Below are 57671 nucleotides of genomic sequence, written 5' to 3' on the forward strand. Positions count from 1 at the left end.
CTCGGTCCGCCCCTCTGCGCTGATCAGCGATATCCCCGAAGTCACCGCCGCTGCCGAGCCGGCTGAGCCGGGTGTGGAGCGTGATACGGCGGCGGGGCTGCGGGAGCGTCTTGGCGAACTCACCGCTGAGGAACAAACCGAGGCCCTGCTCAACCTCGTACGCACCCACGCCGCAACCACCCTCGGACACTCCAACACCGAAGGCGTGATGGTTGACCGCGGGTTCCTTGAGTCAGGCTTTGATTCGCTGACGGCTGTCGAGTTGCGTAACCGGCTGCGTACGGCCACTGGACTCGCGCTGCCCACGACCCTGGTGTTCGACTACCCCAACCCCGCCACCCTCGCCCACCACCTGCGCGAAGAACTCCAGCCTCAGGTCGGCACCTCGGCGACCAGTCCGCGTACGGGAAGTACGGGGAGTGCAGGTAGTACGGGAAGTGCCATGGTCGCCGCCAAGGAGCGTGGCGGCGGGCGCGAGGAGTTGGAGATCCGTGAGGTCGTGGCTTCCATCCCTGTGGCGAGACTGCGGCAGGCAGGGTTGCTGGACGCGCTGCTGACGTTGGCTGACCCGGAGAGGCAGGGGGGCGTTCCGCGCTGGGACAACAAGGCCGAGGTGATTGACGAGATGGACGTCGACAGCCTCATCCAGTTCGCGATGGGAAAATCGGATCTGACGTGATCTGATCTGACCTGACCCGTGCTGCCCTGTCCTGACCTGTGAGGGGGCGACGACGTGGCGGTCCGGTCCGGGAACACGCGCCCGGGCCGGACCGCCGCTCCGCGTTCAGCGTGTCGGCGTCAGCAGCTCAGACGGGAGCCTGGGACAGTGCCGAGGACCTGGGCGAAGTTGCGGTACTTGTCGATCCGGCTCTGCACCTGGCCCGGGTTCCCACCGTTGCACTCCAGGCTTCCGTTGATGCTCCGGATGGTCTCGCCGAAGCCGGCACCGTTGACCATGGCGTTGTGCGGGGTCATGGTCCCGGGTCCGGTCTGCGTGTTCCAGTACCACAGGGCCGTCTTCCAGGCCACGGCCGAGTTGGTCTGGACGAGGCTGGGGTTGTTCAGCAGGTCGATCCCCAAGGCGTCACCCGCCGCCTTGTAGTTGAAGTTCCAGCTGAGCTGGATCGGTCCCCGCCCGTAGTAGGCGGCCTGTCCGGCCGGGCATCCGTAGGGTTGGGTCCGGTCGCAGTAGTGCGGGTAGTTGGCCGTGTTCTGCTCGACGATGTGGACCAGCCCGCCCGTCTCATGGCTGACGTTGGCGAGGAAGGCGGCAGCCTCCTGGCGCTTGACCGTGTCGCTTCCGGTGCTGGCGAAGGCCGGGTAGGCGCTCAGGGCGGCGGTCAGGCCGCTGTACGTGTAGAACGGGTTCCGGTTCGGGAACATCTGGTTGAACTGCTTCTCGCTGACGACGAATCCGCTGGGGGACGGCGGCTCGGTCGTCCCGCCGCAGGCGCCCTGGTCGGCCCAGACGTCGGAGGAGCCCGGCTTCTCGTTCTGGGTCCACCACTTCGCCGACCAGTTGTGCCCGTTATACGAGGCGTTCGTCCCGCCGGTGTAGACAGCGGAGGCGTTCCACCCCGCGACGCAGCTCGCGGCGGTAGCCGAGGATGCGGGCAGCAAGACCGCGAGCGCGAAGGCCGAGGCCAACGCGGTGAACAGGGCGAGCAATCGCTGTCTCATGGGGGCTCACTCCTTCGTCTGGTCACCGGCGAGTCGGCGACCAACAGGGGGTGGGGGAACCCAATCGGATCGTCCTGAACCTGTCAAGGTCTAGACCAGGCCGCCGCTGTCATCGCCATCGCCATCGCCATCGCCGCTGCCGCTGCCGTCGCCGTCCTCGTCGGCGCGAGGAGTGGACGGCGCGACCCCCGCCCCCGCCCCCGCCCCCCGGGCGGTGACCGCGGGCCCGGCCGATCACCGGCCAGGGGTAGGGCCCGCGCTGGAGTCGTCTTTCGGCTGGGCCCGGGACAGCGCGGCGAGAGCGGAGCGCGGATCGTCGGCGTACAAGCGCAGGGTCCGGGCCCGCGCCGGCTTCCTGAGCGGGCGCAGAAAGGAGACGGGCTCGGTGAGCTCGACGGTCAGCGTGAGCTGGCCCCGACGATCAGGTCCAGGGTGCCGTCCTCGCCGAGCCGAAGGAGCCCGCCTTGCGGGTAGCGGCGGTCCAGGCGCGCCGAGGCGATGAGAGCAGCAGGAACGCGGATGTCCACGAGCGCGCCGTACCGTACGCGCAAGGACCCGTCAGCACTGACGACGTGCGGGCGGACCACGCAGGCGGCTTGCAGCCCCAGGGCGAAGAAGATCCCCCAAAGGTCGAGGACCAGCACAATGCCGTGCACGAGCGGCCAGGGGATGAGGTACGCCAGCGCCACCGTCTTGACGACGGAGGCGAACAGCAGCCCGTACACGGTGGCCGACTGGCCGCCGGCGTAGCCGACCGCGGTGTCGCCTGGTCCCCTTCCATGGGGCGCGCGGCGGGTGATCCAGCGCAGGAGGCTTGTCGCCAGGGTGAGTTCGTGGAGGATCAGGCGGCGGGGGAGAACGGGCACCGTGGCGCGTATGGCGGTGGCCGCGGTCGTGGATGCGGGCAGTCTCGCCTGTCGCGCGCGCCGGTAGGCGCCAACCAGCCGCGCCGCTCCCGCTGCCGCCGCGCAAGCCGCGCACAGCGCCGCGGCGAGCAGGATCGGGGCCGGGACCCGTGCCCCGGCCGCATGGCACAGGAGCACGGCCGACGCGGCGGAGACCAGCGCGCCGAGTGTCCAGCGCTTCCCACGGCTCATCGGGCCCGCTCCTGGAGCAGTTCTATGGCCTGCCGGATGGCCTCGGCTTGGGCCGGGGCGTGATCGGCGAAGAACGCGTCCGCGAAGCCGCCGCCACCGTCGTCCGCGACCGGGTTGTCCCGCGCCGCCCGGGCCATCCCCTGGACCACGTTGTCCGGCACGCTGTCCGCGATGGCTTGAGCGACCATGCTGATCCCCGGATCGTCTACCGGGGCTTCAGCCAGCGCGTCCAGCTGGGCGTAGACCTCGTACGCGCGCCGCACCCCGGCGGCGTCGGAGTCCACAGACCGGAGCATCGCAGTGAGCCAGCCGCGGGCCTCCTCGGAGGCCGCTCCGTCCAGCAGGGCGAGCAACTCCCTTTCCTTCGCGGCCATGGCTGGTTCAGGTCCCGGGAGCCGCGCCGAAGCACGGGCCATCTCACGAAAGAACGCGGCCAGTTCAGGTGAGACCGGCCCCTCGGGAGGCAGTCCCTCGCTGTCTTCCGCCTGGATCAGCAGGTCCGCCAGCCGCGCCCGGCGCCGGCGGATGGCCTCCTCCTGGCGGGCCAGGTCCGCGTCCAGCTCGGCGAGGACCTCGTGAAGGTCCTTTCCCTCGTCGTCGGCGAGTACGTCCCTGACCTCGTCCAGGCTGAGACCGAGTTCCGTCAGCCGTCGGATGCGGGTGAGCCGCACGGCGGCGCGCAGATCGTAGGCGCGGTAACCGTTGCTCCGGCGGCCGGGCTCGGGCAGCAGACCGATGCGGTGGTAATGCCGCACGGTGCGGGTGGTGGTCCCGGCGAGGGCGGCGAGTTCTCCGATGCGCATGACGCCAGTAGAAACGTTGACGTCGCGACAAGGTCAAGCGGCACGGCGCAGGCTGGACGCCCACCGAGTGACACGCGCGAGCGGAGCCCGGGAGGAGACGAGAGGGGAGGGGGAGGGGGCGAGGGGGTCGGCTAGGGGCTTCTACGGGCGGGTGGGTGGCCCGCTTGTCACCGGTGTCGGTGACGGCCGCTGCCGGGCTCGGCAGCGGCGGGGGACACCCCGGATGGCGCCGATCAGGTGACTCTGGACAGCAGGCGAGTGCCAGAAGGGGCGGGGGGATAGACGTGGGGGCATGAGATCTGAGTTCAGTCGCAGGAAACCGGGTGGCGGGCGGCGCGCCCGTTCCCTCCGAGTGGCCGGTGCCGTGTGCGCCGTGGCCGCATCCGCCGCGCTCCTCGGCGGATGCGGGGACGACGGCGATGACAACGGAGACAAGACCTCCCAGACGAAGAAGCCTGTGAAGACCTCGGCGACGATGTCGCCGAGCCCGGGCAAGACGGGCGCGTCGGGCACCGCCTCGCCCACCGGGCCGCTCACCGAAGACCAGGCCGAACGCAAGGCGCTGATCCCTGCCGCCAAGGTCGGCTACGACAAGGCGGCCAGTACGGCCGTGGGCAAGGTCCCGGGCGGCAAGCTGACCGAGATCGAGCTGAAGGGCTCGGGCAGCGGCGACGGCGGGAGCGCCAGCACGAAGGCCGACCGTCCGCACTGGGTCGCGAAGGTCGCGGCGAAGGACGGCACCGCGCATAACATCCGCATCGACGCCGCCTCGGGGAAGGTGCTCGAATCCGTCGCGGACGCCGACCAGGACGCCGATGACAAGCGCGAACTCGCCGCCTGGCTCGGCAAGGCCAAGCAGACCCCGCAGCAGGCGGCCAAGATCGCCACTGACAAGAAGAAGGGCACGGTCAGCGCCGTCGAACTGGATGACAACGACAGCGGTGCCCTCATCTGGTCCGTGGACGTCGTGACCACCAACGACTGGAACAAGACCACGTTCGACGTCGATGCGGCCAAGGGCACCATCACGCGCGAGCACGTCGACCGCGACTGACGCACGTCGACCGCGACTGACGCACGTCGACCGCGACTGACGCACGTCGACCGTCACTAACGTACGTCGACCGTGACTGACGCGCGCCGACCGTGACTGACGCACGTCGACCGCGACTGACGTACATCGACCGTGACTGACGCGCGCCGACTATGACTGACGTACGTCGACCGCGAGTGACGTGCGCCGACCGTGACTGACGCGCGCCGCAGTCTGAGGCCGCTGCCCCGGAACGTGTGGTCCGCCCCACACCGCGCCGGTTCACGACCGCGCTCCAGCCACCGGTTACGGTCGCCTTGTGCGACTGCTGCTCACGTCAGACACCCACCTGCCCAAACGCGCGAAGGCACTGCCCCCGGCGCTGCTCGACGAGGTGGCCCGCGCCGACGTCGTCGTGCACGCCGGGGACTGGGTCGACGCCGCCACCCTGGACCTGCTGGAGGACCGCGCCCGGCGGCTGATCGGTGTCTACGGCAACAATGACGGCCCGGAACTGCGCGCCCGGCTGCCGGAAGTGGCGTACGCGGAACTGGGCGGGCTGCGGTTCGGTGTCGTCCACGAGACGGGTGCGGCGCAGGGGCGGGAACGCCGCTGCGCCGAACGGTTCCCCGACCTCGATGTGCTCGTCTTCGGGCACAGCCACATCCCCTGGGACTCCCTGGCCGGTGACCGGCTGCGGCTGCTGAATCCCGGTTCGCCGACCGACCGCAGGCGGCAGCCCCACTGCACCTACATGACGGCGGAGGCGGCAGCCGGACGGCTCACGAACGTGGATCTGCACCGGCTGCCCCTCCGTCACTGAGCCGCGCGTCCGCCGCGACGACACGCCCCGGCGCCAGGACGCGAATCGCCGGAATGGCCGCGCACGGGTTTTCCGGAAAGCCTCCTGGCGGTGCTCATCGGCGGTGCTCCGCGCGCTTTCCCGTCGCCCCCACGGCGAGCCGTCGTTCGCTGACCACTCGCGGGAGTGCCGGGCTATTCCCGGGGTCGCTCCGCGGCGCTCATCGGCGGGTGCCGTCTCGCGTATCCCTTCATCGGCGCGTACTTCTCGCCGGTTCCCTATCCGGCATGTGACACGTTTCGCGCTGGTCGGAGGCAACCCGCCCGTTTCTCTCGTCATCCCCTCACTCGGCAGGGCAGCCGAATCTGGTTGCCGCACGACGAGGCGGAGACGCGCAGTTGCACAGCTCACAGCACCCAGGAATGTCGCGACGCTCAGCGCTCGCCGGTCTCGCGGCGGTCGCCGCGGTTACCGCTGCGGGTTGCGGCGCGAGTTCTCGTGCGGCACATCACGCGCCCGCCCCCGTACGCGCCGTCGATCCGCGTTCGACGGCCTCCTTCGCGGCAGTGAAGAAGCCATTGCTGCTGCAAATCATGGCGCATCCGGACGATGATCTGTATTTCATGAATCCCGACGCGGAACACGTCGTGCGGTCGGGGGTACCGATCGTCTCCGTCTACGTCACGGCCGGTGAGGCGATCGGCAAGAACTGGGTCCCCGGCATGCCGCAGCCCACGTTCGACAAGGCCGCCTACTCCTCATCGCGCCACCAGGGGCTGCGGCAGGCGTACGCGACCATGCTCGGCCTGGACGCGTTCGCCCCGTGGCAGCGGTCGGTCATGGAGCTGCGAGGTGGGGTGAAGGCGGAGACCAATGTGCTCAGGCACGGCGGACGCGAGGCGCGGCTGATCTTCCTCAACATCGCCATGCTCTCCCCGGGCCAGGTGCGCATCCCCGCCCTGTGGGACAAGCCGGGCGTGGAGATGCGTACCTTGGTGGCCACAGGATCGCCGTGCGAGACCGTCTGCTCCTACCGCCACGAGACCCTGGTCGACGTCCTGGCCGGGATCATGGACACGTACCGGCCCAGCGTCATCCACACCCTCGATCCGGACCCCGAGTTCCAGACGCACGACGCCTCGCACAGCAAGGGCAGCGACTACGGGTCGTGCTCCGATCACCGGGACCACACGCCCACCGCGCTCTTCGCATGGAAGGCGGTCTCGCAATGGGTGGCCGACGCCACCCGGCGCGACCGTGAGGTGCCGCGCTTCACCACGCTCGCCTTCCGCGGCTACTACAACCAGCGCTGGCCGCACAATCTGCCGTCGAGCGTGGTCGAGCAGAAGCTGCGCCTCGTCGACGCCTACGGCGGAGACCCCCGGTGGGACTGCGGGAACAGCGCGGGCTGCGGCGACTACGGCCAGGGCGGTGGGCGGGCGCTGTGGAACAGCAAAGCGTGGATTCGCTCCACCCACTACCGCTACCCGGGAGCGCTGACGGCCGTCGGCACCGACCGTACGGGGCGGCTGGAGGCGTACGGCGTACTCGGCACGCAGGCCGCCCGCTGGCGCGAGACGGCGCCGGGCAGCGGTCGCTGGTCACAGCCGCACAACCTCGGTGGCGGCCCGCTCGCCCCGGCCCTGTCGGCGGTCCAGGACTCCCGCGGCAGACGGCTGCTGTTCGCGCTGCGCTTCTCCGCGCTCAAGGGCCAGGGCCGCGCCAACACACGCGAGATCGTCCTGCTGGAGCAGACCGCACCCGGCGGTGCCTTCGCCGCGTGGAAGAGCCTGGGCAACCCGGAGCGGCAGCCGGGGCGGGGCCGCCGCGTCGGCTGCCCCGTCGCGCTCGCCACACCCGACGGCAGGGTCCATCTGTTCGTCCGTACGGCGAACAAGGGGCTCGCCACCCGGGTCCGCGAGGCGGGTGGCCGTTGGGGCTCCTGGCGGGACCTGGGCGGCAGTGAGATCCAGGACGGTCTCACCGTCGTGCTGGACAAGCAGAAGCGGGCGCATGTCTTCGCCGCCGGCCGTAACACCGTCCATCACTGGACCCAGGACAGCCCGGGCTCGCCGGTCTACTTCCAGCCGCTGGCCGGGCTGCCGCAGCCGGGCCAGCAACCGGGCGCGGCGCTGGCGCCCGACGGCTCGCTGCTCGTCGTCTATCGCCCGCCGGCCGCTGAACAGCCCGTCGTGCACCGCTTCACGCCGCCCCCGGCGGGACCGGGCGCACGGCGGGCGGCGGTGGACCCGGGGTCGGTGAAGAGCACGACGCTGAAGCACTTCGAGGGCTACGGCCCGGTCGCGGCCGGCGTCTTCGCCTCTCGCGGCCGCGAGGACACCGTCCTGGTCCTCGGCCGTGCCGACAACGGTGAGGCGAGGCTCCAGGACGGCACAGCGCCCCGCGCCGTGCCGCTGCACTCTCCCGGCAAGCGGGTGCCGGTGGGGAGCGCCACCCTCGCCGCCGACGCGGACGGACGGCTGTGCGTGGTGGGCATGAGCCCGGCGGCGGAGCCTTGGATCTGGCGTTCCCGCCCCGTCTCGTAACGCCGCCGGCGACAGGGGCGGCAGCCACCCGGCGACACACCGCGAGACGCGGCGATTCATCGAAGGAGGACCGTTCCGAATGACCTCGGCGAAGGAGATCCGGCCCGCGAGAAACATAGTGTTCGGGCATCGCGTCGCCATCGGCCACGGCATCGGCCACGGCGTTTCGCCCGGACGAAGGAACGCGTCACTTGGTTCCTTATGCTTCGCAAATTCTCACCCCAATATGGGCGAACTACGCGGGAGGTTGACCCACGCACCCGCGAGGCATGACAGTGCACCGAACGCGGCGAGTCAGCCGCCGGAGGGGCGTGGTGCTGCGACACCATGCAATGGGCGTGCGCCGCATGAGCATTGCGGGAGACGTGTGTCATGGCTGCCCGGCCGCTTCGTATGCCAGCATGCCAGGGAATAACCCGGCGTCGGCCGATCCGGCCTTGAGAAGGAGAGGATGATATGCGACTCGCCGGCCGAGGCGATCTCGATGGTGGGGCGGCCCTCCGGCGGTCGGCGCCCAGACTCTATGTTCTGGACGGACTACGGCTTTTCGCCGCTCTGCTGGTGGTGATGTATCACTACGTCGCCTTGTACGGTGGCTGGGACCACAACCCGCGGACGATTTTCCCCACCCTCCATCAGTTCCTGCAATATGGCTGGCTGGGCGTGGAACTCTTCTTCCTCATCAGCGGGTTCGTCATTTGTATGAGCGCCTGGGGGAGATCTCTGGGAGAATTCGTGGTGTCGCGGGTCTCCCGTATCTATCCCGCCTACTGGGTCGCCGTGCTGCTGACGGCGACGGTCGTCCTCCTGTGGCCGCAGGTCCGCAGTGTGACAGGCCCGGACGAGGTCATCACCAACCTCACCATGTTCCAGCAGGGTCTCGGCGTCTCCGACGTCGACGGCGTCTACTGGACGCTGTTCATCGAGCTGAAGTTCTACGCGCTCTTCGCCGTCGTCGTGGCCACCGGAGTCACCTACCGCAAGTGCGTGATGTTCTGCGGGATCTGGACGGCGGCCGCGGTGATCGCGCCCACGGCGGACAACAAGCTGCTCGACATGTGGGCGATGCCGCTGTTCTCACCGTATTTCGTCGCCGGGATCACGTTCTACCTCATGCACCGGTTCCGGCCCACAGCCCTGCTGTGGGCCATGGTGGTCGTCTCCCTGCTGCTGGCCGAACACCACGTCGGCGAACGGCTCGCCGACAATCTCACCAGCAGTGAGGAACCCATTCCGCACTGGCCTGCCCGGCTGGCGGTCGTCGTGATTTTCGCGGTCATGGCGCTCATCGCCCTGGGCGCGTTCGACAGGGTGCAGTGGCGCTGGCTCGCCACGGGTGGCGCGCTCACCTACCCGCTGTATCTGGTGCACCAGTACATCGGGCTCACGCTCATTCACTGGCTGCACGGCCGCCTACCGGCACCGGTACTCGTCGCTGCGGTCGTCGCGACGATGGTGCTGATCGCGTGGACCCTGCACCGCTGTGTCGAGCGCCCCGTGGGCCGCTGGCTGCGCCAGGCCCTGCGGCGCGGCCTCGAAGACATGCGGCGCAACTCCGTCCCGTCCGTCCCCCGGCAGCCGGGGCCGCCGGAGCACGAGGTCACCCTGAAGCCACCACTGGACCCCGGGCCTGACCCGTCACCGGCTCACGAGCAGCCACGCGCCCGCCACGAGTCCGTGTCCCACCGGTGACCACGCGGGCCGGGCCGGACAGCGGACCACGGTGGCCCGGCGCCTGGCCGGCCCGCCCGCGGCCGGTCGGCGGGCGGCACCGGAGGGCGGCGCGCTGGTCGCCCTCCGGTGCCGCCCGCCCGTGAGCCGGGCCAGTGGTCAGAACGGCCGGTCACCGGCGATGGCGACACGCTCGGCGACCCGGCGGTGCGGAGCGTAGTCATTGACGGCGTAGTGCTGCGTGGCGCGGTTGTCCCAGAACGCGATGTCGCCCGCCTGCCACCGGAACCGCACCTGGAACTCCGGCACATGCGCCTGCTGGAACAGCAGCCGCAGCAGGCGGTCGCTGTCCGCCCGTTCCATCCCCACGATCCGCGTGGTGAACGAGGAGTTCACGAACAGCATCCGTCGGCCCGTCTCCGGGTGGCACCGCACCACCGGGTGCTCCACGGGCGGGAACTGCTCCTGAAACGGCGCTAGTTGTTCTGCCGGGCAGAAGCGGACGAAGCCCGGAAGGAAGTCGTGTACGGCACGGGCGTTGTCGATACGGTCCTTCACGTCCTGCGGCAGATTGTCGTAAGCCGCCGCCATGTCGGCCCACAGGGTGTCACCGCCCACCGGCGGCACCTCGCGCAGTTGCAGTACCGCGCCCAGCGCGGGCCGCTCGCGGAACGTCACGTCGGTGTGCCAGACGTTCTCGAACGTGGGGACAGCGGAGCGGTCGAAGCGTACGACATCCCGCGCGTCGCCGGTGGCCAGCAGGGGATTGGTCTCCAGTTCGCCCCACTCGCGGGCGAACGCGCGCTGCGCGTCGGAGGTCAGGTGCTGCCCGCGGAAGAAGAGAACCTTCCACTCCAGCAGGGCGCGGTTGATCTCCTCGCGCACCGCGGGCGCCAGCGGACCGGCCAGCCGCAGGCCGCGGATCTCGGCTCCGATGGTGCGTCCCTGCGGGACCACCTCGAAGAGCTCGTACGGGCGGTCCGCGCAGCCCTCGGGGAGGCGGCGCAGCTCACGGTGGCCTTCGTGGAGGCCGTCGGCGGGTATCCGGTGGTCGCGCAGGGCGGCGGGGGTGGGGACGGCAGCGAGAGTCAAGGTTCTTCCTCCGGAAAGCGGGCCGGACGGAACAGGGCGGTCCGGCGGGCGGGTGGGGCGGCGGGCGCGACACGTGGCCGCCCGAAGGGGTGCGCGAAGCGAAGCTCGCGGAGAGCGGCGCACCGGGGAGGCGGGAGGTACCGAGGACGGCGCCGGGAAGGCGTCGGAGCGATGAGCCGCTGGGTCGGCGTGGCCGACGATGTGCCCGGAGTTCCGGGGCGGTGCCCGCGCTCAGCGACAGGAGAGAGCCGGGGGAGACCCCACCCGGCCGCGGCGGCGCAAGAAGCTGTGGCCGCGGGGTGCGCACTCACCATGAGGGCCGCTGTGGCGCGGCTGTGCCGCCCGGCGGCCGGAGTACGTTCTCATACCAAGCACCGTACCCTGACCGCGCCCCGCCGCCCCACCACGGTGCGCTACCGCGTCCGCGGTACGGGGGAGCTATCGGTGGGCATGTGCGGATGGCTGGTGACGACGGGCGGACACCCGGGGACGCGCTGCTCACTCCCCGCGGCAGGGATGTTTTCCAACAGCCTGGCCACGCCCCGGACTTCGCGGCTCCCGGCGCTCAGGACGCTGCTCCGTAGCGCCGCGCGAGCACGGCCGCCGCCTGGCCCATGGCGTCCCGCAGCTCAGGAGGGCCGAGGACCTCCGCCTCCGTGCCCAGCCGCAGCAGGTCGCACACCGCGACGGCCTGCGACTCGACGGGCATCTCCACGCGTACCCAGCCCTCGTCGTCGGGCGGCCCGGCTCCTTCGAGAGCGCGCACGCCCGCCGTGCCGAACTGCATGGGCAAGAGCCGCTGCGCGCGCGGTGAGATCCGTAGCTGAGCGGTCGACTGGTGGATGGCGGCCTCCAGCCGCCGTGCGGACTCCTCCCAGTAGGCGGCGAGGTCGAATCCGGCCGGCCGTTCGAATGACTCCTCTGTGCTGTCCACGGCCAGGAGCCGTGATATCCGGTAGGTCCGTACGGCCTCGGCGGCCATCGCCACCAGGTACCAGATGCCGCCCTTGAGGACGATGCCGAGCGGGCGCAGCTCGCGGTGCACCTCGCCGCCCCAGCGGCGGTAGTGGACCCTGAGCACCCGCTGCTCCCACAGCGCCTCGGCGACCAGTGTCAGATACGGGACCGGGTCGGCGTCCCGGAACCACGCTGGTGCGTCGAGGTGGAACCGCTCCTGGACGCGCCGGGCCCGCCCCGCCAGTTCGGCGGGGAGCGCCGCTTGCACCTTCAGCTGGGCGGTCGTGAGCACCGCGCCGAGTCCGAGGTCGCGGGCAGGTCCCGGTGCTCCCGCGAGGAAGAGCGATCCGGCCTCGGGCTCGGTCAGCCCGGTCAGGCGGGTGCGATAGCCGTCCAGCAGCCGGTAGCCGCCGGCGGGGCCCCGGTCGGCGCGGACGGGGACGCCCGAAGCGCTGAGTGCCTCGATGTCCCGGTAGACCGTGCGGACCGACACCTCCAGCTCCTCCGCGAGCTCGGGGGCGGTCATCCGGCCACGGTTCTGGAGCAGGAGAAGCAGGGAGAGGAGCCGGTCAGCGCGCATGAGCAGCATTCTCCCCGTACCTGACAGAAGGTGTCAGGTACGTGCGACAGGCTGTTCTCACCCCGCGAGGAACACTCCCCGCGGCTGAACGAGAGGACCACCATGGCCACGCAGACCACCGGCGTTTTCACCTTCGCGAACTGGGAAGAGCGCTCCGTCACCGCGAGCGACGCGACCCCGCGACTCGCCCACGCCTCCGTCACCAATGCCTTCTCCGGCGGCATCAAGGCCACTGGCACCACGTGCGAGTACACCATCGCCTACATGTCGGACAAGACCGGCACGTTCACCGGTATGGAGCTGGTCACCGGCGCGGTCGACGGTCACGAGGGCACCTTCGTTGTCGAGGAGCGCGGCAGGTTCGACGCCGACGGTTCGGTGCACTGCGCCTTCGAGGTGGTGCCGGGCTCGGGTACCGGCGAGCTGACCGGACTGCGCGGCAGCGGCAGCTTCATAGCCCGGCAGGGCGAGGCGTCCGTCCCGTACACCTTCGCGTACGACCGGGACTGACCCGGCGGCCCCATCGGCCCTGCCGGCCCTGTCGGCCCCGTCGGAGGGACGCTCGCGAGACGGCTTCCACGGGACAAGCCGAGCACACGGCGGTGCGGCGTCATACACGGCACGTGACCACGACGCGTGACCACGACGCGTGACCACGGCACGTGACCACGACACGCGACCACGCCACGCGGGCGCGGCGGCCTTACGGCGGAGGCAGCCGCAGGGCGATCAGCGCGATGTCGTCACGGCCCGTTGCCGCGGGGTGGGTCAGCAACTCGTCGCAGAACACGTCGAGGGGCTGCTGGGCGAGGGTGCCTGCGCGGAGGCATAGCCGCTCCAGTCCCTGGTCGAGGTGTTCGTCGGGGCGCTCGACGAGGCCATCGGTGTACAGCAGCACCGTGCAGCCACGGGGCAGCGGACGCACGGCGCTGTTGCGCGGTTCGTCCGGGAGGAGGCCGCCCAGGAGGATGTCCTGGGCGTCGTCGAGGAAGCACGTCTCGCCGTCCGCGGTGACGAGCAGCGGAGGCGGGTGGCCCGCGACGGAGTAGTACAGCTGCCAGGGACCACCGGGCGGGCCCTCCACCCGGGCGAGGGCGCAGGTCGCGGTCCCTTCCTCGGGGCTGAGGACCAGTGTGCTGACATCCAGTCGGCGCAGGATGTCACCGGGGGGCTCCTCGCGGTCCACAGCCAGGGCGCGCAGCATGTTGCGCATCCGGCTCATGGTGACCGCGGCCTCCAGATCGTGCCCGGCCACATCACCGATGATCAGCACGGTGGCGCCGTCGCGCAGGACGAAGGAGTCGTACCAGTCGCCGCCCACGTCCGCCGCCGAAGGGCTGGGGAGGTAGCGGGCCACGATCTTGATGTCCGGCACGTCGGGCGGCTCGGTGAGCAGGCTGTGCTGCAGTGCCCAGGCGACGCGCTGGGTGCGCTGGAGTTGCATGGCGCGGCTGAGCGGGGCGTGTGCCTGCTCGATCAGCTCCCGCATCAGGTCCCGGTCCGTCGGGGAGATCGGCTCCCGGTCGCCGCAGACGAAAGCGGCGACCACGGCCGCGACCTCGCCGTCGACCAGGACCGGCAGCAGCGCTCCGCTGTGGGCGCCGGTACGGGCCAGCCAGGACTCGGTGCCCGGCGGGGCGAAGTCCGACGGTACGGCGCCCGGCGGGAAGGAGCTGTGCACGGGGTGCCGGTCGCGGACCGCGCGGGTGATCGCGTGGTGGGAGGCGATGAGTTCCTCCCTGCGCGGCGGGAGACCCGGTGGCAGGCCCGGCCTGGCGGTCGCCGCGACCCGCTCCACGACCAGCGGGACGTCCGCGGTGCCCTGCTCGGTGGTCTCGTTCAGCAGGTAGATCCCGCACTCGTCGGCGAGCGCGGGGACCAGTACCTTGCTGAGGACGGCGAAGGCCTCCGGCGCGCTCGGCGACTCGGCCACCGCGCTTGAGGCCCGACCGAGGAGTTCCCTGCGCCGGTCCAGAAGCCACTGTTCCTCGATGTCCGTGCAGGCCGCCACCCACTCCAGCACCTCACCGCCGTCGTCCCGGATCGGCACGGCATGCAGGTCGCAGTGGCGGTAGGTGCCGTCGGCGTGGCGCAGCCGGAAGACGTACTGGAACAGGTCGGGCACCTCCTCCACCGCCCGGAACCAGGCGCGCGCCAGGTCCGCGCGGTCGTCGTGGTGGGCCGCGTTCAGCCATCCGTCGCGGCGAACGGCCTCCGAGGTCTGTCCGGTCACGCGTTCCCACCCGGCGCTGTGCTCGACGACCTGCCCGTCGGCGTCGCTCACCCACACCTTCTGGGTGGCGGCCGAGACCAGGGTCTCGTAGCGGCGCAGAGCCCGGTGGCGCTCCTCGGACAGGACGCGGGAGTGTTCGGTGGCGGTGACCTGGTCGGTCACTTCCACGACGACCACCAGTACGCCGTGGTCGCCGTCCGCGAGGTTGACCCTGGAGAGACTGAAGGAGAAGTACCGCTCTGTGACATCGCCCGCGGCGTTCCGGGCCGTGACGGGGGCGGCGGACACCTGCGTCGCCTTCCCGGTGCGGTAGACGTCGTGGAGCATGTCCAGGTAACGCTGCTCCGACAGGTCGTCGAACAGCTCGTGGACCGGCTTGCCCAGGGGCCGGTCGCCGAAGATCCCGCGATGGGCGTCGTTCCTGTACGTCAGGATCAGCCGCTCGCCCTCGAATACCGCCACTCCGACGGGGGCGGGGTCGAACACGTCCAGCGGCAGACCGCTGGACGGAATATTCTCCTCATTGCGTAGCACAGACGACATATTCCCCATCATGCGTCATGAGCTGCGTACTCCTCTTGAGCCATGCGCCGCCAGTCGGCGTCGGTTCCGCCGTCTCCACGCAAAGGCAACTGAGCCGGTCCAGCCTCACCTGCGATACGCCGCGGCAAGCCGCCGCTGCTCCCTGTCGCGGCCGGCCGGATATCTCATCAGGAATTCGGGCTGTGGCAGGCGAGGCAATGGCGTTGCCCTGGTGTGTCGCGTCGTACTAGAGTCGGCGCTATGACTGCCGGGTCGGCCACGGGCCAAGAACACGTAAAGCGCCCGGCCTTGGCTTGAGTGCGCGGCGGGCGAGAAGCCCGCCTTTGCTTTGTCTCCCCGCCTTTCGCGTGTGTGACGTTGTCCACACGCTTGTCTCCCGTACGCGGCGGCGTTGCCCGTTGCTGATACGCGAGCTTTTACGCACCACAGCCCAGCCCTTTGACGGGCCGTCAAGGCTGGGTCTTCGCATCCCTTCCCCCCTTTCCGCTGCCACGGCGCACATGTCATTCCGTGGTGCGTCCGTCCTGCCTGTCAGCCGGTGCTTCGTCATGCCCGCGAACAGGGGGGCCATGAAATTCCTGGAGAAAAACACCGTATGCCGAACGATTTCAACCAACAGGTCATCGAGGAGTTCCGGGCCCGCGACGGGCAGGTCGGTGGGCCTTTCGAGGGAGGCCGGCTGCTCCTGCTGACCACCACCGGAGCGCGGTCAGGGGCTCCGCACACCACCCCGCTCGGCTACCTTCCCGACGGCGGCGAACGCGTCCTGGTCATCGCCTCCGCGGGTGGGACGCCGAACCATCCGGCCTGGTACCACAATGTGGTGGCAAACCCCCGTGTCACGGTGGAAAGCGGGGTCTTCACCTATGAAGCGGAGGCCGTCGTCCTGCGGGGTGACGAACGCGACCGTGCCTTCGCCCGCGCGGCCGAGGACGACCCCGGATGGGCCGGTTACCAGGCCAAGACCGACCGCGTCCTTCCGGTGATAGCCCTCCAGGAAATCCCGGGTCCGCCGCGTATCCACGCGGCGGCATCACCCGGTGAGGCCATCAAGCTGATCCATGACGGATTCCGGCGGGAACTCGCCCTGATCCGCGAGGAAATCGCCGCGTCGGGTCCCGGGTTGGGAACGCAGCTGCGGATGAACTGCCTGACGGTCTGCCAGGGGCTGCACAACCATCACACAGGCGAAGACGTCGGCATGTTCCCGTTCCTCGCTGACCGTTACCCTGACATCGCCCCGGTCGTGGACCGGCTGAGCCGGGAACACGAGAAGATCGCGGTGCTTGTCGCCGACCTGAAGAAGGTCATTTCCGCCGCCGACGCGGACCCCCGACTGGTGCTCTCCGAAGTCGAACGGCTCACCCGCGAACTCGAAAGCCATCTGGCCTACGAGGAAGAGCAACTGATGCCGATCCTGGACGCGTCAGCCTCGTAGGCGCCGTCCGAGAGCCCGTGGCCGGGTGAGCGTTCGGCCGACCGCTCACGCGGGACGGGGCCGGCTGGACGGCCAGGGCTGCGGGCCCACTCATCGGTGGACTCGGGGATCTCGCGGAACTCGCGGAACTCGCGCTGCCTACGGGGCAACGGCGCCGCCGTTCCGCCGGTGAGCGGACGGCTGCTGGTGCCTCTCCCGCAGGACGGCCGCGGTCCGCAGGCACCAGTCGTGGTTGCCCTGTTCGAAGGCCAGGCCGCGCAGGCACGTCAGATACGGGCCGATCCGCTCGCCGTGGCGCAGGAACTCCTCCTCGGCCAGCTCGCCGCGCATCCGGTGCAGCATCTTGCCGAAGAGCTCGACCCTGGCCGCGGCGACGGCCGCCCGCCCCTCAAGCTGTCCGATCACCGGGGCGGGGTCGATGTCGTCGGCGGCCTGGACCTTGACGAGCAAGTCGTCACGGATGAACGAGGGTTTCGACGCTGCTTCGGCGAATGCCTCCAGCTCGGCGAGGCCGAGGTCGGTGACGCGGAACAGCCGCTTGTTGGGCCTGGTCTCCTGGATCACTTGCCGCCCGGCGACCAGACCGTCCTTCTCCAGCCTCGCCAGCTCGGCGTACAGCTGCTGAGGCAGGGCGTGCCAGAAGTTCGCGACGCCCGCTCCGAACGTCTTGGCCAGCTCATACCCGCTGTACTCGCCGTCCAGCAGAGCCGCCAGCACGGCATGACGCAAGCTCATCGACGCACCCCCTCTTTCCCTTCCTGCTCCGTCCAGGCATCATAGTCAGAAATCTGACTAGTCTGGTTCATGGCTAGTGGACTCTCGTCTGTCTGTTCCTTCCGTCCTTCCGTCTGTCTGTCTATCTGTCGAGGTGGGTCATGGAGACTGCTGAACGCTTCCGCACCGCCGTGGAGAAGCGCGATCTTGCCGCACTGGACGAACTGTTCACCGCGGACATCCGCCTCTACAGCCCGGTCAAGTTCACCCCGTTTCAGGGCAAGCCCGAGGTGCTCGGACTCTTCGGCGTCCTGCTGCGCACCTTCGAGGACTTCCGCTACGTCGGACACCTGGCGGGCACGGCCGAGACCAGCGCCGACGGTGAGGAGGCACCGTCGGAGATCCTGATCTTCCGGGCCACCGTGGACGGCAAGCAGATCCACGGCATCGACCTGCTGCAGTTCGACGAAGCGGGCCGGATCAAGGAGTTCACCGTGATGGTCCGGCCGCAGTCCGCTGTGCGCGCCTTGGGCGACGCGGTGCTCGCCGGCCTGGTCGACGCGGGTCTTGTCCCCGCAGCCGGTGACCGCTGACGTGACAGCACGGCGGGGGCGCGCCTCTCACGCCCCGTCTCGCCCGGTCATCGGGTTCGGTGACCGGCCGCCGCGCCCTGCCTGGGTGAGGCGCACGGCCGTCAGCGCCGCCCGGCGCGCTCCGGCTCCGCGTCCCGGGCCAGGTCGATGACGGTGATCTCGGGGGTGGCGCCGACCCGGACGGGCGGGCCCCAGAAACCGGTCCCGCGAGTGACGTAGAGCTGGGTGCGGCCGACGCTGACGAGGCCGGACACGGTCGGCTGGGCGAGGGCGTGCAGCAGGTTGCCGGGGAAGAACTGTCCGCCGTGGGTGTGTCCGGAGAGTTGCAGGTCCACGCCGTACTTCGTGGATTCGTGCGCCTGGGAGGGCTGGTGGGCCAGCAGCAGGACCGGGCGGCTGGTGTCGCGGGCGCCGAGCGCCCGGTGGTAGTCGGGCGGGTCGTCCTGCTCGGCGCCGGTGATGTCGTTGACTCCGGCGAGATCGAAGTGCGGGAGAGTGACGCGCTCGTTGCGGAGCACACGCACGCCGAGGCCGCCAAGATGTCCGACCCAGGCGTCGGCGTCGAAGAGGTACTCGTGGTTGCCCGTGGAGAAGTACGTGCCGTGGCGGCTGCGCAGGTCCCGCAGTGGCTCGACGGCGGTACCGAGGTCGGCGACCGTGCCGTCGATGAGATCGCCGGGAATGACGACGAGGTCGGGCTCGGTGCCGTTGACCATGTCCACGACCTGGCGTAGATCTCCTCGGCCCAGAAAGGGGCCGAGGTGGGTATCGGAGAAGAGGGCGACGCGGAAGCCGACAGCCGCCGGGTGAAGGCGGCGCAGCCGCACCACGACACGCTCCACGCGCGGTGCGCTGAACGCGGTCGCCATGCCGTAGCCGACGACAGCCGTGGCGGCGCCACCGGCGGCGAGCGCGACCCCGCGGGCCAGGAAACGCCGACGATCCTCGTCCACCGCCGCCTCGATCCGCTGGGCCGTGCTTTCCCCGGCAGGCTCGTCCGTTACGGCGGCCGAGGCCTCCGCGGGCCGCCGACGACGACGGTTGAGACGGCGTACGAGGAAGGCGATGAGCCGGACGAGATCCACGGGCACCAGCACCAACAGCAGGTACACGACGAGTCCGTACCAGACGAAACCGGGCCACGTCGCCCAGCGGCCACCGGCCGGGCTCGCCGTGTGCAGAATGATCAGCGCGAGCGGCACGGACGGCGCCAGGACGAGCATGGCGATCGTGCCCGCGCGGCGCCCCCGGCCCCCGGAGCGGCTGGTGCCCACCACCAGCCGCCACCACAGATACCCATGCACGAGCACCCACACCACAGACTGTGGCCACACCCACCACGGCACCCCCATGAACCCCGCCCCTCGTCCCCGTTACAAGAGAAAACGTCTCGCCGGACCGCCCGGTGGTGCGCACGTCGCGCCACCGCCGATCGCTGCTCCCGCAGGAGCGTCCGTACGAGCGAACATCCGGCATGCAGCATCACCTGAGTGCCGCTGAGCCGTCGTCCGCCGCCCGAAGACACCCGGCATACGCCCCGGGGAGTACGGGAGTACTCGAAGGTTGAGGAACACCGAAACGACGTCGTCCCACTCGGAGGAGTTCGCGAATACCTCCCGCCGACGTGGCAACCGATGCAAGGACTCCAGCACGGAGCGCGGTCAATCCGCTGTGTGAGGGACGCATATGAGGGCCTGCGGCCGGTAGAAGGCCTGCGTCGAAGTGGCCCGCCACTGCTTTCACTTCCGCGAGGGCACGCCGGCAGGCACAATTTGCCAGCTCGCGTATCCACTCGCAGCATGGATTATATGAGGCCTTTCCCTCAGCAGCTCCGGCGTGATTCTGATACGACGATGGCTCTGGACACGACGCGTCTGGTGCTGGCGTTCCGGGAGCCGCAGCGCTTCGAGGAACTGACCCATCCCCTGTCCCGCCTGGGCTTGGCCCTGGAGGACAGTCCGAATGAGGTCAGCGGCCCGAGAGCGGAACTGGTCAACCACACAGGCCGGCACTTCTGGGTCAGGGGTTCCGGCAGCCAGGACGTCGACGGCCGACCACGCGCCGGGATATCCGAGGTCTTCGGAGACCGACTGGAGTGGATCGGGCCGGTCTATCGGGCCGGGGATGTGCCCGGTCGCTCTGGCCTGGTGTGCCCGCTGCCCAACGTTCTGCTGGTCCGTGAACAGCGGGCTGCGAGAGTGGCAGCCGATCCGGCGCTTGAACGCTTCCGGGCCAGGGAAGCGCGCGGCAGATCAGAACTTCTCATCGGCTACCGGTACTACGTCCTGGACAGTCCTGACGAATTGCCGTCGTACGAATTGCGGCAGCACCTCATGGCACGCGGATCGTCGGTCGACGACGTGCCCCTGGAAAACATGCCGATGATCGTCCCGCTGGACTACCAGCCCGCGGACCCGCTCTTCCCTCGGCAATGGGACATGGTCACCATTCGAGCTGGTGGGCCGGGGACCACCGGGTGGGACCTCGCTTCCGGTCCCCACAGGGCGGACATCGCCATCTTGGATTCGGGTTGCGATCTCACTCATCCCGACCTCTACTTCGCCGGGCAGGGGTACAACCCCGCTCAGATCGGCGGTGACGGAGGCCCGAATCCGTCGCTCGGCAGTTACGCGAACTTCCAGATCGGCCATGGCACGTGCTGCGCGGGGATCGCCGCGGCCAGGGTGCAGAACCTCAAGGGGATATGCGGAGTCGCCGGCGTCGGCAGAGCCGGCCTTATCCTTCCGCTCGCCTTCACGATGTTCACCGAGGGCGAGTTCGCGCTGGGCCTGAGCTTGGCGGTGAGCCGAGGTGCCCGAGTGGTGAACATGAGCTTCAGCACGAACAACTGGAACGCGCAGATTCTCAATCCCTCGATAACGTACGCGCACGCGAACAACGTGGTGATGTGCGCGTCGACCGGGAACAACAACCTGGACAAGGTCAGCTACCCCGCCTCCGATCCGCGCATCATCGCGTGCGGGAGCAGCGATGCCGCGGATCGACGGGTGTGGGATTCGAACTGGGGATCGCAGATCTCGGTGGTCGCTCCTGGCGACCGGGTGCCGTCGACGGACATTCAAGGGACCGCCGGTTACAACTCCGATCCTCAAGGCGACTATCTTCTGACGTTCGAAGGAACGTCAGCTGCTGCGCCGCATGTCTCGGGATTGGCCTCCCTCCTCATGAGCGAAAAGCCGTCGCTGACGAGTGAGCAGGTCAGAGACATCATCGAAAGGACCGCTGACCGGGTACGGCCGGACCTCTACACCTATCAGGACCGCGGGGGCGTGAACGGGACCTGGAACGCGGAGATGGGACACGGGCGCATCAACGTACTGCGCGCCCTTGAGATGGTGAAAAGTTGACCTAGCGGGGCACGGGGCGGAGGTGAGCCATGCCGATCCCGGACATTCATCGTCACCGACTGGACAGGGCGATGCGCGAACACGAGCGCGCTCTGGACCGCATATCGCGCGAGAAGCTTCGGTTGGAGACCGAAGAAGAGATTCATCGGGTCCTCCTGGTGCTGGGACGTGATTCCGGCATTCTGGATGGCCTGCGCGCCATGCATGAAGACGCCGGAATCATCGACGAACTGGAGAGGGACCCGGACTCCGTTCTCCGGGGCAGGGGAATCAGTTTGCCCTCCGGCGTCACGGTCCGGGTGTCGGAGCCGCATCGGGCGGTCCGGGCGGACATCTCCGTGAAGGGCACTGTCTTCTTCGTGCAATGGGACCTGGAGCTCGGACTGAGCACCGGCGTCGCTTCCGGTCCGGCACTTGGTGGCGGCGCCGCCCCCGCTGCGACCGACCCCGTGGCCGTTCGCGACGGCCGCCGGTGACGCTCGTACCACGGTGGTTGTACGCCGCCGCTGCCGTACCGCGAGCGACTGACCGATGGATCAACCCGGTGCCCGACGCGGTTGTTGCCGCTTCCGACGTAACTTTCAAGGCGAGCACCGGGAACCACGCGTCGGTTGTCTCTCCCGGGTGCAGGGGGCAGGACGCCAGAAGCCGGGCGTCCACGGACAACGCCGGGGGTTACCGCGACAGGCGCGGCTGGCGCACGCGACCCGGTGTTGAGCTCACCGGCGGTGAGGAGCGGCTGCCGGATGGGTTGAACGAACACGAAGACGGGGGGCAGGCAGTGGTACGGGGGATTCGGCCACTGCCTGAGGCACACGTGTGGTGCGGGCCGGGCTTGCCGGCTCGCACCACACGCCGGATGACCGCGGCGCGGCGCGGCGTCAGCCGACGGGGCGGATACGGGGTGCGCCCGTCACCGACATGACCAGGGAGTACAGGGCCGTCGTCGCCGTGATGAAGAGGCGGTTGTTCTTCGGGCCGCCGAAGGCGATGTTGGACACCGCCTCGGGAACGCGGAGGCGGCCGATCAGCGTGCCGTCCGGGTCGTAGCAGTGCACCCCGCCTGCCATGGCGGCGGCCCACAGCCGGCCTTCGTCGTCGAAGCGGATGTTGTCGAACCGGCTTTGCCCGCCCGGGGCTTCGGCGAACACCTTGCCGTCCGAGAGCGACCCGTCCTCGCGTACGTCGAAGGCCCGGATGTGACCGGCGCGGGTGTCGGAGACGTACAGCTGCCGCTCATCGAGGGACAGGACCAGCCCGTTCGGTCCGGTGAAGCCGTCCGCCGCCAGCGTGACCGCACTCGACGACGGGTCGATCCGGTACACGTGGCACGCGCCGATCTCACTCTCGGCGCGGTAGCCCTCGTAGTCACTGGTGATCCCGAAGTCCGGGTCGGAGAACCAGATGGAGCCGTCGGAGTGCACGACCGCGTCGTTCGGGCTGTTGAGCCGCTTGCCCTCGAAGTGGTCGGCCAGCACGGTGATGGCCCCGCTGTGCTCGGTGCGGGTGACGCGGCGGTTGCCCTGCTCGCAGCTGATCAGCCGGCCCTCGCGGTCGAGGGTGTTGCCGTTGCTGTGACCGGCGGGGGAGCGGAAGACGCCGATCGTGCCGGTCGGCTCGTCCCAGCGCAGCATCCGGTCGTTGGGGATGTCACTCCAGATCAGCTGGCGCCAGGCAGGCAGATAGACCGGGCCCTCGGCCCAGCGGCAGTCCTCGTACAGCTTCTCCAGCCGCTCGTCGCCGTTGGCGCACCGCCCGGTCCGGAAGCGGTCGTCCAGGGTCTCGTAGAGCGATTCCTGCGAGGTGTCGAACATGAGGGAGCCCTTCGAGATAAGTGCTGAACTTTATTCACTGAGAAAGTGATACAGCAGAACCTTGTATGGTGGCAACCATGGATGACACAGACCGTGAACTCATCACTCTGCTGCAGCAGGACGCCACGCAGGCCTACGCCGCACTCGGCAAGGCGGTCGGCCTCTCCGCCGGGGCCGTCCACGAACGGGTCCGCAAGCTCCGCGAGCGCGGAGTCATCCGCCGTACGACCGTGGATGTGGACCCGGCGGCCCTCGGCCGGGGTGTGCTGGCCTTCGTCATGGTCGAGTCCTCGGCGTGGATGGGCGACTCGGCGGCCGCCTTCGCGGAACTTCCCGAGATCGAGGAGGCGCACGTCATCGCGGGCAGCGCCTCCGTCCTGGTGAAGGTGCGCACCGCGACCACCGAAGGGCTCCAGGACGTGCTGCGCAGGCTGTACGCGATCGACGGCGTCAGCGGGACCCGGGCGACCGTTTCCCTGGAGACCTTCTTCGAGCGCCCGGTGTCCCCACGCACCGACTGACCGGCATCACTCGCGGCCGTGGCCGCCCCCGGCCGCCGCTGCCACCGCCGTGCGGCGACGCGCCCGCTCAGTCGCGCTGCGCGGCCTCGCGCCGCTCAGTCGCACCGCGGCGTGGAGCACGGCTGCCACGTCGACGGCCACCACCCGCCCGGCACGCCGTCGTTGGGCGCCGCCTCGGTGATCCGCCAGTACCGGTCGTCGCGGTTCCACTCGTGGGCCGTCACCTTCAGGCGCCGGTCGGGCAGTTCGGTGACGGTGCTGGGCTGGCTCAGTCCGATGCCGGCCTCGGGGACCTTGCCCATCGACGTGACCGGCTGCCAGCTTCCCGACGAACTCAGCTGGGTACGCGAGTCCATGCTGCGGTCGTCAGCGCGCGAGGAAGCCATGGCGATGAGCGTCCCGTTGGACCGCGTGAAGAGCGTCATGAAGCCGTGGTAGGGCGCTGGTCGCAGGCCGAAATCCTCCGGCGCGGACCACGCGCCGCCCGCGGGCCCCTGCGCGGCATGGCAGAAGCCGCCGTGGTCGAGCCAGAACAGCTCCAGGCCGCCCGCGGCGTTCTCGACGGCGGTGACGAAGTTCGCCTTCGGGCCGACGGTCCCGGCGCTGACCCGCTCCCAGTCCCCGTAGTCGCCGCCGGGAACCGCTTGCGCGCGGTGCCACACGAAGGGGAGCCCCTGCGTGGCGGTCGCGTCGTAGAACACCTGGAACTGATCGACACTGCCGTCGGCGCGGGAGACGGACACCGGGCTTCCCGACGGTGTGCTGGGGTCCCCTCGGGCCCTGTTGTCCAGGCTGCAACCGGCCGCGCCCGCCACCGGGGTGGCGGGCGCGGCCGGGGCGGCCACCAGGGCTCCCGCGCAGGCGAGTGCCAGCGCGACAGCGCCGCGTACGGCACTCCGTGAGAACATCCGCATGGTCAGCGACCGTCCGTCCCTCGCTAGTTCGCGCCCCTGCTCGCGTTATGTCGCACGCTGGGAGCATCCTCGTGCGCGCCGGTGGCGGCTGCCAGAGCGGGATTCCGGCCAAGGGCCCCGCTGCGTGGCAGCGCCGCGACGAGGAGCGCCAGCAGTGCCCCGAAGAGCAGGAAGACGGCAGGCGTCGGCAGCTTGTCCAGGAGCAGTCCGGCGCACGCCGAGCCCAGTGCCGGTGCGGCCATGAACAGCAGCCCGATCGCGCTGTGCACACGGCCCTGGAGAGGACCGGGAGTACGGACGAGCCGGTCGATCATCAGCACCGTGCTCGACAGGGACACCGCCAGCGCGCACCCGGCCAGGAGCCCGGCGAGCACCCCTGTCGCAGAGCTGGCGCCCATCGCCGCGACCAGTGCCGCGCAGGCGGCTCCGGTGGTCAGCAGCACGCCGGTGGGGGAGAACCGGCGGTTGGCCCAGGGGGCCAGCACCGCCCCCGTCAGAGCGCCCGCCGCCGACGCCGCGGTGAGCAGCCCCACGGACAGCCCCGACGCGCCCTGCCGGGCGCTGACCATGACGATCGCCAGGTAGACCCCGTCGAGGACGAAGTTCTGCCCCGAGGCGATCAGGGCGGTGTTCCGCAAGAACCGGTCCTGCCAAAGGAACCTCATGCCCGTGCCGAATGCCGCGAGCCAGCCGGGTTCCCGTCGGCCGCCCGGTACGCGCAGTGAGGTGCGCAGGGCGAGGACGCTTGCCGCTGAGACGGCGAACGACACCGCGTCCAGCCAGAACGGGGCGCTGGGCGTCAGCGTGAACAGCCAGCCCCCGAGCACGGGTCCCAGCAGAAACGCCGCTTGCCCCCGCACCTTGTTGACCGCCAGCGCGGTGGGGAGCTTGCTCTCCGGCACGATCTGCCGCACCGTCGCCGGTCCCGCCGCGTTGAAGGGCGCCGTCAGGAAACCCAGCACCACCCCGGCGGCGAACAGCAGCGGCAGCGGGCAGTGACCGGCGAGGATCGCACCGGCCAGTGCCGCACTGGCGCCCGCCCGGCCCAGTTCGCAGCTGACCAGGACCGTGCGCCGGTCGAACCTGTCCACGATCACGCCGCCGGGCAGGCTGGCCAGCGCGAGCGCCCCCGTCCACGCTGCCTCCACCAGGCCGACCCACATCGGGGAGTGCGTCACCTGAAACACCAGCAGCGGCAGCGCGATGGCGGCGGCTCCCGTGCCCAGCATGGACAGGCCCTGTCCGGCGCACAGGACGCGGAAGTCCCGGTTCCCGCGCAGGCTGTCGCTCATCCTCCGGTACTCAGCAGGGGCAGCGTCGGGTGGCCGACGTCGTCCCGCAGGGCGGTGTGGACCGCCAGCAGCACTCCCGCGGTGCCCGTCGCCAGGTCCATCGAGAGCCTGATGAGCCCGTCCATCGGGAAGGCCAGGTGCCCTTCGTACGAGACCGCGTGCAGGTCCAGGGCGCGCAGATGCGCCGCGAGGGTGGTGGCGGGCCCGCCGAGGCACGTGAGTCCGTACAGCAGCCCGGCCCGCCCGTCGAACAGGCCGGACGCGAGAAGCAGCTCGGTGCCCAGGCTGTCGCGGACCCGGTCGAGGAGTCCGGAGTAGTGCGGGTCATCGACATGGCGCAGGTACGCGTGCAGGGCGAGACCGACCCCGGTGATGCCCCGGTCGAGTGTCGAGATCCGCCGCTCACCGTCCTTGACGTGAACGTGCTGTCTGCCCGCGACGCGGCAGTGGGAGATGTCGCGTGCCAGCGCGGTATCGGCCAGTCGCAGCTGCCGGGTGTCGCCCGTCTCCTCGTACAGGCGGGTGAACAGCAGGGCCGGTCCTGACCAGCCGGTCATGAGTCCCACCGTGCTCAGGTCCGCCCCGTCCGTCAGCCGTCGCGCGATGCGGTCGCCGGTCTCCGCCGCCTTGTCGATGTCGCCGAAGTGCGCCAGCGCCAGGCCGATTCCGGCGAGGCCGCCGAAGAGGCCCACCCCGCAGCCGCGGAGGTCGAAGGCGTTGAGCCGGTCGACGGTCTCCCGCGCTTCCTCCTCGTGTCCCAGTTCCCGCAGGACACAGGCGGTTCCGGCGAGGCCGTCATACAACCCCGGCCGTGGCCACCGGCTCCGCTGACCGGCGTGTACCAGCCAGCCGACGTGTTCGCCGAAGGCGGGGTAGTCGTCGCGCCCGGTGACGTGCAGAGCGTGCAGCACCCCCGCCGCACCGAAGGCGACGCTTGCCCCCTGCTCGTCGAACTGCCGCACATCGCCGGGGAACAGCCGGTCATCCCGTTCCGGCGTCGCGCTGCGCACGATGGCGTCCCGCATGGAGTCCAGCGCCTTGTCCCAGTCGCCGACGGGCCATGGCGCGGCCTCAGACCGCTCCAAGGCCGCGGCCCCGGGCGGCGTGAGCGCTTCGCGTAACCGCTTCCCGTAGCCGGCCGGTACGGGGAAACGTTCCTCGACCGCCTCGATGAGCTGCTCGTGCTTCCCCGTCCCGAAGCGCAGCAGCGGGGTCAGCGGGAGGAAGACCGCGAGGCGCAGGCAGGCCATGGCGTAGGCGTCCACGGCGCGGCCCGAGGGCGACCACGCAGCGGTGAACCCGGGCGAGGCCAGCGGCGGGACGACATCGTCCGCGGCGTCGAAGGCCGTTTCGAAGTCGACCAGGCACACGCTGCCGTCGGGGCGCAGCAGGATGTTGTCGGGCTTGAGGTCACCGAAGACGATCCCGCGGGCGTGCAGGGCGGAGACCGCCGCGTCGATCCGGTCCAGAACGTCACACGCCCAGCGGGTGTACGCGTCGATGTCCGCCTCCGTCGTACGGGACCGGAAGTGCGGGTGGCGCCGCCCCATCTCCTCGACGAGCGAGGACCCTTCGACGTACTCCTCGACGAGGAAGTGATGCTCCCAGTGCCGCACGCGGGCGAGCACCACGGGGACGCAGTCGAGACCGGCGAGGCGCTGGAGCATCGCGTGTTCCCGGTCCAGCCGGGTCACCGCGTCCACGCCGTTCTTGTCGAGTCCCGCGTGCGGGCGCGCTTCGCGCAGCACGACCGTCCGGCCGGAGGCGAGGTCGACCGCCCGGTACACGCCGCCGCTGTTGGAGAAGTGCAGCGCCTTCTCCACCCGGTAGGGGAAGTCACCCTTGGTGGTCTTCTTGGCGGCCCGGACGCGCTCCGCGACGAAGTCGGGGACCTCCGCCCAGGGCGGGACTTTGAAGGCGCTGCCCCGCACGTCGGGTACGAGGGTGCCGTCGGGACGGGCGATGGCGGGCACGTAGTCGCCGTCGGGTGAGAAGCAGTAGTCGACGGTGAAACCGCCGTAGCGCAGGTAGAGGGGACCATCGCCCCAACGCAGGTCACTGAGGATGTAGGGGCCTTTGATCCCGTCCAGGAGGCGGGCGAGGCCGGTCAGTGTCCGCTTCAGGCGCTCGTCGTCCGCGGGGTAGACGGTGACCAGCTTGCCGCTGGACGACCGCGCCGCCTGCTTGCTGTTGGCCTGCTTCAGCATCTCGGCGCTGCGCAGGAACTTGAAGGCGATCCCGTGCTCGACGCAGTACGTCCAGACCGTCTCCACGGCCCTGGGCGCGTCAGCGGCGGTCGCGGAGACGTGGAGCTTCCACCCGTGCGGGGGCAGCCGCGCGCCGTCCGGCTGGAAGTGCGCCCAGCCACCGCGGTCGGCCCGCCGCCACCCGGCGGGCGTGGGCCGCAGGGCGGGGGCGAACAGACTGGCCTCGTCATCGAGACGTTCGAGCGTGTCGACGAAGAGGGGGTCCGCAGCGAGGTTGCCTTGAGCGATCATGTCTCTCCCTGTGACGCGGTGCTGGCTGAGATGCGTCCCCCCGCGGAGCCACGGCGCGGAGAGGCCGCCGATGCGGCCTCTCCGGCCAGCCGTCAGGCGTGGGTCGTCGTGCTGCAGTAGCTGTTGGTGCAAGGCCAGTGGTTGGGCGCTTCCTCCTCCAGGTCTTGCAGGTCAAGGATCTCCGACATGTATGTCACCTCCTCTCGGGTGTCGAGATGTCGAGCGACCGCGGGCCGAGGTAAGGAAGGACCGGACCGGTCCCCTCGAACGCGGCGCTCAGCGCGAGCAGAACGCCCGCGGAACCGGTTGCCAGGTCCGACGAGAGCCGGAGCAACCGGAAACCCGGAAACATCAGGTGCCCCTCATGGGGCTGGGCGTGCCAGGACAGGCGGCGGATCTGCGCCCGGATGGCCGGCCGGTCGTCCGGGTCGCCCAGCGCGGCGAGGACGGCGATCGCCCCGCAACGTCCCCGCAGCAGGCCCGCGTTGTGGACGTAGACGGGGTCGCACGCCCGCCGCACCCCGGCCAGGGCGGCCGCCTTGCCCTCGTCGGCGCGATGGGCGAGATAGTGCCGCAGCGGAAAGGCGAGTCCGCCGCTGCCGCCGTGCAGGTAGGGCAGATGGCGTACACCGTCGAAGAGCGTGAGCCCGCCGTCGGGGAGTGTGCCGCAACGGTCGAGGTCGTGGCGCGTCGCCAGGTCGGCCAGGTCGAGGTAGCGCGAGTCCCGGGTGTCCTCGTGGAGGCGCAGGAAGAGCACCGCGATACCCGTGGTCCCGTGCAGCAGCCCGTAGGGCGGATGCTCACCGGGACGTACGGGCAGGGGGCCGCCCTTGACGAGCGTGCCGAGGTCGTCGGCGATGCGCAGAGCCGTCCGGCGGAAGGAGTCCTCCTCGGTGGTCTCGGCGAAGCGCAGCAGATTCAGGGCGATGCCCGCCTTGCCGCCGGCCATGCCGCACGCGGTCGTCTGCTCCTCCAGCGGCCGGCAGCGTTCCAGGACCGCGCGGGCCTCGTCCGTGCGGCCCAGCAGGTCCAGGGTCAGGGCCACTCCGTGCAGGCCGTCGTAGAGACCTGGCCGGGGCCGCGGGTCGCGCTCGGCGGACGCCACCAGCCAGTCGGCGTACTCCGAGGGGACGTCGGCGCCCACCCGGTGCAGCGCGTACAGCACACCGGCGGCCCCGTAGTCGAAGGCGTGACCGCCCAGGGTCGTGGGTCCGGCCGGGGTGCCGGGGAACAGCCGGTCCTCGCGGCCGGGCGTGGCGGTGGCGTGGATGCCGTCGATGAGCGCCGTGCGGATCGCCGGCCAGTCGGGTGGGTCCGCCGCGAGCAGGGCGCCCGTCCAGTCCTCCGCGTCGGGCTCGCCCGGTGGCCAAAGGCCCGCCAGCAGCTGCGCGCCGAAGCCCGGCGGCAGCGGGTAGTGCCGGTCGACGGCGGCGGTCAGGGTGTGCAGCTTCGACGGGTGCCGGTAGGGGACCGGGAGGAACAGGCACAGGCTGAGACAGCGCAGCAGATGCTCGTGCGCGACCTCGGCCTGGCTGCCGCCAGGCGCTGTGAAGCCGGGCTGCCCGAGGGCGGGCGCACGGTCGTCGGTCGCCTCGGCGACCGTCTCCCAGCCGGTCAGCACGACCCGGCCGTCGGGCCCGGCGAGTACGTCCTTCGGGTGGAGCGCCCCCAGCCGCAGGCCCCTCGCGTGGATGTCGCGCAGTGCCCGCCTGACCTTGGCCAGCGCGTCCAGGGTCCGCGCGGCGTAGCCGGGGCCTTCCTTCGCGGCGCGCGCGGCGGAGGTCAGGGGATGACCGGACAGGACCAGGTCGTACAGGCTCGGCCCCTCGATGTACTCCAGCGCCAGGAAGTGGTGCTCGGCGAAGACCAGGTGTCCGGTCACCCGGGGCACGCAGTCCAGCCCCGCCAGCCGTTCCAGCGCGGCCCGTTCGCGGCCGAGCCGGGTCACGGCGTCCTCGCCGCGCCGGTCGAGACCGGCGTGCGGCCGGGCCTCCCGCAACACCACGCGCCGACCGCTCGCCGTGTCCGTGGCGAGGTAGGTACCGCCCGCGTTGGTGAGGCTCAGCGCCCGTTTGATCCGGTAGGGGAACACCTCGGACGTCGCGCGGAGCGCCGCGATGTCCGGGCGCAGGACCTCGGGCGGCCGCACCCAGTCGGGGACGGTGAAGACCAGGCCGCGCGGCTCGGGGACCAGGGTGCCGTCCGGCTCTTCGAGCGCCGCGACCGGCTCTCCCGCCTCGCCGGGAACGGTCCGTTCGCCGAAGGCTCCGTAGCGGACGTACACGGGGCCGGCGCCATGCCGCACCGTTCCCAGGACGTACGGGCCCTCCAGTCCTTCCAGTAGTACGCCGAGTTCGCTGACCGCGTTGGTCAGGGCGGAGTCGTCACACGGATAGACCGTGATCAGCTTGCCGCTCGTCAGCCGGTCGGCGTGGACGCCGTTCAGCTCGCGCGCCGTGGTCAGGCCGCGGACGAAGTCGAAGGGGAGCATCCGGTCCAGACAGTGCCCCCAGACGATGTCGACGGCCCTGGCCGCATGGGGCGGCGACACCGAGACATGGACCTTCCAGCCCTGCTCGGGCAGGGTCACGGCGCGGGGCCGCAGCCGCACCCACCAGCCGGCTTCCTCGCGCTCCCAGCCCCGGGGAGCATCGCGGCACGTGGCGCTGAACCGGTCGTGGTCGGGCATCCGTTCCGGTGCTTCGAAGAACACCGGGTCGGCCAGGCAGAAGCGCTCGTAGTCCTTGACCGTCATCATCGCGGTGCCCCCGCCCGGGTGCGGCGGCCGATTCTGGCCCGCACCTCGTCCGAGCCGAAGCGGTCATCGATACGGCGGACGGCCTCCGCCCACTGCCGCATGGTGCGCACCGGCGTGAGCGTCTCCACCACGAACGGGTCACTGCGGCGGGCCAGTGCTCGCCGCCACAGCTCCATGGGCGGTTCGTCCAGCAGATTCCCCACCGTGCCCTCGTAGATGGGCATGGCCCGGACCGCTCCGTCCGGTTCCACCTGCATCACCGTGGCGTCCGTCCCCGCGGCGAGGCGGTCCGGGCGCATCAGCAGATCGCGGTTGTCCGACGCGCACACCGCTACGGAGCCGGGGGCGAGCCCGCGGAGCCGCGCCAGCTGGCTCTCGCTCGTCAGGCGTGCGACGTCGGCGTCGTCCAGCAGTTCGCGCGCTTCGAACGCGTGGGTGCTCGCGAGCCCGGCGGGCACGGCCACGTTGAACGCGATGCCGCTCAGTTCCGGGAAACGCGGCGCGATCCGGGTGACGAACTGCTCCAGTTCGGGGAGGTTGCTCCGTACCACTGTGCAGTCGATGCCGAACGACAGCGGCTCTTGTCCGCGCAGCCTGCGTTCCCGGGCCGCCGTGTCGAGCACGGCGAGCGCGGCCATGGCCGCCTGGAAGGAGCCGGCTCTGCCCCGGACGCGGTCATGGACTTCCGGTGTCGCCCCGTCGAGGCTGACCGTCACCTCGTGGAAGACCCTGGCCAGTTCGTCGGCCGTGGGCGGGTCCAGCTTCCAGCCGCTGGTGTACACACCGGTCCGCACGCCCGCCCCTGACAGCCTCCCCGCGATCTCGAAGACCCCTTTGACGGTGAGCGGTTCACCACCGGAGAACACGGCCACCCGAGGGCCCAGGGAGATCAGCGCGTCGGCGACCCGCAGCATGTCCGCGTGGCTCAACTGCCGTGAGGGCCGCCGCCCGGACTCCGAATAGCAGTGCGTACATCGCAGCGGACACGCGTAGGTGGTGTCCCAGATGACCACCTCAGGGCCGGGGCCCGATGAAAGGCTCATGGATTTCCTCACCTTCGCCTGGAGCGCCGGACCAGCCGTAAACCAGTGGGACGCGCGGCTCTCCGTACGTGTCTCCGGGGCCGATTCGCTGAACGGTGACCCCCGTCGCGGACACCGTGAGTCTGCTACGCCCCGGCCGCCTCGAGGACCCCGGTGCCCTCCAACGTCGCCTGGAGGTTTTCCGCTACCCGGGATGGGGGCAAGGCCTCCTAGACGCTCACCCCGGCGGCCTCCGATAATGCTCCGTGTGACGGACAGTGGCTGGCCGATGCGCATGGCCATGGTGTCCGGTGGGCTCTGCCTGATGTGGGCCGTCGTGGTCGGCACGGTCCACCTGGATGCGAGAAGCACCCTCCCGTGGATCTTGGGCGCCGTCGTTCCCTGCTACTGCGCGGGCCTGTTCAGCTGGTGGCACGCGCCCGCGAACCCGGTGGCGCGAAGGCTGCTGCTGATCGGCGTCCTCCTGTCGGTGAGCATCGCCGTCCGCTATACCTCGATGCTGCTGCACGTGGCGTTCGGCCCGGGCGCCCGCTCACCCAGTTCCGTCATCCCGCCGTCAGGGGACGCGCTTCCCACGCTCACATGCCAAGTGAGCAACCTGGCCGTCAGCATCCTCCTCGTCCGGCTCCTCGCACTGCTGCCCGACGGCCGCTACCGTTTTCCCGGCGAGCGCCTGGTGCTGCGGCCGCTGTGGGCCATGCTGGCGCTTCCGTTCCTCCTTCCGCTGGTGGGAGTTGACGCCTGGACCGTCGACCGGGTGGTCTTCTACTACCCGGAGGCGTGGCTGCCGGCGCTGGGCGCGCTGCTCCTGCTCCTGCGCACCCTCCGGGTCCGGGCGGCGGACGGGCGGAAGGGCTTCGGCAGCCTGGTGCCCGTCGCCGCCGTCGCCTTCGCCATCCTGCTGGCCAGGGCCTCGTCCCGGTTGTTCCGCAGCTGGCAGGGGGAGAGCGGCGTGCTGTACCTGGTCGCCGTCGTCATCGGCGGTCTGCCGTACGTATCGGTCGCCCTCTGCGTCGTCCACGCCGCTTTCCGCCACCGGCTCCTCGGCGTCGACCTCGTGATCCGGCCCTCGGTCATGTACGGGACGCTGTGGCTGATCATTCACAGCTGGTACCTGGGCATGGGAATGACCCTGGGCCTCACGGTGGGCCAGTACCTTCCGATAGGGCTGGCGGTGCTGGCCACGGTCGCGTCGACAGCCCTGTTCCACCCGCTGAGGACCCAGCTGAGCAGCCTCGCCGAGCGCTGCGCCTTCGGAGACCGCCTCAGCAACTTCGAGCTGCTCGTCCAGTTCGGGACCACCCTGGAACACGCCTACGACCTCGACCGGCTGGCCCCCCAGCTGGCGGTCAGCCTGAAGCAGGGACTGAACCTGCGCTGGGCCCAGGTGCGCCTGGGCGGCGTCGAACGGCTGCCCCTCGCCCTCGGCGCGGCGGGCGAGCAGGCCCCCGGCAGCCGGTGCGGATTCGCGCTCCGGTACGGCGACGAAACCCTCGGGCACATCGAGTACGCGCCGAAGGCCGAGGTCCGCTTCACCCCCGAGGACCACGAGGTCGTGGAGACCCTGGCCCGGCAGGCGGCGCTCGCCGTGCACAACGTACGACTGGCCGCCGAACTGTCCACCAAGGTCGACGAGGTCCAGCGGCAGGCGGAAGAGCTCGACGCCTCCCGCGCCAGGATCGTGCTCGCCCAGGACACCGAGCGCCGCCGCATCGAGCGGCGGCTGCACGACGGTATCCAGCAGGAACTCGTCGCGCTCGTGGCCAAGTTGCGGCTCGCCCGGAACCAGCTCGGCCGGGGGCGCGACGCCGACGCTGCCCTGACCGAGGTCCAGGACGACGCGTACCGGGTCATCAACGAGCTGCGCGAGGTCGCCCACGGCATCCACCCGCCCGTCCTGACCGACCAGGGGCTGGTGGCCGCGGTGACCTCCTGCGCCCGCCGGATGCCGATGCCGGTCACCGTCCACAGCGATGCTTCGCTGGAACGCGTGCGCTTCGCGCTGGACATCGAGGAGTCCGCGTTCTACCTGGTCTCCGAGGCGCTGACCAACGTGCTCAAACACGCGGAGGCCACGCGCGTGACGGTCCGCGTCGCGCGCGACGGCGGCTGGCTGCTGGTGGAGGTCGGCGACGACGGCGTCGGCTGCCCCGCCGCCTCCGCGCGGGGGACGGGTCTGACCGGGATGCGCGACCGTATCGAAGCGGTCGGCGGCTCACTCGTCATCGCCGGCCGGTCCGGCGGCGGCACCACCATCCGCGCCAGGCTGCTGGCGCGAGTACGGGAGGAAGCCAGTGCCTAACCCCTTGCGCGTGGTCATCGCGGAGGACCACTACCTGGTACGAGAGGGCACCCGCCGTCTCCTGGAGGACACCGGTGACGTGGAGGTCGTCGCGGCGGTCGGCAACGCGACCGAACTCCTCGACGCGGTCGACCGGTTCCGACCGGACGTCGTCATCGCCGACATCCGTATGCCACCGGGCCATCACACGGAGGGCATCGCCGCCGCACACGCCATCCGGACCCGCCACCCCGGCATCGGTGTCGTGATGCTCTCCCAGCACGCCAACGAGAACTACGCCTTCGACCTGTTCCAGCGCGGCACCGACGGTCTGGCCTATCTGCTCAAAGAGCGCATCGGCGAGCTGGACCAGCTGCTTCTCGCGCTGTGGGAGGTCGCGGCGGGCCGCTCGGTTGTCGACCCCCGCATCGTCGAAGTCCTCATCGGAAGCCACGCCCGCGCCGCCGACGCCCCTCTCGCCCGGCTCACGCGCAGAGAGTTCGAGGTGCTCCGGCACATGGCGGAGGGCAAGACCAACCGCGCCATAGCCGACTCGCTCACCCTGTCGGAGTCGACCATCGAGAAGCACGTCAACGCCACCTTCGCCAAACTGGGACTCGCTGAAGAACCCCAACTCCACCGCCGGGTCAGCGCGGTGCTCACCTACCTCCGGCACGCGCCGGAAGCTCCCGGCCGGCGCACCGAGTGACCAGCGCGAGCCCAGGGTCTTTCTGCTGGGACGAGGCACGGCAGGCCGGGACGGCTGGAAGCGCCGGCTGACCGTCACCTCCGCCCGGCACTTCACCCTCGCCGGCTGGCCGGTCCTGTGCGAACAGTGACGCGAAGCCGGGGCGGCTTGTGGAGCACGGAGGTGGAGCGCCGCGCAGACCGGGCGGCGAACAGTGATCGCCGCTCCAACAAGGGTAGTTGGGCCCGTACTCCGCTAAGCTTTGTACGCATGGAACGCGGGTTGCAGGTGATGGCCGTGGACGTGCTGAGAGACGTTCTGGTCTGGCGGCTGGAGAGATCGAGTTGGGAGAGGGTCGGCCGGGGGCTTGAGGCCATGAAGCTCACGCTCGCGGCCGAGGAGGCCACCGGTTTCCGGCGTGCCGTGGCGGACGTCGAGATGGCGGGGCCCCACCGCATCGCCGGTTTGGAGGAGTCGTCCACACTGCCGTTGCCGGAGGAGTACCGGGAGCGGGTCAACGAGCTGATCCACTGCCTGGGGGCGGAGCCCCCGGAACGTCGGCTTCCTGATCCGGACTCCGACACCGCGGACCCCGATGCTTGAGGCGGAGGCCTTGGGCGTGCATGTGTTCGTCGCCACCGGTGGGGAGCACCAGGAGGACGCGTGCGCCCTCCTCCGGAATCTGTGGGCCCAGTGTGGCGAGACGCTGGGCATGACGGAGCCGGTACGGCGGGTGGGCGTGGGGCTGGAGCCCGCGGGCGGCTGGGAGTCGTTCAGGCGGAGCGCTGCCACACGAGCCGTCGGCACCTCGGACGCGAGGGGACTGCTCGCGGCCAGGGCGTGCCCGGGGCCGGGCCTGCGTCAGGCCGCCCTCCGCCGCGAGCACGACGCTCTGTGCCTCTCCCTCATGCTGGCCCCGGATTCCGCCGAGGGCCTGGGATGGGCTGAGTTGGACGCTCAGTGGTCCGACGTCCTGCAGGCCGCCGAATCGGTGCTCGGCGCGCGGGTGTCCCGGCGTGCGGCGTGCGGTGTGTTGGGGGCGACTCGGCTGTATCTGGCGCGGAACGCCGAGCCAGCGGGGGCGACCGAGCCGTACGCCCGGCCCTCTGCCGAGCCGGACGGCCCGCTGGCCGCGATCGTACGGGCGCGGACACCGGGTGCGCGGGGCGTCCGGCCCGACTGGCCGTACCGAGGCGTGGTGATCCCGATGGGCTTCGCCGTGTGGGAGGCCTCAGCCGCCTCGGACGAGCGGGCAGAGCGTCGTCTGGTCGTCGTCGCCGCGCACGACCGCGACCCGGAACTGACCGCCTGGACCTGGACCACCCGGGACCGTGAGCTGCCGACTCTGGGGAAGTATCTGCTTCACTCGGCCAAGCTCCGCTACCAACTGCGCGTCTGGAAAGCGGCCGAGGGCATCAGCGGGCTACGGTCCGCCACGGATGCGGCCATCACCGGACTGCTGGAGAAGACCGCCGCCTCGCAGTCGGGGCCCGGTCGCCAGTCGGAGCTGCTCAAGGCATCCCACGCCCTGGTGGATCTCCAGGCCCGGGAACGCGGACTGGTCGACCGTTCGACCCGTAGCCGGGAGATGTGCCGCACCGTCGAGATCGCCGCTGCCAACCTCGCCGCCCTCGGCGGCGACCCGGCCCCTGGCGGACCGTTCGCCGACGACCGGATGCTGGCGGAGTGGTTCATCCAGCGCCTCGACGACGAGGCGACGTACATCGAGGCAGCGCTGCGCCGTTCCGAGCAGGTCGGCGCACTCGCCGACCAGCTGGTTCAGCGTAGCCGGCAGCGCCGCCAGGAGACCGTCAACCTGGGTCTGACCGGCGCCATCGGCGCCATTTTGATGAGCCTCGCCGCCGTCCAGTCCCTGCAGTACACCATCCCGTTACCCGAGCTGGTGAAGCCCGCCGTCGTGACCGCCCTCGGCGCCCTCGCCCTGCTGGCATCCCTCGTGGTGCTGCGCGTGGTGGTGCCGGAACGGCGCTGGCCGCTGGTACTGGTCCGCCTGGGCACGGGGGCGCTCGGCGGGGCTCTGGTCTGGGTGGGTATATCCGCGGTGGGGGGACACGACGTGGGGGCGGGGTGGACCTGGGTGGGCGCGGGGGCCGGAGTGGTCGTGGGCACGGCGGTGGCCGGATGCGGGGCGTGGCGCGGGCGCGGGCGGGGATGACGGCGGTGCGGGTGGGGATGTCGGCGGTGCGGGTGGGGGAGATGGCGCCGGAGTACCAGGAGAGGCAGGGAGGCGGACATGAGCTACAGCAGTGAGTGGCGCGGTTCGGGGTGGAACCGGCCGCCGGGCCAGAGCCAGGGGCCACAGAGGCCGAGCGCGACGGGGCCCGCGCCGTGGCGCCCCTCGGAGATCTTCAAACAGGGCCTGGACGCCTACGCCAACTCTCGCAGCGGCAGGGAACCTTCCCTTCTGAACAGCTCCATCAGCCACTTTCGCCGTGCCGTGGAGGCAGCGGCGAACGGCGATCCTCACCTGGGCAAGTACGCCAACAGTCTCGGTGTCGCTTTACTGGACCGCTATCAGCTCACCAAGAAGGTCGACGACCTCGACCAGGCACTGGACCACTTCCAGCGTGCCTACGAGAGGGCCCAACGCGGCACCATGGGCCAAGCCCGGGCGCTCAGCAATCTGTTCACCGCCTACGAGCTCCGCTTGTCCCTGACCCGGCACCCGCTGTCCGCCGAGCGCCGTGAGCGGCTGCCTTCCCTTGAGTCCTTGCGCCGGGAGAAGAGCCGTACACAGGGACTGCCGGTGATCGAGCGACTGAACGCCGCGCGCGCCAGCGGACACGCGGCGGTGGCCGCCGAGGGCCCGGCTGCCGGGTGCCAAGACCTCACCTATGCCGTCAAGCTCCTGCCCCTCGCTGTATGGGGCGCCCGCGAACAGGTGCTGGACTTCCTGTCCGACCACCGCGGGCTGGCTTCGGAAGCCGCGGCCTGCGCCCTGGCGGCGGGCAAGCCCACCCTCGCCGTGGAAATCCTTGAGCATGGCCGGGCCGTGTTGTGGCAGCAGGACCTGACGAGCCGTTCGCCGCAGGAGGAACTGCTGAATCGGCCGGTCACGGCGGAGACGCCGAAGAGGTCCGCTGCGAAGCGGACCTCCCCAGACGCGTCCGCGAAGGGAGCACTCTGGGGGAAGACGACCCTGGAGACGGCGTCCGACCTCGTCGAGCAGATGGACCGTGCGTACGCGGGCCTCACCCGACTCGGCCAGGGAGCGGATGCGTCAGCGGGCGGCGCATCCGTCGGCGCGAACGGTGACCTGCGGATGGACACCGACCGCTGGGGCTACCCCTGGCGGCACGAGAGCCCCGAAGGCGGCCGGACACTCGACAGCATCGAACGGGAATGGAAGTCCCTGAGCAGGCGCGCGCAGCGCGGCCTCCCCTACATCACCTTTGTGGAACCGGACTACGACAAGGACATCCGCCCCGCTGCCGACGAAGGCGCCATCGTGTACGTCAACGTCAGCCCATGGCGCTGCGACGCGATGCTCGTCACCCGGGACCAGGAGCAGCCCCAGATCATCCCGCTCCCGGAACTCACCGCCGCCCGTGCCGAGAACCAGGCGCAGAGGTATCTGGCCGCCATGACCGGAACCGACGGTGAGGGGCGTGAGGAGACGATCCAGTACGTGCTCGACTGGCTCTGGCACAGAGTCACCTCAGCCGTCGTGGACGCCCTCCCCACCTCCGAGGGACCGGCCCGTCTGTGGTGGATTCCCACTGGCCCCCTCACCACCCTGCCGCTGCACGCCGCGGCCCCTCGGCACGCCCCCGAGGGCGGCTCCGCCCTCGACATGGCCATCTCCTCGTACACCCCCAACGTCAGCGCCCTCAAGCGAGCCCGGACAGTCCGGGCAGCCCGGGAAGCGCCGAGCCGCATGCGGGGGCGCAACCGGCGCCACCTGCTCGTCGCCCCCGTCGTCGAACTCCTCCCCGGCACCGCTCGCACCCGTGCCCACCTGGCGCGCCTGCTTCCCCAGAAGCAGCGCACCACGCTCATCGGCCCCCAGGCCACCCGCGACAAGGTCAGCGAGGCGCTCCTTCGGCACGCCTGGACCCACTTCGACTGTCACGCCGTACAGAATCTGGACGAGCCGCTCAAGAGCCATCTCTCGCTCCACGACCACCCGCTGACGGTCGCCGATCTCGCCGATCTCCCTTTCGCGGAGGCGGAGTTCGCGCTCCTGGCGGCCTGTACGACCGCGGCGGGCGGCAGCCTTGTGCGCGATGAGTGGGTCAGCCTCGCGGCGGCTCTCATGTACTCCGAGTTCCAGACCGTCATCGGCACCCTGTGGCCCGTCCCCGACGGTCCCACGGCACGCGTCGTCCAGGATATCTACGATCACCTCATCCCCCAGCGCAAGGGCGGTGCCGCCGCGTCCGCGGACCCCGGCCTTCTCCGCCGGTGCCTCCGCCGCCTGCTGACGCCCTTCCGGAAGCCGCAACGCGAGCCCCAGCCGGCACCCCGGCAGGGATCTGCCACCCTTCCCCTCGCCCACGACCAAGCCGGCGGCGCCCACGCCCTGCGCCAAGCCCTCCTCAGCGAACGCGAACGGCGCCCCGACCACCCCAGCGCGTGGGTCTCCTTCGTCCACTACGGGGTCTGAGAGCCGAGAACCTCGCTCACGCGTTCGCCCCGATGACGATGCGCTGCCTTCCTGCGGGGTCAGCCGTCAGGTGGTGCTCGGCCCAAGGTGGCGCGTCCGATGTGGGGCCACCGGACCCGTACCGGCACCGGTCAGCAGCAGTCACAGCCGGCCCGGCAGCCGCAGGCGTCCGCCTCGGCGCCGGCGGGCGGCACCGCCGCGGCGGTGGCTGGTGTCGCGCAGCAGCCCTTGCCCTGCCAGGCGTCGTGGCCTTCCTTGACCGCGATGGCGGCGATGATGAGCGCGGCGATCGGATCGGCCCAGGACCAGCTGAGCGAGGCATTGAGGGCCAAGCCGACCAGCAGGACTGCTGAGTGGTACGTACACAGCAGGGTCTGCCTGGAGTCGGCGACCGCGCTGGCGGAGCCGAGTTCGCGGCCCGCGCGGCGCTGGGCGGCCGACAGGAACGGCATCACGGCCAGGGACAGCGCGGCGATGACGATGCCGGGGATCGAGCGTTCGGCCTCCGCGGTGCCGGCCAGGGCGCGGGCGGCGTCGACGCCGACGTACGCGGCGAGCACGAAGAACGAGATGGCGATGATCCGCAGGGTGGTCTTCTCCCGCGCCTCGCGCACGGCGTGCTCACGGGCGGAGAACTGCCAGGCGACCGCCCCGGCGGAGGAGACCTCGATGACGGAGTCCAGGCCGAAGCCGATCAGCGCGGTGGAGGAAGCGATCGCCCCGGCGGTGAGCGCGACGACCGCCTCGATGCCGTTGTAGGTGATGGTCGCGGCGACCAGCAGCTGTATCCGGCGGGCCAGCACGTCCCGGCGGGCCGGGACAGGGCCTGTGCCGATGCGTATCTCGGCGGTCATGTCAGCAGCAGTCCTTCGCATCCGCGTCCGGGCAGGTCTTGTCGGCCTCGACCGCCACCACGGCGGCGCGCAGGTCGTCCAGCGCGTGACCGAGACGGTCGTCGGCGAGCTCGTAACGGGTGCGGCGCCCCACCGGTACCGCGACAACCAACCCGCAGTCGCGCAGGCACGCCAGATGGTTCGACAACCGGGTCCGGGAGATCTTCAGGGCGTCGGCGAGGTCAGCGGGATGGGCCGGGGCCTCGCGCAAGGCGAGGAGGACCCGGCAGCGGATCGGGTCGGCGAGGGCGCGGCCGAACCGCGCCAGCACCTCGATGTCGGAGGCGAGAGTCAGCACACCGGCGAGAGTACACGTGATCCTGAATTCACGGAATACTGCACCGTTTGCCGCTCAGGGCGTCCTCGGCAACGGCACTTCTATCCGGGCACCGCCGCCAACTGGTGCCGCGGTCGGCCGTCGTCCTTGCCGGTCATATTCCATGTGCCCAACGTGATCTCAGCGGTGATACCGGGGCCGAATCCCGCGATGATCCCCTGGGCCGAGTGGTCGGTGCCGCTGTCCTCGAAGAGGCGTTCCAGGGCGTCGAAGACGACAGCGCTGGCGATGTTGCCGCGTCCGGTGAGGGTGGCTCTGCTGTAGCGGAATATCGTCGGCGGCAGCTTGAGATGGGTGCAGAGGTCGTCCAGAATCCGGGGCCCGCCGGCATGGATGATGTAGAAGGACAGGCCCGAGACGTCCCAGTCGTGCAGTGCGGCCATGTCGCGCATGGCGGGGGCGAGGTCGGCCATGGTGCCGGGCACCCGCTTGTCCAGCAGGAAGTGGAAGCCGGTGTCGCGCACCGCGTAGGAGATCCATTCCTCGGTGCCCGGCACCAGGTGGGAGCCGTTGTGGACCAGTCGTACGCCCGTGCCTCCCTGGCCGCGGACCACCGCGGCGGCGATGGCGTCCCCGAACAGGCCGTTGGACAACAGATTGCCCACCGCCAGGTCCGTCGGCTGGTAGCACAGTGAGCAGAACTCGCATGCCACGATCAGCACGTTCGTCTGCGGGTAGGCGGTGCAGAAGTCATGGGCGCGGTTGATGGCGGCGCCTCCCGCGGCGCAGCCGAGCTGGGCGATCGGCAGTTGCCGGGTCTGGGGCCGGAACTCCATGGTGTTGATGAGCCAGGCGGTCAGTGACGGCATCATGAAGCCCGTGCAGGAGACATAGATGATCAGGTCGATGTCGCGGGCGCCGAGTTGGGCGTGCTCCAGTGCCCGGTGCACGACTTCGGGCACCCGGGCTTTGGCCTCGGCCTCGTACAGGGCGTTGCGTGCGGTGAAGCCGGGGTGCCGCAGGGTGTCCTCGATGGGCTGCACCAGGTGGCGGGTCTGGACGCCGGTATTGGCGATGAGGCGCAGGGCGAGACCGAGCTGCGGGTGGCCCGCATGCAGCTCCCGCGCCAGTTCGAGGGTCTGTTCCCGGGTGATGACGTGCTCGGGTACGGCGATGGCCGGCCTGCACAATGTCGCCATGATGGGTCCTTACCAGGTCACCGGTAGGGCGAGCGGGTAGCGCCAGATCGACACGGTGTTCCACCGCACCTCGTTGGCCGGCACGGCCAGCCGCAGTCCGGGGAAGCGGCTGAGCAGGGTGCCGATGGACACCTGCAGGACCATGCGGGCCAGGTGGGAGCCCAGGCAGTGGTGGCTGCCGTAGCCGAAGGCCATGTGCGCGGCGGGTTGCTTCCGGTCGAAGTCGAGCTCGTCGGGGCGCTCGTACGCCAGACCGTCACGGTTGGCGGTCAGATAGGACACGTGCACGGTGTCGCCCGCCTCGATGAGCACGCCGCCGACCTCGACGTCCTCCAGGGCCACCCGGGGAATGCCCACGCCCTGGCGGAAGGGGATGTACCGCAGCAGCTCCTCCAGTGCCTGCGGCAGCAGTTCGGGACTGCCCCGCAACTGGTCCAACTGCGAGGTGTGGGTCAGCAAGGTGTAGAGGATGTTGCTGATGTCATAGGTGGTGGTGTCGTGTCCGGTGACGACCAGGAGCATGGCCAGCACGGCCAGCTCCCCTTCCTCCAGCATCTCGTCGCCGATGCGCGCGGTGGCCATCGCGCTGATCAGGTCATCACCCGGGTCGCGCCGCCGCTCCGTGGTCAGCGCGGTGAAGTAGTCGCGCAACGCCGCTTTCGCCTCGGCTGCCGAGGAGCGGTCGGCGGCGCTCATGGACATCATGGCCATGGCCCAACGCCGCAGCAGCGGGCGATCCTCCTCGGGGACCTCCATCAGCTGGCAGATCGTCATCAGCGGGAGCTCGTTCGCCAGGTGTGCGGCGACGTCAGCGGGCGCGCCGTGCTCGGCCATCGCGTCCAGCAACGCGTCCACGGTCTGCTGGACCCACGGACGCAAAGCCTCGACCTGGGGGGTGGTGAAGGCTTTCATGACCAGTCGGCGCACCCGGTTGAGCGCGGGCGGGTCCATAAGGTTGATCGCCTCGGACTGGGCGATGGGCGCCGGGGTGATCCGCGGGAAATCCCGACCGACCAGCGCGGCCCGGCTGAACCGGCGGTCCGAGGTCACCATCTGTACGTCCGCGTAGCGCGTCACCAGCCAGCAGTCGCCCTCCCCGTACGGCATACGGACACGGGCGACGGGTGCCTCGTCCCGCATCCGGGTCATGAACGGATCTGGTTCCAGAGCCTCGTCATGGCGGAAGGGGCATTCCCACACAGTGTCCACAGTGGTCATTCCGTTATTCCCCTCTCATCCGAGGCCCGTCCGTATCGCAGAACCCCCTCAAGGCGATACCCGCACGAACGTCACGCCACCTCGATAAAACGGAGACCACCCTTACGAGGTCCTTTTGATCGGCGTAATGGCTCACTCGCGCCGGTGAACGGGTCCCAGGGGCACCAGCTTCCGGGCCCGTCCGTCGTCGTCCCGTGCGATCTCCATCATGGCGACGACCGCGCTCCGGTTGACGGGACCGCGAATCCTGGGCATTGCGGTTCCAGGCACCCCGGCCAAAGCCGGGGCAGCGGTTGTTTCCCAGCTGACCGGGGCGTCGAGTTTCGCCTCGTCGATGAGCAGTGCCACGAGTGGGCCTTCCACCGTCCGCAGGAAGCGAGTGACGACGGCCAGGAGTGCTTCCTCGCTGGACGAGCAGTGCACGGTGCCGTCCTTGCTGAGCGTCGGGGGTGAATAGGGGCTGTCGGGTCCGGCGAGCCAGTTGTCGATAGCGACCGCGTGATAGAGCATGCGCCAGTTATAGCGGGCCGCTGCTGCGCCATCGCGCCTCTGAAGCAGTCGGGAAAAGCTCGCGGCGAAGGGGCGGGGGACTGATCGGTGGCCCGTGGTGGACGGCAGCAGGGTGAATCACGTGATCTCCGTGCGGTGCTCAGACGTCACCTTTTCGAGCTGACGCTCACCCTCACACCCTCACCGCGAAGGTCCCTGTGCGGACACCCGTCCGGGATGTCGAGACGGGCCGGTGCGTGTGTCAGGCAGCGGTGGGAGCGCCGGCCGCGCGGCGCTCACCGCCGTTGTGCTCCCGCAGAACCGGTACACCGCGACCGCGGCGTCGTGAGGACCGTTTCCGGGGGAGAAGATGTGGTTTGAGACTCAGAAGGGCTTGGTGGGCAGGTACTTGCCGTCGAGGGTGATGACGGCGCGCTCGCCGCCCTCGGGGTCGGCGACCTTCTTCACATCGAGCTTGAAGTTGATCGCGGAGATGATGCCGTCGCCGAACTGCTCGTGGACCAGGGCCTTGAGCGTGGTGCCGTAGACCTGAAGCATCTCGTAGAAGCGGTAGATGGTCGGGTCGGTCGGGATGCCGCCCTCAAGGGAGCCGCGCAGCGGAATGGTCTGGAGCAGCATCACCGCGTCGTCGTCCAGGCCCAGCAGCTCGGCGACCGCCTTGGCGGACGCCTCGGGCAGGGCGTGCTGGCCGAGAACGGCGGCGGTGACGAAGGCGACCGAGAGGCCGGCGGCATCCGCGAGCTGCTGCCAGGACACGTCCCGGCGGGTCTTGGCCTCGACCGCGGCGATCGCGAGCTGCTGCCGGGCGGTGGGGTCGTACTGAGCGTGCGCCATGGGAAGGGCTTCCTTTCTGAGGGCGCCGTCCACCGAGTCGGAGGCGGCGGGTTCGTGGGAAGGCCAGGGCGAAGGCACCCTGGGCAAGATCAAGAGCTGGGGGTCAGGCCGCGGCGGTTGGGCGCGCGCTGGTGTCGAGTTCTTCGACGGTGCCGGTGGGGATGTCGAAGACCCAGCCGTGCAGCCGCACACTGCCCTCCGCGAGGGCGCGGGCCACGGAACGATGGGTGGCCAGGTTCGCCAGCTGCGCGGCGACGTTCTCCCGCACCAGGGCGGCCACCTTGTGCCCGCCCTGGGCGGCCGAGGCGCGGGCCTGGGAGGCGGCCGCGTGGCGCAGCCAGTCGGCGATGGCCGGTGCGCCGGTCAGGTCGTGGCCTTCGGCGAGGGCGGTCATGGCGCCGCAGGCGGAGTGCCCGCAGACGATGATGTCCTTCACGCCGAGGACGGCGACCGCGTACTCGATGCTCGCCGCGACCCCGTCGGCGCCGGGGGCGTGGGCGGGGACGAGGTTCCCGGCGGTGCGGATGACGAACAGCTCGCCGGGGTCGGTCTGGGTGATGAGCTCGGGTACGACCCGGGCGTCGGAGCAGCTGATGAACAGCGTGCTGGGCTGGTGGGTGGTTGCGAGGTGGGCGAAGAGCCCGGCCTTGGCGGGGAAGACCTCCCGCTGAAAGCGGTTGACTCCCTCGGCGAGATGACGCATGCCCTCACTCCCTTCGATCGGGTTGCTGGTCGGGGGCCGACGTCCTTCACCTTGCATGACCAGTATCTATAGGGTCCAAGACTCCTTATCGATGATTGCTATCGCTGAGGCCTATAGTTGTCGTATGAAGCCGGAACTGCGGCACCTGCGCTATCTCCTCGCGGTCGCCGAGCACGCCAACTTCACTCGCGCCGCCGAAGAGCTGCGTATCTCCCAGCCCACCCTCTCCCAGCAGGTCAGACAGCTGGAGAAGACCCTCGGGGTCCAGCTGCTGGACCGCACGGGCCGCACCGTCCGCCTGACCGACGCCGGCCAGGCCTACGTCCACTACGCCCAGCGCGCCCTGCAGGACCTGGCGGCGGGCGAGCGGGCGGTGCTGGACGTGCAGGACCTCTCCCGCGGTCATCTCCGGCTCGCGGTCACCCCCACCTTCACCGCCTACCTCACCGGCCCCTCGTCGCCGGCTTCTACACCCGCCACCCCGGCATCACCCTGGACGTACGGGAGATGACGCAGGACCGCATCGAGGCCGAGCTTCTGGACGACCGGCTGGACCTGGGCGTCGCCTTCAGCGCCGCCCACCTGCCGGGCATCGACGCCACCGCCCTGTTCACCGAGACCCTCAGCCTCGTCGTCGGCCCCCGCCATCCCCATGCCGACCGCCCGGTCCCCTGTCGATGAGCGCACTGGACGAGCACCATCTCGCCTTGCTGAGCAGCGACTTCGCCACCCGTCGGCACATCGACGCGTGCTTCGCCGAACACCGCGTTCACCCTCGGGTCGCGGTGGAGGCCAACTCCCTCAACGCCCTCACCGAAATCGTCGCGCGCACCCCACTCGCCACTGTCCTGCCGGACGCCATCACCCGCGACCACCCCCACCTGACCCCCATCACCCTGAGCCCCCCGCTTGCCTCCCGCGACGTCACTCTGCTCCGCCGTGAGAGCACCTACCAAAGCGCCGCCGCCCGCGCCTTCACCCACCAGGCCACCCAGTGGGCTCGTTGCCGATAGCCGCTGATGGTCTCGATCAGTTCACGCGCGCTTTCCAGCCGGCGGCTACGCGCGTCATGAGATGTTTCCGACGGGCGAAGGACGTGTCGAAAAAGCACGGCTTCCCCACGGGATGACCACCGCGATGAGGACCAGGACCGCCGCCACAGCGACGGTGATACGCATTCCCGTGGCGACGGCCTCGGGGCTCGCTGTCGTGATGTCGGTCGTCGACGCGGCGAAAGCGAACACAGCACCCATGACGGATGCGCCGGTGATGAACCCGAGATTGCGCGACAGACTGAGAACGCCGGAGATGGCGCCTCGCTGGTCCGGGTGGACGTCCATCATGACGGCGGTGTTGTTGGCAGCCAGAAACAACTGATAGCCGGGGGTCAGGACGGCGAGAGCGGTGATGTAACCGGCAAGGCCCCACATCGCCGGAAGCGTGGAGAGAGCAAGGGAACCAGCCGCCATGGCGATGAGGCCGACGATGACCATCAACGGTGCGCCCAGGCGGTCGACCACACGGCCGGCTGGGACACCGCTCAGCGCGGAGACGACCGGGCCGATCGACATGACGATTCCCACAAAGGCCTCGTTGAGCCCGAGTGCACCGGAGAGGTAGAACGGCCCGACGACCAGCGTCGTCATCATCACCGTCGAGACGAGCGCGTTCATGGCCAGGCCGGCACTCAACACCGCGTTGCGGAATGTGGACAATCGGATCAACGGCGATACCGCTCTCGCCTCGACAACCACGAAGAGGCACACTCCCAGCGCGGCGGCCGACAGCAGAGCCATGTTGAGCCCATCGAATCGACCGCCCCCGACCGTCACGGCGAGAGCGTAGGCCGCGAGCGTCAGGCCAAGCAGCAGTGTGCCCCAACGGTCGAAGCTCTTCCTGTCGATCGTCGCCTTCCGCGCGTCGACGGGCAGGTAGCGATGGGCGAGAAGGAAATTGAGGATACCCAGCGGCACCATGATGAGAAAGATCGCCCGCCAACCGGGGCCGGCGAGCAGGAGGCCGCCGACCGAGGGGCCGAGAGCGGTGCCCACCGCGGACATGGTTCCGAGCAGTCCCATGGCGCTGCCGGTTTTCGCGGTGGGAACTGTCTCGCGGACAAGCGCCATCGTGAGCGCCATCAAGATGGCTGCTCCCAGTCCCTGCACTCCCCGGGCCGCAATGAGCATCCAGAGCGTGGGCGCGAGAGCACACAGAATCGAGGCCACGGTGAAGAGGACGATTCCGGCTAGGAGAACCCGTCGGTGACCCATGACGTCACCCAGCCGTCCAACGCTGACAATCAGGGTGGTGATGGCGAGGAGATAGGCCAGGGTGACCCATTGGACCTCGTGGAATGAGGCGGTGAACGTTTGGGCCAATGTCGGCAGGGCGACATTGGCGATGCTGGTGCCGAGCGACGACAGCAACATCGACACCGCGAGGCTGCCAACCGCCCATCGAACGGGAGGCGTTCGCTCGCCGCTTTCATCTTCAAGGTCACTCATGGAGCCAGCGTCGGGAAGACAACCCGCGTTGCGCAAAGAACGTTGCTGAAACTGGGACGTGGTGGCGGGACGTTGCCCGGTTCGCGTGCGGCTGCCGACAGCACGATGGTGATCGTGGGTGGGATCAGATCGCACTGCCGGTGGTGCGCTCGTGCACGGCACGGGCGATGGCAGCGGGTGCGGGCCCTGGACGCAGGATGCCGAGTCGTCGCGTGGTCCGGGTCAAGGCGACGTAGAGGTTGTTGCGCCCCCGGGAGGAGCGGGCGAGGATCGCGGCCGGGTCGGCGATCAGGACCGAGTCGAATGCGAGCCCTTTGGCCTGTTGGACGCCCAGGACCACGACCGGTGCCGTCAGATCGGGGTACGGACCGAAAGCCTCCCGGAACACTCGTTGAAGGCCACATCCCGTTCGGGGCGGGCCTGGGCCGTGCCGCCGGTGGCCCGCAGCGCCCCGGCCGGCCGAGCCGCCGTCTCCGCGCGGAGCGCGTCGACCCGCTGGTACAGCATCGACACGTACGCCTGCTCGCGCCCGATCTGATTCCCGCATTCCGCACCTGGCGACGCCACGACCTTCTGCCCTCCCGTCGCTGTTCCGAAGCCAGACAAGAGTGCGGCGCAGGACACAGGAAAAACAGTCTCGTTCTTGCGGCCCACGTCAGCTGCCCGGCATCGCCACAGGTCAGGGCGGCGCAAGCGGGCAGCGTGGGCTGCCTGCTCTTGATCCCGCCGCGCCGCGCCCCGCGCCCCGCCGCGCCCCGCCGTGCTCCCGGGAACGACGCCCGCGCGGTGCCGATACGCGGGGGCCGCGGCACCCGCCTCCGGCCCATGCGTGTGGGCTGTCCGTCGCGAGGCGCGGAGCGGTCAGGGAAGGCAGCTGACGATCGTCTGTTTTCCGCCGCCCTGGGCGACGTTGATCACCAGATCTTTGTTCACCCTGGCCGAGTAACCGCCGATCCGGTCGTTCATGACCACGACGCCCAAGTCGCGGTTGAACCCCTGCACCCTGCCGGGCTGTACGAATCGCTGAACCAGCCATCCCCGGTGACGCGAGTCGTACACGAGGTCCCGCCACTGGCCGCTGTCACACGCCCGGCCGATGTGGACCTCTCGCCCCCGGTATCCGTAGGGGCTTTTGAGGACGAGGTCGACACGGTCGTCCACCGTTTCCGCCGGCCCGATCCCGTCGCCCAGCTTGCGGCTGTAGGGCACCAGCCAGTCGATCACCCGGCGCTGCTCCTCCGAGAACAGGTACCGGAATCGCGGATCGGACATGACGGCCAGACACAGTTTGCTGCCCGCGATCAGCCGCATCGCTACTTCGTTGATGACCCGCAGTCGCCCGGCTCTCCCCAGTTTCCTGACCGCCTTCCAGCGCATGCTGTCGACGATGATTTCGTGCAGGTGGTATTTGAGGTAGCACAGGCGGGCACGTTCCTCCCCCCGCACCTCGGCCGGATCGCACGCCGCCATGCCTCTCCCGAGCCGGCGCAGTTGCCGGGCCAGGGCGTCGCCTTCGGCGGGCCGTTCGTGGGCGGGACCCAGCAGCAGCAGCGGAGGTTGCGGCTCGGCATCGTCGCGCTGGCCCGTCTGCCCCGCCGCTTGCCCCGGTGCCCGATGCCGGGCCTCGACCGCCAGCAGGGCGTCGGCGAACCAGGTGGCACCCTCAAAGGCGGACGGGGCGCTGTTCCACTGCTTGAGCACCGGTCCGAAGGAGGACGAGCGCCACCAGTCGGCGGTCATACCGCTGAAGATGACCCCGCCCGGGCTGTTGGGGCTGAACTCCAGAATCCGCACGTCGCCGAGCCGGTGGTCACCGGTCAGGTCGACCCGGCACAGGTCGATGGCCAACTCGGCGGGCCGGGGCTGCTCGCTGATCCAGAAGTCGGCTGCCGCGGCCGGTACGTCCAGGAAGTCGGCGAGCTCGGCGTCCGACCGATAGGCGCACACGATGCGCCGCAGGGCCGCCATCAGAATGAACACGCCGTCGGTCAGAGCGGCTTCGGCACCGGGATCGAGCGCCGCGATCGCCGGCAGCACCGGGTAGTCCACTCGTGTCCGGCTGTCCGCCAGCGGTGCCCTCAACCCGGCCTGTCTCACCTGGCGCAGCACGTCCGCATGGGCGTCGGCGAGCCTGGCCGCAGAGCCCGTGTGGCCTGTCGCCGACCCGGCGGACGGGTCGATCAGCAGGTCGCGCTCCGGGTCGATCAGCGGCACGTCGTGGAGCTTGGTCAACATGCCTCACGGTAACCAGCCGCAGGATACGGATCACCGAGGACACACCCATGACGACCTGGGTCTCCACCAACTGGATGACCGGGAGTTCCAGCCGGGTTCCACGCCCTTCTCCGCTGATCACCGTGCTGAGCGCCCCGAGATCAATCTCCCTTCAAGACCGTCTCCCGGCCGCGCGGCGCGAAAGCGTTCGTCGTCCTGCCCCGCCGTTGGAAAGCCGAAAGAACGCGGGGCCGGATCACGCATGCCCGCCGCGACGTGAGGGGTTGCGAGAGGCTTCCGCGGCACTCGGAAACACACCTGACCTGGGTCCTGATCACCGTGATGGCCAAACGACCGCCCCTCAAGGAGCAGTCGGCAGCCGGGCGCGAAAGGCTACGCCGACGGGTGCTAGCTTGCTAGTGTGCTAGCATCCGCTGGTGAGTGATGAGGAAGTCAAGCAGTTCAACGTGTACCTGCCGATCGGGCTGATCAAGCAGGTCAAGTACCGCGCAATCGAGTCGGGCATGTCGTTGTCGGCGTTGGTCGCTGACGCGCTGCGCGCCTACCTCGACGACACCCATGGGCACCAACAGCAATCGAGTGAGAAGGAGACCTGACATGGCGACCGAAGGAATCGAGGCCGTGGCGTCACCCAGTACGTCATCCTGGGAGCCGGCCTGGACACCTTTGTCCAGCGTAGGCCTGAGTTCGCCTCCCGCCTGCGGGTCTTCGAGGTCGACCAGCCCGGCCCACAGGCCTGGAAGCGCCATCGCCTGGTCGAACTCGGCTACGGCATCCCCGACTGGCTGCACCTGGTGCCGGTCGACTTCGAGGCGAGCGAAGACTGGCTGAGGAAGCTGGCCGCTGCCGGCTTCGATTCCAGCCGCCCGGCGGTCATCGTCTCCACCGGCGTCACCATGTGACTCACCAAAGACGCGACCGCGGCCACCCTGCGCCAGATCGCCGGGCTCGCACGCGGCTCGACGCTCGCCATGACCTTCCTGTTGCCGACCGAACTGCTCGACGACGCCGATCGCCCGGGCCTCCGGACGAGCGAGGAAGGCGCGCAAGCATCCGGAACGCCGTTCATCAGCTTCTACACCCCGCCCGAGATGCTGGCACTGGCCCGCGAAGCCGGCTTCGAAAACGCCCGACACGTGTCGGGAGATTCGCTCGCCGAACGCTACTTCGCCGATCGCGCCGACGGCCTCCGCCCGTCAAGCGGAGAGGACCTGCTGCTGGCCACCACCTGATCTCCTCCTCAACGTCCGTGCTGTGGACGTTCACTCGACACGGCACCCCGGACGTGGTGGCGCGCGGCCGGACCGGGGCCTGATCCTGCCCACAAAACGGTGTCAGAAGTTCAGTGAGCTCACGAGCTTGAGCAGCGCTCTGCTCCTTTTCGGCGTCCGGGCCTCGACCAGACCGGTCTTGCGGACCGTCTCGTCCAACAGCGCGGCCCCAGCCTGGGAGGCTTACGCGACCCCCCGGACGGCGCCCCTCATGTCAAGGCCCGGGGGCTGACGCCTGCTCGCGGCTATCGCGACAGTGCCGCCCAGCGCGGCGAGTGGGCTTGTTTCAGCGGTCCTCGGTGTCCCTTGCGCCGGGGCCACGCGCGGCCAGTACGAGCAGCACCCCGACCAACAGCAAGACCCATGCCGGTGAGGCGGGAAGCAGGGCGACGAGAACCACACCCCAGGCGGTCATCGCCCAGCCGAACGGTGCGGGCACCGGCGCGCCCTGCTCAAGGAGATGCTCGACCGCTGGGAACGCGAGATCACCGACGACGTGGAAGCACGCGTCGAAAAGGAAGGCGGCGATGAAAAGGAAGGCGGCGATGCGAAAGCCCGGCTGCGCCATCTGTTCGCGATCGCCGACACTGGTGACGGGCTCGACACGGACATCACGACCGACCTGGCGATCCGCGACTGGGCCCGGCGCGATCCGGCGGTCGCCGAACGCCCTCGGCGCGTCGACAACCGCCACATGGACTACCTGCGTTCGCTGTTCCGCGCCTTCCGCGCCTTCCGCGCCTTCCGCGCCTTCCGCGCCTTCCGCGCCTTCCGCGCCTTCCGCGCCTTCCGCGCCGACGAGGACGAAGTCGAGGCACGCTGCCTGATCACCTTCTCGCTGTACATCGCCGACCAGTTCATGTTCGCCGACCGCGGCGATCGCAGCCGTGCCGACGTCCACGAACTGACAACGCGGTGGCTGCTCGACACTCCACGCTGAGCAGTCTCACTGAACCGGCCCTGACCGCGTACGGCTCCTGTCTCTGTACCCGTCCCTCGTCTTTCTGTCCGTCCCACCCCGCCCGGCGTGGCCGGTCGGCTTCCGGGCGCCGGAGTCCACCAGCACCGCGGACTCGCCCATGGCCGGGCCCGCGGTGCTGGTGGACGCCGGTACCCCCAGTGATCCCCGGGCGCCCGGCGCACTCGCCCACCCCCTCCGGTAATCTGGTTTCTTTCCGCAGGAGGAGTTGCACCAGTGGAGTTCCGGCTGCTCGGAGCGGTTTCCGTGGCCACAGAGGCCGACGAGTTGCCACTCGGGCCCGCCAAGCGGCGCAGCCTCCTCGCCGCTCTGCTCCTGCGGCCCAACTGCCCCGTGTCGGTCGACCAGCTGACGGCCACGCTGTGGGATCACGAGCCGCCGCAGCACGCCCGCAGCGTCATCCACGGCCATGTGTCCCGCCTGAGAGCCTTGCTCGCCGGTGCGGGAGCTGAGTCGTTCGGCGTCGAACTGGTCACTCAGGGCACGGCGTACGTCCTGCGGATGCCGGAGGCCTTGCTGGACGCCCACCGCTTCGAAGAGCTGGTGACGCTGGCTCGCGGTCAGCGTGTCCCGGCCGTCGCCGTGGCGATGTATCAGGAAGCGCTGTCGTTGTGGCAGGGGCCCGCGCTGACCGGTGCGTATCCGAGTCCGCCACTGCAGGCCGCCGCGCACGCGCTGGAGGAACTCAGGCTGACCTCGGTGGAGCTGCTGGCCGCGGACTACGGGCGCCTGGGTGAGCACGCCCGGGCAGCGGCCGTACTCCGCGCGGAGGCCGCCGCCCACCCGTTGCGTGAGTCGCTGTCCACCGCGCTCATGAAGGCACTGCGGCGTGCGGGGCGTCGCGCGGAGGCGCTCGACTGGTTTCACCGCACCCGGCGGCTGCTCGCCGACGAACTGGGGGTCGACCCGGGCCGGGAGCTGACGGACGCCTACGCGGAGGCGCTGCGCGGGGGAGGTGACGAGGTGGAGGAAGCCCCGCCACCCGGGCCCGTCACCGCGCAGGCGCCCCCGGCCTCCCTGCCCGCGGGGGCCGACCTGCTGCCGCGCGTGCCGCGCGGCTTCCACGGGCGCGCCGCCGAACTGGCCGCGCTGTCCCGCGCCGCCGCGGGCGAAGCGCCCGTCTGTCTGGTCACCGGGCCCGCGGGGGTCGGTAAGACGGCGCTCGTGGTGCACTGGGCGCACCGTCACCGCGCCGGGTTTCCCGGCGGTCTGCTCTACGCCGACCTGCGCGGCTTCAGCGATACGGGCGAGCCGGCCCACCGCGAGGTGCTGCGCGAGTTCCTGCTGGCGCTGGACGTCGCGCCGCGCCGTATCCCGGAGTCGACGAACGGTGCCTCCGCGCTGTTCCGGTCCCTCGCCGCCGATCGTCAGCTCCTTGTCGTGCTCGACAACGCGCGCGGTTCCGAGCAGGTCAGAGAGCTGCTGCCGGGTGGCGCACGATGCGTCACCGTGGTCACCAGCCGGTACCGGCTGCGCGGCCTGATCGCCTCCGACGCCGCCCGTCCCATCCCCGTGGACGTACTCGACCCGGACGACGGCACGGCCCTGCTCGCCGCCGTGCTCGGCAAGGAGCGGGTGCTCGCTGAGGTGGTGGCCGCTCGGCGCCTCGCCGAGCTGTGCGGCGGGCTGCCCCTCGCGCTCAGGGTGGCCGCCGCCAGACTGGCCGATCAGCCGGACTGGTCCCTGGGCGCGATGAGCGCCGAACTGTCCGACGAGTCACGCCGCCTGAACCTGCTGGACGTGGAGGACACGGGAGTACGGGCAGCACTGAGGCTCACGGTGCGCAGGCTTCCCGATGACGTCGCGCACCACTTCGCGCATCTCGGCCGCCACCCGGGCACCCACGTCGACCGGTACACGGCGGCGGCCCTGGCCGACACGGACCCGGACACGGCCGGGGCCGCGCTGGACAGGCTGACAGCGGCACACCTCGTCACCCGGACAGCGCCCGGGCGCTGGGCGCTGCACGATCTCGTACGGCTGTACGCGCGCGGCCTGGAGGCCGGGCCCGACGCGCTCGTCCGGGTACTCGACCACAGTGTGCTCACCGCGCTGGCCGCGGCCGACGCGGCCGAGCCCGGCGACGAGTCGTGTTTCGCGCTGCCCGCGGACCTCCACCAGCCGCGCGCGGTACGGGAGTTCGCCGACCGTGACGAGGCCATGGCCTGGTACGCGGCCGAACGGGACGACGTGGTCCTGGCGGCGGCCGCGGCGCACGCCGCCGGACTGCACGGCAGGACCTGGCGCCTCGTCCTGGCGCTGTGGCCGCAGATGGTGTGGCGCGTCAGAGACGGCTGGACCCCCGTGCTGCGCAGGGCACTTGAGGCGGCACGGGCCGATACCGACGCCCGCGCCGAGTCGCGGGTCCTCGCCCTGCTCGGCTGGATACTGACCGAAGAGGGCCGCACCGAGGAGGCGCTGGTCCACCTGGAGGCCGCCACAGCACTCGCCGCCCAGGCCCGCGACCGGCGCGGCGAGGCGACCGCGCTGGTCAACCTCTCGCTGGCCCAAGCGGCGCTCGGCAGCCCGGAGGAGGCGGCCGAGGGATGCGTACGCGCGGCTCAACTGGCTCGCGCGGCCAACGACCCGCACACCGAGCGGCTGGCCCTGTACCATCTCGCCCGGCATCAGCTGGACGCCCGGCAATGGCAGCCGGCCCTCGACACGTCCGTCGCCGCACTCACCCTCGACAACCCCTCGGACGCGTCACCGGCGTCCCGGGTGCTCTTGACCACGGTCGCCGGGGAGGCGCTGCTGGGACTGGGGGACGAGGCCGAGGGCATCCGGCGCCTTGAGGGCGCGGCGCGTGAGGCGGAGTCCTTCGGTTACGACGAGGGGGCGGTACGGGCGCTCGGCCCGCTGCTGCGGGCGTCGGAGGATGAGGCACTGCGGGCCCGGTACGACACGGCGATGGTGCGGCTCACGGCTCGGAAATGAGCCCGCGGCGTGGCGTCAGTGGGACGTCAGCCGTGCGTGAGTGGAACGTAAGCCGGTCCCGGCAGGCTGGTCTTCACCGCGGAGACAACTCCGCGAATTCCGCTCCACCGCACGGGGGAACCTCAGCATGCGTACATCCCAGCTCCGCACCACCGTCCTGGCCGCCGCCACCGCCGCCCTGGCCCTGACCCTGACCGCCTGCGGCGGCTCGGACAACTCAGCGGACAGCGGTGCGAAGTCCGACGTGAGCAAGAGCGCCGGCGCGGCCGACGGCTCACAGAAGGCGGCGGAGACGGGCGGCGGCAAGGGGACGAAGCCGTCCCAGCCGTCCACCGGGAAGAGCGCTTCCGAGGTCAGCGCCGACTCGGCGTCGAGCTCCACCCCCGGCAAGGTCAACAATGTCGCCTCCAGCAGCACCCGCCAGTGCGACGGCGATGAGATGTCGTACTCCGTACTGCACCGCTTCCCGAAGCAGCAGAGCGAGCACCTGCTGATCACCGCCCGGAACGCCGACGCCAAGCCCTGCTGGGTCATCTCCTATCCGTCCGTCATGCTCGGAGACACCACGAACGTCCTGCGCCACTCGCCCAAGGACGCCCCGGGCGGCGGCACCCGGATCACTATCCGTCCCGGCGGCAAGGTCTACTCCGCCGTGAACCTCTTCACCGACACGGCGAAGACCCACACGTCGTCGTCCCTCTCCCTCGCCATGCGCGACAAGACCGGCGACACCGGTCCGGGCACCGACCAGGAGGCCCTCGACAGCAAGGGTGTTCCGTCGAAGTTCACCTGGTCCAACGCTGACGTCCTGAACTGGAACACCGCCAAGCCGTACGACTTCTGATCCGTCCCTGCCCAGGCGCTCACCGGTGCCCTGCGCTTCACTTCCGCCCCCCCGGCAGCGGTGGTGTCCGCGGGGCACCGGTGCGTCCGACCGGCTGCCGAAGGGCGCGCGGAGGGGACCGAGCCCCCGCTCTCTCGATGATGCGCGCCCCGCGCCGCGGTGTGCCCGCGCCGCGCGGGGCGCGCTGTGGCGCGCCGTCCGCGGGACGGCTTGTGGGGAGCGTGCCATGGGTCACCTGTCCCACACGAGCCACGATCCCCCTGCCGGAGACCGACGACGCGTTGCCCGCAGGCCCCGACGGAGGCGGGCGCACGTCGGGCTGCGCCCACCCCCGCGTCAGGACACGCGCCACCGGCGAACTGCTGAGAGGCAGGGCGGATTACCGCCCCGGCCTCTCGAAGCCACCGCCGTGGACGGGGAATTCGGCATTCCGGATGCTGTCCCGGCGGAGCCCTCACGCCGTCGGGCGCGCCCGTGGGTGCGGCCGCCCCGCCCCGCCGCGTCGGCGCTCGCCGGTAGGCTCGCGTGCCGGTGCTCGTAGCTGAGGGGGACGGCTTGGAAGGGATGCGCCAGGCCGACCCGTCACGGATCGGGGAGTACATCACGCTCGCGCGGCTGGACGCGGCAACAGGGGTCCGCATGCTGCCCGAGCGCCGCTACCTGGCGCGCCTGCTGGCAGCCGGCGCCGGCAGCACGGCGTGGTGGCTCTCCGACGGCGGCGCCTCCGACCCGGACGACACGCCGTCCGATCCGTTCGACGTTCCACCAGCCGCCGACGTACAGCCCGCCAAACTCGGCACCGACACCGGGACACCGCGCCCCGTGTGGAGTCCATTGCAGGGTGTCGCCGACGCCGGGTCGCCGCCCCCACTGCCCGTACGTGACGTGGTGGTCTTCGCGGCGGCCGGCGGAGGGATCGCCGCCCACCGGGTCACCGACGGCAAGAAGCGGTGGAGGTCCGCCGACGCGCACGCCGACGCGGGTCACCTGTCGATCGCCGGCCGCCTGGTGGCCACCGCCGCCGACGTGGACGGGGTGCTGCGCACCTATGTCGCCTCCACCGGCGCCCCCAGGTGGACCGCCGACGTGAAGGCGAGCGCCCTGCTGGCCGCCGACGCCGACCACGTCTACGTGCTGACGTCCGAGGGCGCCCTGCGCTGTGTGGCAACGGCCGACGCCCGGGTGTGGTGGACCCGGCGCCCGCCCCTGTCGCTGACCGGCGGGCGTCCGGCGGCGGCGCTCGGCGGGGGCCTCCTGGTGGTGTGCGGTGCCATGGGGGACGTGGCCGTGGTGCGCACCCGCGACGGCGCGAAGGCATGGGTCCGTAAGGGCCAGGCCGCGGCCGCTCTGGCCGCCGCCATCGACGGCGGCACCGTCTTCCTCGGCGGCCACACTCTCGCAGCGGTCCGCGCGAGCGACGGCGAGGAGTTGTGGAGCCAGAATTCGCTCCAGCCCGTGCGGCGCGGGTCATACGGCCTGGGGCCCGCCCACCGTCGCGGGCGGGGTGGTGTTCACCTTGGACGGCGAGGCGCTGCGCTACCTCCACACGAACGGTGAGGAGGCGAACCCTGCGGCGTTCATCTCGGGGGTGGTCCCGCCATGGCACCCGCCGGTCGTTCAGGCGGACAGCGTATGGGTGGTGGAGAGCCGGGACACCGGCGTGAGCGGCCTTCGGCGTTCC

The 57671-nt window shown here is 70.4% G+C and carries 47 protein-coding genes and 2 pseudogenes; 23 read left to right on the plus strand and 26 right to left on the minus strand.

Annotation, left to right across the window (positions count from 1 at the left end; all coding sequences use genetic code 11):
* Window positions 1-679: acyl carrier protein (locus AC5P1B_RS31780; RefSeq protein ID WP_493891455.1), on the plus strand; the 679-nt coding region annotated here is incomplete at its 5' end.
* A gap of 119 nt (window positions 680-798) precedes the next feature.
* On the opposite strand, the gene AC5P1B_RS31785 is transcribed toward AC5P1B_RS31780, so the two are convergent.
* The 3 genes from AC5P1B_RS31785 to AC5P1B_RS31795 form a co-directional block, all read right to left on the minus strand.
* Window positions 799-1680 carry a glycoside hydrolase family 19 protein gene (locus tag AC5P1B_RS31785; RefSeq protein ID WP_493891456.1) on the minus strand — a complete coding sequence of 294 codons (882 nt, stop codon included), beginning with the start codon at window positions 1678-1680 and terminating at the stop codon, window positions 799-801.
* Window positions 1681-2078: 398 nt separating this feature from the next.
* A complete protein-coding gene (locus AC5P1B_RS31790; RefSeq protein ID WP_493891457.1) occupies window positions 2079-2777 on the minus strand; it encodes a hypothetical protein in 699 nt (232 codons plus the stop codon).
* Window positions 2774-3580, minus strand: coding sequence for a MerR family transcriptional regulator (locus AC5P1B_RS31795; protein WP_493891458.1), 807 nt, complete (start codon window positions 3578-3580; stop codon window positions 2774-2776). Before AC5P1B_RS31795 ends, AC5P1B_RS31790 begins: the two co-directional genes overlap by 4 nt.
* Before the next feature lie 373 nt (window positions 3581-3953).
* Between AC5P1B_RS31795 and AC5P1B_RS31800 the strand changes: the two genes are divergently transcribed.
* The 4 genes from AC5P1B_RS31800 to AC5P1B_RS31815 all read left to right on the plus strand — a co-directional run bounded on the left by AC5P1B_RS31800 (window position 3954) and on the right by AC5P1B_RS31815 (window position 9653).
* The gene (locus tag AC5P1B_RS31800; RefSeq protein ID WP_493891459.1) at window positions 3954-4634 is read left to right on the plus strand and encodes a PepSY domain-containing protein; all 681 of its coding nucleotides are present in this window, start codon (window positions 3954-3956) and stop codon (window positions 4632-4634) included.
* A 298-nt stretch (window positions 4635-4932) separates the two neighbouring features.
* Window positions 4933-5436, plus strand: coding sequence for a metallophosphoesterase family protein (locus tag AC5P1B_RS31805; protein ID WP_493891460.1), 504 nt, complete (start codon window positions 4933-4935; stop codon window positions 5434-5436).
* Between the two features lie 401 nt (window positions 5437-5837).
* The gene (locus AC5P1B_RS31810) at window positions 5838-7961 is read left to right on the plus strand and encodes a PIG-L family deacetylase (RefSeq protein ID WP_493891461.1); all 2124 of its coding nucleotides are present in this window, start codon (window positions 5838-5840) and stop codon (window positions 7959-7961) included.
* Between the two features lie 456 nt (window positions 7962-8417).
* Window positions 8418-9653, plus strand: coding sequence for an acyltransferase family protein (locus tag AC5P1B_RS31815; protein WP_493891462.1), 1236 nt, complete (start codon window positions 8418-8420; stop codon window positions 9651-9653).
* Window positions 9654-9791: 138 nt separating this feature from the next.
* On the opposite strand, the gene AC5P1B_RS31820 is transcribed toward AC5P1B_RS31815, so the two are convergent.
* Together AC5P1B_RS31820 and AC5P1B_RS31825 are read right to left on the minus strand one after the other, a co-directional pair.
* A complete protein-coding gene (locus AC5P1B_RS31820) occupies window positions 9792-10724 on the minus strand; it encodes a TauD/TfdA dioxygenase family protein (protein ID WP_493891463.1) in 933 nt (310 codons plus the stop codon).
* 565 nt (window positions 10725-11289) lie between these two features.
* Complete coding sequence (locus AC5P1B_RS31825; RefSeq protein WP_493891464.1) at window positions 11290-12261, minus strand: helix-turn-helix transcriptional regulator; 972 nt, start codon at window positions 12259-12261, stop codon at window positions 11290-11292.
* 102 nt (window positions 12262-12363) lie between these two features.
* On the opposite strand from AC5P1B_RS31825, the gene AC5P1B_RS31830 reads away from it, so the two are divergent.
* A complete protein-coding gene (locus AC5P1B_RS31830; RefSeq protein WP_493891465.1) occupies window positions 12364-12771 on the plus strand; it encodes a DUF3224 domain-containing protein in 408 nt (135 codons plus the stop codon).
* Window positions 12772-12964: 193 nt separating this feature from the next.
* Here AC5P1B_RS31830 and AC5P1B_RS31835 read toward each other — a convergent pair whose 3' ends face one another.
* Window positions 12965-15037 (minus strand): SpoIIE family protein phosphatase, encoded by a 2073-nt coding sequence (locus AC5P1B_RS31835; RefSeq protein ID WP_493891466.1) that lies wholly within the window; start codon window positions 15035-15037, stop codon window positions 12965-12967.
* A gap of 595 nt (window positions 15038-15632) precedes the next feature.
* Between AC5P1B_RS31835 and AC5P1B_RS31840 the strand changes: the two genes are divergently transcribed.
* Entirely contained in the window at window positions 15633-16475 is an 843-nt protein-coding gene (locus tag AC5P1B_RS31840) for a nitroreductase/quinone reductase family protein (protein WP_493891467.1), read from the plus strand.
* Window positions 16476-16613: 138 nt separating this feature from the next.
* Here AC5P1B_RS31840 and AC5P1B_RS31845 read toward each other — a convergent pair whose 3' ends face one another.
* A complete protein-coding gene (locus tag AC5P1B_RS31845) occupies window positions 16614-17210 on the minus strand; it encodes a PadR family transcriptional regulator (protein ID WP_493891468.1) in 597 nt (198 codons plus the stop codon).
* Between the two features lie 140 nt (window positions 17211-17350).
* Between AC5P1B_RS31845 and AC5P1B_RS31850 the strand changes: the two genes are divergently transcribed.
* Complete coding sequence (locus AC5P1B_RS31850) at window positions 17351-17782, plus strand: nuclear transport factor 2 family protein (protein ID WP_493891469.1); 432 nt, start codon at window positions 17351-17353, stop codon at window positions 17780-17782.
* Window positions 17783-17883: 101 nt separating this feature from the next.
* Here AC5P1B_RS31850 and AC5P1B_RS31855 read toward each other — a convergent pair whose 3' ends face one another.
* Window positions 17884-19134: a metallophosphoesterase gene (locus AC5P1B_RS31855; RefSeq protein ID WP_493891470.1), complete on the minus strand. Its 1251-nt coding sequence runs from the start codon at window positions 19132-19134 to the stop codon at window positions 17884-17886.
* Between the two features lie 501 nt (window positions 19135-19635).
* On the opposite strand from AC5P1B_RS31855, the gene AC5P1B_RS31860 reads away from it, so the two are divergent.
* Together AC5P1B_RS31860 and AC5P1B_RS31865 are read left to right on the plus strand one after the other, a co-directional pair.
* Window positions 19636-21150 (plus strand): S8 family serine peptidase, encoded by a 1515-nt coding sequence (locus tag AC5P1B_RS31860; protein ID WP_493891471.1) that lies wholly within the window; start codon window positions 19636-19638, stop codon window positions 21148-21150.
* A 29-nt stretch (window positions 21151-21179) separates the two neighbouring features.
* Complete coding sequence (locus AC5P1B_RS31865; RefSeq protein WP_493891472.1) at window positions 21180-21626, plus strand: hypothetical protein; 447 nt, start codon at window positions 21180-21182, stop codon at window positions 21624-21626.
* A gap of 405 nt (window positions 21627-22031) precedes the next feature.
* Here AC5P1B_RS31865 and AC5P1B_RS31870 read toward each other — a convergent pair whose 3' ends face one another.
* Window positions 22032-22964, minus strand: a complete 933-nt coding sequence (locus AC5P1B_RS31870; protein ID WP_493891473.1) for an SMP-30/gluconolactonase/LRE family protein — start codon at window positions 22962-22964, stop codon at window positions 22032-22034.
* A 77-nt stretch (window positions 22965-23041) separates the two neighbouring features.
* Here AC5P1B_RS31870 and AC5P1B_RS31875 point away from each other — a divergent pair, with 77 nt between their 5' ends.
* On the plus strand, window positions 23042-23485 hold the full coding sequence (locus AC5P1B_RS31875) for an Lrp/AsnC family transcriptional regulator (RefSeq protein ID WP_493891474.1): 444 nt from the start codon (window positions 23042-23044) through the stop codon (window positions 23483-23485).
* A gap of 95 nt (window positions 23486-23580) precedes the next feature.
* Here AC5P1B_RS31875 and AC5P1B_RS31880 read toward each other — a convergent pair whose 3' ends face one another.
* The 5 genes from AC5P1B_RS31880 to AC5P1B_RS31900 form a co-directional block, all read right to left on the minus strand.
* Window positions 23581-24399 carry a PLL family lectin gene (locus tag AC5P1B_RS31880; RefSeq protein WP_493891475.1) on the minus strand — a complete coding sequence of 273 codons (819 nt, stop codon included), beginning with the start codon at window positions 24397-24399 and terminating at the stop codon, window positions 23581-23583.
* Window positions 24400-24422: 23 nt separating this feature from the next.
* Entirely contained in the window at window positions 24423-25691 is a 1269-nt protein-coding gene (locus tag AC5P1B_RS31885; protein WP_493891476.1) for an MFS transporter, read from the minus strand.
* Complete coding sequence (lanKC, locus tag AC5P1B_RS31890) at window positions 25688-28189, minus strand: class III lanthionine synthetase LanKC (protein WP_493891477.1); 2502 nt, start codon at window positions 28187-28189, stop codon at window positions 25688-25690. The genes AC5P1B_RS31885 and lanKC (AC5P1B_RS31890) overlap by 4 nt, the downstream gene beginning before the upstream one ends.
* 193 nt (window positions 28190-28382) lie before the next feature.
* Window positions 28383-30947, minus strand: coding sequence for a class III lanthionine synthetase LanKC (lanKC, locus tag AC5P1B_RS31895; RefSeq protein WP_493891478.1), 2565 nt, complete (start codon window positions 30945-30947; stop codon window positions 28383-28385).
* The gene (locus AC5P1B_RS31900) at window positions 30944-31990 is read right to left on the minus strand and encodes a radical SAM protein (protein ID WP_493891479.1); all 1047 of its coding nucleotides are present in this window, start codon (window positions 31988-31990) and stop codon (window positions 30944-30946) included. The genes lanKC (AC5P1B_RS31895) and AC5P1B_RS31900 overlap by 4 nt, the downstream gene beginning before the upstream one ends.
* A 247-nt stretch (window positions 31991-32237) precedes the next feature.
* Between AC5P1B_RS31900 and AC5P1B_RS31905 the strand changes: the two genes are divergently transcribed.
* The 5 genes from AC5P1B_RS31905 to AC5P1B_RS31925 all read left to right on the plus strand — a co-directional run bounded on the left by AC5P1B_RS31905 (window position 32238) and on the right by AC5P1B_RS31925 (window position 39586).
* Window positions 32238-34292, plus strand: coding sequence for a sensor histidine kinase (locus tag AC5P1B_RS31905; RefSeq protein ID WP_493891480.1), 2055 nt, complete (start codon window positions 32238-32240; stop codon window positions 34290-34292).
* A complete protein-coding gene (locus AC5P1B_RS31910; RefSeq protein WP_493891481.1) occupies window positions 34285-34980 on the plus strand; it encodes a response regulator in 696 nt (231 codons plus the stop codon). Before AC5P1B_RS31905 ends, AC5P1B_RS31910 begins: the two co-directional genes overlap by 8 nt.
* Before the next feature lie 249 nt (window positions 34981-35229).
* On the plus strand, window positions 35230-35562 hold the full coding sequence (locus AC5P1B_RS31915) for a CATRA system-associated protein (RefSeq protein WP_493891482.1): 333 nt from the start codon (window positions 35230-35232) through the stop codon (window positions 35560-35562).
* A complete protein-coding gene (locus tag AC5P1B_RS31920) occupies window positions 35555-37135 on the plus strand; it encodes a CATRA conflict system CASPASE/TPR repeat-associated protein (protein WP_493891483.1) in 1581 nt (526 codons plus the stop codon). Before AC5P1B_RS31915 ends, AC5P1B_RS31920 begins: the two co-directional genes overlap by 8 nt.
* Before the next feature lie 78 nt (window positions 37136-37213).
* Window positions 37214-39586 carry a CHAT domain-containing protein gene (locus AC5P1B_RS31925; protein WP_493891484.1) on the plus strand — a complete coding sequence of 791 codons (2373 nt, stop codon included), beginning with the start codon at window positions 37214-37216 and terminating at the stop codon, window positions 39584-39586.
* Between the two features lie 131 nt (window positions 39587-39717).
* Here AC5P1B_RS31925 and AC5P1B_RS31930 read toward each other — a convergent pair whose 3' ends face one another.
* The 7 genes from AC5P1B_RS31930 to AC5P1B_RS31960 all read right to left on the minus strand — a co-directional run bounded on the left by AC5P1B_RS31930 (window position 39718) and on the right by AC5P1B_RS31960 (window position 45220).
* A complete protein-coding gene (locus AC5P1B_RS31930) occupies window positions 39718-40440 on the minus strand; it encodes a cation efflux transmembrane domain-containing protein (protein WP_493891485.1) in 723 nt (240 codons plus the stop codon).
* Window position 40441: 1 nt separating this feature from the next.
* A complete protein-coding gene (locus tag AC5P1B_RS31935; protein WP_493891486.1) occupies window positions 40442-40777 on the minus strand; it encodes an ArsR/SmtB family transcription factor in 336 nt (111 codons plus the stop codon).
* A gap of 80 nt (window positions 40778-40857) precedes the next feature.
* Window positions 40858-41955, minus strand: coding sequence for a type III polyketide synthase (locus tag AC5P1B_RS31940; RefSeq protein ID WP_493891487.1), 1098 nt, complete (start codon window positions 41953-41955; stop codon window positions 40858-40860).
* Window positions 41956-41964: 9 nt separating this feature from the next.
* Window positions 41965-43173, minus strand: a complete 1209-nt coding sequence (locus AC5P1B_RS31945; protein ID WP_493891488.1) for a cytochrome P450 — start codon at window positions 43171-43173, stop codon at window positions 41965-41967.
* A gap of 132 nt (window positions 43174-43305) precedes the next feature.
* Window positions 43306-43683: a DUF952 domain-containing protein gene (locus AC5P1B_RS31950; protein WP_493891489.1), complete on the minus strand. Its 378-nt coding sequence runs from the start codon at window positions 43681-43683 to the stop codon at window positions 43306-43308.
* A gap of 363 nt (window positions 43684-44046) precedes the next feature.
* Window positions 44047-44517: a cyanase gene (gene cynS / locus AC5P1B_RS31955; protein WP_493891490.1), complete on the minus strand. Its 471-nt coding sequence runs from the start codon at window positions 44515-44517 to the stop codon at window positions 44047-44049.
* Between the two features lie 103 nt (window positions 44518-44620).
* Window positions 44621-45220 carry a carbonic anhydrase gene (locus AC5P1B_RS31960; protein WP_493891491.1) on the minus strand — a complete coding sequence of 200 codons (600 nt, stop codon included), beginning with the start codon at window positions 45218-45220 and terminating at the stop codon, window positions 44621-44623.
* Between the two features lie 124 nt (window positions 45221-45344).
* Here AC5P1B_RS31960 and cynR point away from each other — a divergent pair.
* Window positions 45345-46233: pseudogene (gene cynR / locus AC5P1B_RS31965) on the plus strand (transcriptional regulator CynR).
* Window positions 46234-46287: 54 nt separating this feature from the next.
* Here the strand turns inward: cynR and AC5P1B_RS31970 are convergent.
* The 4 genes from AC5P1B_RS31970 to AC5P1B_RS31985 form a co-directional block, all read right to left on the minus strand.
* Entirely contained in the window at window positions 46288-47724 is a 1437-nt protein-coding gene (locus tag AC5P1B_RS31970; RefSeq protein WP_493891492.1) for an MFS transporter, read from the minus strand.
* 124 nt (window positions 47725-47848) lie between these two features.
* Window positions 47849-48112 carry an ATP-binding domain-containing protein gene (locus tag AC5P1B_RS31975; protein ID WP_493891493.1) on the minus strand — a complete coding sequence of 88 codons (264 nt, stop codon included), beginning with the start codon at window positions 48110-48112 and terminating at the stop codon, window positions 47849-47851.
* Entirely contained in the window at window positions 48076-48291 is a 216-nt protein-coding gene (locus AC5P1B_RS31980; RefSeq protein WP_493891494.1) for a hypothetical protein, read from the minus strand. The genes AC5P1B_RS31975 and AC5P1B_RS31980 overlap by 37 nt, the downstream gene beginning before the upstream one ends.
* Before the next feature lie 294 nt (window positions 48292-48585).
* Window positions 48586-49959, minus strand: a complete 1374-nt coding sequence (locus AC5P1B_RS31985) for a hypothetical protein (RefSeq protein WP_493891495.1) — start codon at window positions 49957-49959, stop codon at window positions 48586-48588.
* Window positions 49960-50375: 416 nt separating this feature from the next.
* Here AC5P1B_RS31985 and AC5P1B_RS31990 point away from each other — a divergent pair, with 416 nt between their 5' ends.
* Together AC5P1B_RS31990 and AC5P1B_RS31995 are read left to right on the plus strand one after the other, a co-directional pair.
* Window positions 50376-50555 (plus strand): ribbon-helix-helix domain-containing protein, encoded by a 180-nt coding sequence (locus tag AC5P1B_RS31990; RefSeq protein ID WP_493891496.1) that lies wholly within the window; start codon window positions 50376-50378, stop codon window positions 50553-50555.
* A gap of 24 nt (window positions 50556-50579) precedes the next feature.
* Window positions 50580-51191 (plus strand): annotated as a pseudogene (locus AC5P1B_RS31995) (class I SAM-dependent methyltransferase); the annotation flags it as partial.
* Window positions 51192-51516: 325 nt separating this feature from the next.
* On the opposite strand, the gene AC5P1B_RS32000 reads toward AC5P1B_RS31995, so the two are convergent.
* Window positions 51517-51669 carry a hypothetical protein gene (locus AC5P1B_RS32000; protein ID WP_493891497.1) on the minus strand — a complete coding sequence of 51 codons (153 nt, stop codon included), beginning with the start codon at window positions 51667-51669 and terminating at the stop codon, window positions 51517-51519.
* 21 nt (window positions 51670-51690) lie between these two features.
* On the opposite strand from AC5P1B_RS32000, the gene AC5P1B_RS32005 reads away from it, so the two are divergent.
* The 4 genes from AC5P1B_RS32005 (at window position 51691) to AC5P1B_RS32020 (ending at window position 57547) form a co-directional block, all read left to right on the plus strand.
* Window positions 51691-52170 (plus strand): TetR/AcrR family transcriptional regulator, encoded by a 480-nt coding sequence (locus tag AC5P1B_RS32005; protein WP_493891498.1) that lies wholly within the window; start codon window positions 51691-51693, stop codon window positions 52168-52170.
* A gap of 255 nt (window positions 52171-52425) precedes the next feature.
* Window positions 52426-55146 (plus strand): AfsR/SARP family transcriptional regulator, encoded by a 2721-nt coding sequence (locus AC5P1B_RS32010; protein ID WP_493891499.1) that lies wholly within the window; start codon window positions 52426-52428, stop codon window positions 55144-55146.
* Between the two features lie 127 nt (window positions 55147-55273).
* Window positions 55274-55990 carry a DUF4232 domain-containing protein gene (locus AC5P1B_RS32015; protein ID WP_493891500.1) on the plus strand — a complete coding sequence of 239 codons (717 nt, stop codon included), beginning with the start codon at window positions 55274-55276 and terminating at the stop codon, window positions 55988-55990.
* A gap of 531 nt (window positions 55991-56521) precedes the next feature.
* On the plus strand, window positions 56522-57547 hold the full coding sequence (locus AC5P1B_RS32020; protein WP_493891501.1) for an outer membrane protein assembly factor BamB family protein: 1026 nt from the start codon (window positions 56522-56524) through the stop codon (window positions 57545-57547).
* Window positions 57548-57671 lie beyond the last annotated feature (124 nt).

The organism is Streptomyces sp. A01 (genome assembly GCF_059026195.1).

Coding starts and splice junctions, on each gene's coding strand:
- lanKC (WP_493891478.1), bottom strand. CDS start 30,947: ATGATGACGGTCAAGGACTACGAGCGCTTCTGCCTGGCCGACCCGGTG.
- AC5P1B_RS31915 (WP_493891482.1), top strand. CDS start 35,230: ATGGAACGCGGGTTGCAGGTGATGGCCGTGGACGTGCTGAGAGACGTT.
- lanKC (WP_493891477.1), bottom strand. CDS start 28,189: ATGATCGCTCAAGGCAACCTCGCTGCGGACCCCCTCTTCGTCGACACG.
- cynS (WP_493891490.1), bottom strand. CDS start 44,517: ATGGCGCACGCTCAGTACGACCCCACCGCCCGGCAGCAGCTCGCGATC.
- AC5P1B_RS31785 (WP_493891456.1), bottom strand. CDS start 1,680: ATGAGACAGCGATTGCTCGCCCTGTTCACCGCGTTGGCCTCGGCCTTC.
- AC5P1B_RS32015 (WP_493891500.1), top strand. CDS start 55,274: ATGCGTACATCCCAGCTCCGCACCACCGTCCTGGCCGCCGCCACCGCC.
- AC5P1B_RS31880 (WP_493891475.1), bottom strand. CDS start 24,399: ATGCGGATGTTCTCACGGAGTGCCGTACGCGGCGCTGTCGCGCTGGCA.
- AC5P1B_RS31830 (WP_493891465.1), top strand. CDS start 12,364: ATGGCCACGCAGACCACCGGCGTTTTCACCTTCGCGAACTGGGAAGAG.
- AC5P1B_RS31925 (WP_493891484.1), top strand. CDS start 37,214: ATGAGCTACAGCAGTGAGTGGCGCGGTTCGGGGTGGAACCGGCCGCCG.
- AC5P1B_RS31930 (WP_493891485.1), bottom strand. CDS start 40,440: ATGACCGCCGAGATACGCATCGGCACAGGCCCTGTCCCGGCCCGCCGG.
- AC5P1B_RS31960 (WP_493891491.1), bottom strand. CDS start 45,220: ATGCGTCATCTCGCCGAGGGAGTCAACCGCTTTCAGCGGGAGGTCTTC.
- AC5P1B_RS31860 (WP_493891471.1), top strand. CDS start 19,636: ATGGCTCTGGACACGACGCGTCTGGTGCTGGCGTTCCGGGAGCCGCAG.
- AC5P1B_RS31845 (WP_493891468.1), bottom strand. CDS start 17,210: ATGAGCTTGCGTCATGCCGTGCTGGCGGCTCTGCTGGACGGCGAGTAC.
- AC5P1B_RS31985 (WP_493891495.1), bottom strand. CDS start 49,959: ATGTTGACCAAGCTCCACGACGTGCCGCTGATCGACCCGGAGCGCGAC.
- AC5P1B_RS31900 (WP_493891479.1), bottom strand. CDS start 31,990: ATGAGCCTTTCATCGGGCCCCGGCCCTGAGGTGGTCATCTGGGACACC.
- AC5P1B_RS31950 (WP_493891489.1), bottom strand. CDS start 43,683: ATGCTCTATCACGCGGTCGCTATCGACAACTGGCTCGCCGGACCCGAC.
- AC5P1B_RS31970 (WP_493891492.1), bottom strand. CDS start 47,724: ATGAGTGACCTTGAAGATGAAAGCGGCGAGCGAACGCCTCCCGTTCGA.
- AC5P1B_RS31920 (WP_493891483.1), top strand. CDS start 35,555: ATGCTTGAGGCGGAGGCCTTGGGCGTGCATGTGTTCGTCGCCACCGGT.
- AC5P1B_RS31790 (WP_493891457.1), bottom strand. CDS start 2,777: ATGAGCCGTGGGAAGCGCTGGACACTCGGCGCGCTGGTCTCCGCCGCG.
- AC5P1B_RS31940 (WP_493891487.1), bottom strand. CDS start 41,955: ATGGCGACATTGTGCAGGCCGGCCATCGCCGTACCCGAGCACGTCATC.
- AC5P1B_RS31835 (WP_493891466.1), bottom strand. CDS start 15,037: ATGTCGTCTGTGCTACGCAATGAGGAGAATATTCCGTCCAGCGGTCTG.
- AC5P1B_RS31870 (WP_493891473.1), bottom strand. CDS start 22,964: ATGTTCGACACCTCGCAGGAATCGCTCTACGAGACCCTGGACGACCGC.
- AC5P1B_RS31850 (WP_493891469.1), top strand. CDS start 17,351: ATGGAGACTGCTGAACGCTTCCGCACCGCCGTGGAGAAGCGCGATCTT.
- AC5P1B_RS31885 (WP_493891476.1), bottom strand. CDS start 25,691: ATGAGCGACAGCCTGCGCGGGAACCGGGACTTCCGCGTCCTGTGCGCC.
- AC5P1B_RS31825 (WP_493891464.1), bottom strand. CDS start 12,261: ATGCGCGCTGACCGGCTCCTCTCCCTGCTTCTCCTGCTCCAGAACCGT.
- AC5P1B_RS31795 (WP_493891458.1), bottom strand. CDS start 3,580: ATGCGCATCGGAGAACTCGCCGCCCTCGCCGGGACCACCACCCGCACC.
- AC5P1B_RS31945 (WP_493891488.1), bottom strand. CDS start 43,173: ATGACCACTGTGGACACTGTGTGGGAATGCCCCTTCCGCCATGACGAG.
- AC5P1B_RS31810 (WP_493891461.1), top strand. CDS start 5,838: ATGTCGCGACGCTCAGCGCTCGCCGGTCTCGCGGCGGTCGCCGCGGTT.
- AC5P1B_RS31865 (WP_493891472.1), top strand. CDS start 21,180: ATGCCGATCCCGGACATTCATCGTCACCGACTGGACAGGGCGATGCGC.
- AC5P1B_RS31855 (WP_493891470.1), bottom strand. CDS start 19,134: ATGGGGGTGCCGTGGTGGGTGTGGCCACAGTCTGTGGTGTGGGTGCTC.
- AC5P1B_RS32005 (WP_493891498.1), top strand. CDS start 51,691: ATGCTCGACCGCTGGGAACGCGAGATCACCGACGACGTGGAAGCACGC.
- AC5P1B_RS31875 (WP_493891474.1), top strand. CDS start 23,042: ATGGATGACACAGACCGTGAACTCATCACTCTGCTGCAGCAGGACGCC.
- AC5P1B_RS31840 (WP_493891467.1), top strand. CDS start 15,633: ATGCCGAACGATTTCAACCAACAGGTCATCGAGGAGTTCCGGGCCCGC.
- AC5P1B_RS31815 (WP_493891462.1), top strand. CDS start 8,418: ATGCGACTCGCCGGCCGAGGCGATCTCGATGGTGGGGCGGCCCTCCGG.